Below are 57,193 nucleotides of genomic sequence, written 5' to 3'. Positions count from 1 at the left end.
TAACAGGCGGCCAGTTCTTCACGCAGGCGCTGTTCGGTAGCGCTGCGCGCAGGTGCGGCAGTCAGGTGGGTCGCGATTTCGTTCATTGTTGTGGTTCTCCAGGCGGGTCGGCTGCGCAGACAGTAAGGCTGGACGTGCATGAACGTCCAGCCACTGGCCGTTATTTACTGGCCCAGGCGTTAAAACGCTCTTCCAGCTCCTCACCATGGTCAACCCAGAAGCCGACGTCCATCGAGAGCGCCCCCTTGAGGTTCTGCGGCGCCATGATTTCATCGGTGGTTACTCAAGCAGGTGCCCACCGAACTCAAGTCGGTATGGCCCTTTTTTATTGTTGTGAGGTTTGCCCCAAGATGCGGGTGCCATTTCAAACTACTGCAATGATCAGTAAAAAAAAAAGTTGATTTTTTACTACAGGTAAATTTCTATAGACAAAAATAACAACACCACATGCCTCTGTAGGAGCGAGCCTGCTCGCGATGGACGTTAACGCTAACGCGAGTTGCCTGGATGAACGCGTCGTCCTCAAGTCCATCGCAAGCAAGCCCGCTCCTACAGGTCAGCCTGCCCGGAGTACCCGCACCATGCCGAGCCCGACCCCAGCCTTTGCACACCTGTTCGAACCCTTGCAGATCCGTGGCAAGCGCCTGAAAAACCGCATCATGTCCAGCGGGCACGACACCTCGATGCCCACCGACAACCTGGTCAACGAACAGTTGATCGCCTATCACCGGGCGCGGGCCGAGGGCGGCGTCGGGCTGATCGTGTTGCAGGTGGCCGGCGTGCATGACAGCGCGCGTTATACCTCCCATGTGCTGATGGCTACCGATGACGCCTGCATCGACGGCTACCGGAAAATCGCGCAAACCTGCCATGCCCACGGCACCGTGGTGTTGTCCCAGGTGTTCCATCCGGGGCGGGAAATCATGGAATCCAGCGATGGCTTGCTGGCCGTGGCCTACTCCGCCTCGGCGGTGCCCAACGAGCGGTTCCGGGTCATGCCGCGTGCACTCGATCAGGGGATGATCGACGAGATCGTTGCCGGCTACGCCGCCGCGGCAAGGCGCCTGCATCAGGCCGGTATCGATGGCGTGGAAGTGGTCGCCAGCCACGGCTACCTGCCGGCGCAATTCATCAACCCACGGGTCAATCGCCGCACCGATGGCTACAACGGTGATCTGGAACAACGCCTGCGCTTCCTGCGTGAAGTGATTGCCGCCATTCGCGCCAGCACCGACGAGCAATTCATCGTCGGCCTGCGCATTTCCGCGGACGAGCGCGACCCCGAAGGGCTGACCGAAGACGAATCCCTGGCCGCCGTGCAATCGCTGCAAGCGCAACTGGATTACGTGCACATCGTCGCCGGCACTTCGGCCTCGCTCGGTGGTGCGGTGCATATCGTGCCGCCGATGGCGATCGAGGCCGCCTACCTGGCCAGGGAAGCGGGCACCTTCAAGGCGGGTTTGGATATCCCGTTGTTCGTCACCGGGCGTATCAATCAGCCCCAGGAAGCCGAGCTGATTCTGGCCCGTGGTCAGGCTGACGTATGCGGCATGACCCGCGCCCTGATCTGTGACCCGCAAATGCCCAACAAGACCGATGCCGGCCGCGCTGAAGACGTGCGCGCCTGCATCGCCTGCAATCAGGCGTGCATCGGCCACTTCCACAAGGGCTTGCCGATTTCCTGCATCCAGCACCCGGAAACCGGTCGTGAGTTGATCTTCGGCGAGCGCCGACCCGCGAGCACGCGCAAACGCATCATGATTGCCGGTGGAGGCCCGGCCGGGATGAAAGCCGCTGCGGTCGCCGCTCAACGCGGGCATGAGGTGACGCTGTATGAAGCCAGCGCGCAATTGGGCGGTCAGGTGTTGCTGGCGCAGTTGCTGCCACGGCGCAGCGAGTTCGGCGGCGCCAGCACCAATTTGCAACGGGAAATGGAACTGGCTGGCGTGCGCGTGGTGCGCAACACCCGGGTTGACCGCGCCTTGGTCGAACGGGAAAAACCGCACATGGTCATCATCGCCACTGGCGCCGAACCCTACTGGCCGCACTTCGAACGCGGTGGCGAATTGCAGGTGGTGGACGCCTGGCAGGTATTGCGTGATGAGGTGCAGATTGGCCGGTCGGTGGTGGTGGTCGACTGGCGTTGCGACTGGATCGGCCCAGGCATTGCCGAGCGTCTGACCCGTGCCGGGCATCAGGTGCAACTGGCGGTCAATGGCACCCATTGCGGGGAAAACCTGCCGCTGTACGTACGTGATCAAATGGCCGGCGAGCTGCACAAACTGGGGATTGCCATCACCCCTTACGCCCGCTTGTACGGCTGCGATGACAACACTGTCTACCTGCAACATACCGCCAGCGGCGAACCGATGCTGATGGAAAACATCGACACCCTGGTGCTATGCCAGGGCCATCAGCCGGTGGATACCCTGGGCGCCGAACTGCAGGGCCTGGTTGAATTCCGGCGCATCGGCGACTGCCTGGCACCGCGAACGGCCGAAGAAGCGATTTATGAAGGCCTGAAAGTCGCGTGGGAGCTTTGAGGCTGTTTATACTCCGGGGCTTTGACTCTCAATGACTGCTCTTTGCAGGAGCGAGCCCGCTCGCGATGGACGCTGACGATGACGCGCGTTTTCTGGATAAACGCGGTGTCTTGACGTACATCGCGAGCAGGCTCGCTCCTACAGGGGGCGGAGCGTAGCCACCGGCTCGGAATCGACCATGAGCAACAGCACCACGCCACAACCCGCCACCGGCAGCGCCGAACCGCATTTTCTCGGCACGCGGATTCGCGGCCTGCGCAAGCGCCGGGGCATGACCCTGGCGGAACTGGCGCAACAAAGCGAGTTGACCGCCGGCTACATCAGCCAGCTGGAGCGCAACCTCGCTTACCCGTCGATTCCGGCGTTGTTCAATATCGCCCGCAGCCTGGGCGTGACCATCCAGTGGTTCTTCGCCAGCGAAGCGGTCACCGCTCCCGAGGACGACGGCATTGTCGTGCGCAAGAACAGTCGTCTGAGCGTGCACTACGAAGACGGGATCATTGACCAGTTGCTGACCCCACAGCCCAGTCAGCACCTGGAAATGCTGCATTCGCGTTTCCCTCCGGGCACCTACAGCCAACAAAGCTACAGCCACGACGGTGAAGAAGCGGGTTACCTGCTATCGGGGCGTTTCGAGTTGTGGGTCGGCGAGCGCTACTTTCAGCTCAACGAAGGCGACAGTTTCAGCTTCTCCAGCCAGGAGCCACACCGCTACGGCAACCCTGGCGATGTCGATGCGGTGGTGATCTGGGTGATCACCCCGCCGACCTTCTAACGGCGCCCGCGGCCCGTCGGCTGCGCGGTACTCACACGTTTGAGGGTGTCGCTCGGCAACTCCTTGAACAGCGCGCGATAGCTGCTGGAAAACCGCCCCAGATGCCAGAACGACCAGTGCATCGCCACTTCGGCGACGGTGGTTTGCGACGGCGTGCTGATCAGCAACTCCCGGCGGGCGCTGTTGAGGCGACGCAGGCGTAGCCATTGGGTCGGCGCCATGCCGGTGAATGTCTTGAATGCATGCTGCAACTGGCGCAGTGAAACCCCTGCAACCTGGGACAGCTCAAGCAGATTGAGGTGTTCTTCGGGCGTATCCGCCGCCCATTCCCCTACTCGCTTCATGATCGCCCGCTCCCCCGCCCGCCGCTGCAAGGCGCCCTGGTCCAGGCACACGCAGGCGTTGTCGAGGATGAACAGGCAATCGTCGAGCAACTGCTGGGTCAGCGCCTCGCGACTGGGCGGATCGAAAGTCTGCGACAACCGGGTCAAGGTGCCGCTGAGCCAGCGACTGAACAGCGCATTCTGCTGCGAATTGAGCGGGGCCATGAACAACCCTTCGAGCCTGGCCACATCCAGCGCGTGACGCTGCACGAACGCCGGCCCGAACACCACGGCGATTTCCTGGTAGTTCTCCGGGGTGATCCAGATGTTGCGACTTTCTCCATTGAGCACATACAGCGCGTTGTCGCTGCGATCGAAACAGAACGCCAGCGACCCTTGCGGCGCACTGAAATTCTGCTCGACCCGGGTGTTCATGTGCTCCTCGTAAATCTCCACGCCTTGCAGGTCGAGATAGCGCACCAGACCGGCGAAATGCCCCGGCGACATCTGTTGGTAATGCTGGACCCAACCCGGTGTGGCGCGGATTTGCTCGGCCACGTCGGCGGTGTTGAACGCTTGAACCTGTAACGGATTACACACTGTCATGGGATGACCTGGCGCACTCTTTTGGTGCGCTTTGTGCTGCTTAAAGTGGATAGATGGAAGCGCAAGGCTCGCCCAAGATAGTCGTCAACGCGCTACAGGGGAAGTGTCCGAAAGATGAAATCGGCTTCTCCTGGCGTTAATAAAACCAATAACGAGGTCTTTATGAATGTCCCTTTCGATCAGCTGTTCACTTGGCTGAAAGATCACAAGATTACCGAAGTCGAGTGCGTCGTCAGCGACCTGACCGGCATTGCACGCGGCAAAATCGCACCCACCAACAAGTTCCTGCATGAGCGAGGTATGCGCCTGCCGGAAAGTGTGCTGTTGCAAACGGTAACCGGGGACTTTGTCGACGACGACATCTACTACGACCTGCTCGACCCGGCCGACATCGACATGGTCTGCAAGCCGGTGTCCGACGCGGTGTACGTGGTGCCTTGGGCCATCGAGCCGACCGCCATCGTGATTCACGACACCTTCGACAAATTCGGCAACCCGATCGAGCTGTCGCCACGCAACGTGCTGAAGAAAGTCTTGCAGCTGTACACCGACAAGGGTTGGAAGCCGATTGTCGCGCCGGAAATGGAGTTCTACCTGACCCAGCGCTGCGAAGACCCGGACTTGCCGCTCAAGGCACCGATGGGCCGCTCGGGCCGTGCCGAAAGTGGTCGCCAGTCGTTCTCCATCGATGCCGCCAACGAATTCGACCCGTTGTTCGAAGACGTCTACGACTGGTGTGAGCTGCAAGGCCTGGACCTCGACACGCTGATCCACGAAGACGGCCCGGCGCAGATGGAAATCAACTTCCGCCACGGTGACGCCCTGGACCTGGCCGACCAGATCACGGTATTCAAACGCACCCTGCGTGAAGCCGCGCTCAAGCACAACGTGGCGGCGACCTTCATGGCCAAGCCGATTGGCGATGAGCCCGGCAGCGCCATGCACATTCACCAGAGCGTGGTCGAAATTGCCACCGGCAAGCCGATCTTCGCCGATGAAAACGGCAACATGAGCGAGCTGTTCCTGCACCACATCGGTGGCCTGCAGAAATACATCCCGAAAGTGCTGCCGATGTTCGCGCCGAACGTCAACTCGTTCCGCCGCTTCCTGCCGGATACCTCGGCACCGGTGAACGTTGAATGGGGCGAAGAAAACCGCACCGTCGGCCTGCGCGTGCCGACCTCCAGCCCGGAGGCGATGCGCGTGGAAAACCGCTTGCCGGGTGCAGACGCCAACCCTTATCTGGCCATCGCCGCCAGTTTGCTCTGCGGTTTCCTCGGCATGGTCGAGGGCGTCGAACCGAGCGCCGGGGTCCAGGGTCGCGCCTATGAGCGTCGCAACCTGCGCCTGCCGATCACCATCGAGGAAGCGCTGTCGCAGATGGAAGAATGCGAGACCGTCAGCCGCTACCTGGGCAGCAAATTCGTGCGTGGCTATGTCGCGGTCAAACGCGCCGAGCACGAGAACTTCAAGCGGGTCATCAGCTCCTGGGAGCGTGAGTTCCTGATGCTCAGCGTCTGAGACCTGCTTCGCCCACACAGACCTCATCGCGAGCAGGCTCGCTCCCACATTTGAAACGCATTCCCTTGTGGGAGCGAGCCTGCTCGCGATGACGGCCGCCAGAACAATGAAGAAACGCCTGAAAATCCAATAATTCGAAGAGGTGTCGATATGCGTCTATTGAAATCCGTGGTTCCGGTCGCGCTGACTGTTTTGTTCAGCGCCGTTGCCCAGGCTCAGCCACAGGTCAGCGTCTACAACTGGACCGACTACATCGGCGAGACCACCCTCGCCGACTTCCAGGCCAAAACCGGGATCAAGGTGATCTATGACGTTTTCGACTCCAATGAAACCCTGGAAGGAAAACTGCTCGCCGGACGCACCGGGTATGACGTGGTGGTGCCGTCCAACCACTTCCTCGCTCGCCAGGTGAAAGCCGGCGCGTTCCTCAAGATGGATCGCGAGCAATTGCCGAACTTCAAGAACCTCGACCCGAAACTGCTGGCCCTGCTCGAGAAAAACGATCCGGGTAATGCCCACTCGGTGCCGTACCTGTGGGGCACCAACGGCATCGGTTACAACGTCGACAAGGTCAAGCAGGTGCTGGGCATCGATCACATCGACTCCTGGGCCGTGCTGTTCGAACCGGAAAACATCAAGAAGCTCAGCCAGTGCGGCGTGTCGATCATGGACTCGGCGGATGAAGTGTTCCCGGCGGTGCTCAACTACATGGGCATGGACCCGCGCAGCGAAAACCCCGAGGACTTCAAGAAAGCCGAAGCCAAGCTGTTGAGCATCCGTCCGTACGTGACCTACTTCCACTCCTCCAAGTACGTGTCGGACCTGGCCAACGGCGATATCTGCGTCGCATTCGGTTACTCCGGTGATGTGTTCCAGGCCGCCAACCGGGCCAAGGAAGCCAAGAACAACGTGAACATCGCCTACGCCATTCCCAAGGAAGGCGCCAACTTGTGGTTCGACCTGCTGGCCATCCCGGCCGACGCCAGCAATCCGAAAGAAGCCCATGCCTTCATCAATTACCTGCTCGATCCTCAGGTGATCGCCAAGGTCAGCGCCTCGGTCGGCTACGCCAACCCGAACCCGCCCGCCAAGCAGTTCATGGAGGCTGAACTGGTGAACAATCCCGAGGTTTACCCATCCCAGGAAGTGCTCGACAAACTGTACATTTCCACCACCCCGCCGCAGTCGATCATGCGTCTGATGACCCGTTCCTGGAGCAAAGTGAAGTCCAACCAATGAACCAGTACACCCAGGAACACACTCACTCCTACTACGCCGCCTCGGCCAGGGGCATGGCGCCCCGGACCGAGCTGGCCGGGGACCTGGTCGCGGATGTCTGTGTGATTGGCGGCGGCTTCACCGGGGTCAACACCGCCATCGAACTGGCCCAGCGCGGGCTCTCGGTGATCCTGCTGGAGGCCCGGCGGATCGGCTGGGGCGCCAGCGGGCGCAACGGTGGCCAGTTGATCCGTGGCATCGGCCATGACGTCAGCGGTTTTGCCCGGCACATCGGCGCCGACGGCGTGCGTTATCTGGAGCAGGCGGGTGTCGAATCAGTGGCACTGGTGGGCCAGCGTATCCGCGAACACGGAATCGATTGCGACCTGCGCTGGGGCTTTTGCGAACTGGCCAACACCCCGGCGCAGTTCGCCGGCCTGAAAGCCGAATACGCCGGGCTGAAGGAAACGGGTTACGCCCATGAGACCCGCCTGATCGAACCGGGGCAGATCCGTGAGCAGGTGGTGAACTCCGGCGTGTATGCCGGCGGTCTGGTGGACATGGGGTCAGGGCATTTGCACCCACTGAACCTGGTATTGGGCGAGGCGAAAGTCGCCGAGTCCCTGGGCGTACGGATCTTTGAGCAGAGCCCGGTGCTGGAGTTGAGCCATGGCAGTACCGTGCAGGTGCGCTGTGCCGGTGGCACGGTGCGCGCCGGCAGCCTGGTGCTGGCCTGCAACGCACACCTGGAGGAACTGGAGCCGAAACTCAGCGGCAAAGTACTGCCGGCGGGCAGCTACATCATCGCCACCGAACCCTTGTCGGCAGAGCTCGCCGCGCAGTTGATACCGCACAACCTGGCCCTGTGCGACCAGAAAGTCGGCCTGGATTACTATCGCTTATCGGCCGACCGGCGCCTGCTGTTCGGCGGTGCCTGTCATTACTCCGGGCGCGATCCGCGGGACATCACGGCCTACATGCGTCCGCAGATGCTCAAGGTTTTCCCGCAACTGGCCAGCGCGCGCATCGATTATCAGTGGGGCGGCATGATCGGCATTACGGCCAATCGTTTCCCGCAGGTCGGGCGCCTGAGTCAGCACCCCAATGTGTTCTACGCCCAGGGCTACTCCGGTCATGGCCTGAACGTGACCCACTGGTGCGCCAAACTGCTGGGCGAAGCGATCCACGCCGGCCACAGCCGCGGCTTTGATGTGTTCAGCGCCGTGCCGCACATGACCTTTCCCGGCGGCCGCGTTCTGCGTTCGCCACTGCTGGCCCTCGGCATGCTGTGGTATCGCATGCGTGAAGTGCTGGGTTGAGATTGGCTTCAAGCGCTAAACCAATCCTGTGGTGAGGGCGTTTGCCCCCTCGCCACAGGTATCCGGCTGATCAGCCAACCTTTTTCCGTCCTCAAACAGCCTTTCGATTTGCTCAATCGCGAGGCACTTCTATATTGAGGGTGTGCTCTGAACTTCCTGCCTCCTGTCGAGCTTGGCCAATGGCGACGACTGACCACCTGATCATCTGCGAGCACTGCGACTGTGTGTACGAGAAAGTCACGCTCGCCAAATACCAGAAAACCCTGTGCACCCGCTGCGGCGGTGTGCTGCAGCGCTATAACGGCTTGACACTCCAGCAACGCCTGGCCTTGACCCTTACCGCGTTGATGCTGTGGATTTTCGCCAACTTCTACCCGGTGATGAGCATCAGCCTCAAGGGCCTGAAAAACAGTGCGACGCTCTGGGATTCGGTCATGGCGCTCAGTCTGGGGCCTATCACGTTCATCGCCATGGTGGCGGCCATCGCCATGATCATCGCGCCGATCTTCCAATTGTTGCTGCTGATCTGGGTCCTCGGTTACGCCCTCGCCTCCAGACGCTCACCGGCTTTCAAGTTCTGCATGCGCTGGCTGGAAACCCTGCGCCCCTGGAGCATGCTGGAAGTCTGCCTGTTGGGCGCGATGGTCGCGGTGATCAAACTCGCCGGTTTTCTCGATGTGTTGCCGGGCATCGGTCTGATTGCCCTGGCCATCCTCAGCCTGATGATGATCCGCATCGCCGGGCGCGATATTCGCGAACTGTGGGACATCCTATGACAACGCCTCCGGTCGCCAGCGAACTGGGCCTGTGCCTGTGTCACAGCTGCGGCCTGGCCTGCGACATGACCCACAATCCCCATGAATGCCAACGCTGCGGGGCCCCGCTACACCGGCGCAAGACCAATTCGTTGACACGCACCTGGGCCTACCTGCTCACATCCCTGGTGTTTTACATCCCGGCCAACCTGTTGCCGGTGATGAACACCAAGATGGTCGGCCATGGCGCTGACAGCACGATCATGAGCGGGGTGCTGGAGTTCTGGGAATCCGGTTCCTGGGACATCGCCCTGATCATCTTTATCGCCAGTATCGCGGTGCCCGGCATCAAGTTCGTGGCCATTACGTTATTGCTGGTGACGGTGCAACGCGACAGCCACTGGGCGCGCAAGGAACGATCACAGCTGTACCGCTTCGTCGAGGTCATCGGTTACTGGTCCATGCTCGACGTGATAGTGGTGGCCCTGGTGGCCTCACTGGTGAAGTTTCAGGCCCTGGCCGACATCGAGCCCCGGGCCGGCATTTTGTTCTTTGGCCTGGTGGTGGTGTTCACCATGCTGTCGGCGATGAGTTTCGATCCGCGCCTGATCTGGGATGAGAAACCGCATGCCCCACACAACGAGGAGGTCATGGATGAAGCAGCTAGCCACTGAAGGGGCACAGGTTCCCGGACCGGCACCCATCAAGACCCGCCGTTTCAGCGTATCGCTGGTCTGGATCGTGCCGATTGTCGCGGTGTTGGTGGGCATTTCCCTGGTGGTGCACAGCATCCTGCAGGAGGGGCCGACCATCACCGTCACCTTCAAGACCGGTGACGGCCTGACCGCGAACAAGACCGAGGTCAAATACCGCAACGTGGTGATCGGTCAAGTCACGGACGTGGAACTGAGCAATGACCAGAAGAGCGTCAATGCAACCGTCAAACTGGCCAAGCAGGCGGAAAGCTTTACCCGCGCAGACTCCAAATTCTGGGTGGTGCGCCCGCGAATCGGGGCTGGCGGCGTGTCGGGTATCGATACCCTGTTGTCTGGCGATTACATCGGTGCCGATATCGGCCAGGCCAATGCCCGAGCGAAAAATTTCAAGGGCCTGGAATACCCGCCCGCCATCACCTACGGCGAGCCGGGCAAGCGCTTCACCCTGCATACCCAGGACCTGGGGTCGCTGGATATCGGCTCTCCGGTGTACTACCGCAAGATCCCGGTCGGCCAGGTCGTCGCCTATGCCCTGGACCCTGATGGCAAGGGAGTGAACATCGACCTGTTCGTCCACGCCCCCAATGATCAGTACGTCACCGAGAACACCCGCTTCTGGAATGCCAGTGGCGTCGATGTGAGCGTCGGTGCCAACGGCTTTGCGGTCAAGACCGAATCCTTGTCCGCCTTGCTGGTCGGTGGCATTGCCTTCCGTGCGCCTGAATTCAGTCCCGACGACAAGCCGGCCGCGGAGGAATACACCTACGAACTGTTCGAGGACCAGCAAACCGCCCTCGCCCCACCCAACGGCAAGCCGCAGTACCTGGCCCTGCGTTTCGATCAGGCCTTGCGCGGGCTCAAGGTTGATGCTCCGGTCGAATTCCAGGGCGTGGAGATTGGCAAGGTGGTCGGAGTCAATCTTGATTTCGACGCGCAAAAACGCAGCTTTCCGATCAATGTCGGGATCGTGATCTACCCACAACGCCTGGGTCAGGCTCACCAGAAAATGCTCAAAGAGATGAAACATGACCCCAACGATGAAGCCGGCGGTGTGCGGCTGATAGGTTCCTTCATCGAGAACGGCCTGCGCGCCCAGGCTCGCACCGGCAATCTGCTGACCGGCCAGTTGTACATCGCGCTGGACTTCTACCCGAAAGCGGAAAAAGTCACCTTTGATGCCAACGCGCGCCCGGTCATGATTCCTACGATTCCTGGCAGTCTCGAACAACTGCAGGAAAAACTCGAAGCCATGCTCACCAAGATCAACCAGCTGCCGATCGAGCGTATTGCCGGCAATCTCGACAGCAACCTGGTTGAACTGCGCAAAAGCCTGGGGCAGTTCAATGCCAAGACCCTGCCTGGGGTGCATAACACGCTTTCGGACGTCAGCAAGACCCTGCAAACGGCCAACTCGACACTTCAATCTGCCCATTCCACCCTGGCCGATGATTCGCCCCAACGAGAAAAACTGGACCAGACCCTGAATGAACTCGGACGCACCTCACGCTCCTTGCGTGATCTGACGGACTATCTGGGCCGGCACCCGGAATCGCTGATTCGCGGTCGCCCCGACAACGCAGCGCCCATCGATCTGCAAGGACCACCGAGCAAATGACCACAGGAGCATCCCCCATGGTTTTTCCGCTGAAATTTGCGTTGATCGCTACGCTGGCATTGCTCGTTGCCTGTCGCAGCGATCCGATTCAGTTTCACACCCTGACCCCGGCTCAACCGAGCAGCAATACCAGAACCACTACGGATATCCAGATAGAAAGCCTGATCGTTCCACCTCAGGTCGATCGTCCACAGATTGTCGTGCGCCAGGGCAATACGGGCATGGCGATCCTCGAAACCCAGTGGTGGGGAGCGAGTCTGGTGGATGAGTTGCGCAGTGCCCTGCTCGATCAGATGGTCAACAGCAATCCTCAACGCAAAGTCTCGGTGCGGTTGGTGGTGCAGCGTTTTGATTCAATCCCCGGTCAGTACGGGTTGATCGATGTGAAATGGCGTCTGCGCGCCGGCGATGAGATCCTGATGACCTGTCGCAGTACCTTGCAGACGCCATCCGGGCCATCCATAGACGAATTGGTGGCGGCACAACAGACCAACGTCAAACGCCTCGCCGCACTGATCAGCCAGGGCGCCACGGGCACCCGCTCGAGTTGCCCGTCAACCTGATCTCACCCGGTCTCTGCCCGGGACTCAGCGGTGACCGGGTCGCCGTTGAGCTGTTTTTTTCCGGCTGTTAGTTCAACTGCAACGCCGCTCCAGTAAGAGACAAGCGTTACCAATAACCAACTAAGTTACCGATTGGGGTTTCATTGCATTTTTTTCACATTCATTTCACCCCCCCGACACTTGCACGGATTTAGTTTTCATCGCGACTAAAACGCCCTCTTGGTTACGAGGCAATCATTCAGCGCCGTTCGAATCCTGTTTATCAACAGCCCATTCAAATGCGCCCCGACAGGTGGAAAAAACTTGGTCAACAGCATTTCGCACAAAGGGTCGAAGCCCCCCGTCAAGGCAACGCGCCTGTTCAAATCGCTGCTGGCGTTCGGCGGTGTGCTGCTGGTCACTGCGCTGATGAGCGGTTTTGCCTGGTGGCAACGATCTCCAGTCAACCTGGTGGACGCCGGGACGCAAGCCAGGGCGCAACTGTTGCAACAATGGGCGGCTGGCGAGGTCGTGGTCCTGGTGCGACACGCCGAACGCTGCGACCGCTCGACCAACCCTTGCCTGGGGCCGCCTGACGGTATTACCCGCCTGGGCAGTGAGGCGGCCAAGGCAGTGGGACAAGGCTTGCAGGGCCTGGGGATGACGCAGGCCGATGTCCTGTCCAGCCCGCTGACCCGCACGATGCAAACTGCACATTACATGTTTGACAAAGATGCGCAGGCCCAGGATTGGCTCGCCACTTGCGGTAAAACCCTGCGCAACGATGTCGTGGCGCACAAGCGGGCCGGACACAATCTGATCCTGGTGACGCACAGCGGCTGCATCGCCGATTTTGAGGCCCAAACCGGTTTTAAACATGCCGCCACCGCTGAATATGGCAGTTCATTGTTTGTTCATATTGCGAACGACGGGCAGCTTCAGGTCGTGGGCATCATCAAGGCACAAGACTGGCACTCGTTATCTGATCAAAAAAGCTGAACAACGATCAGGCTTGTACGGAAGTTGCGAATACAATCAATAGTCCCCAACCATTTATTGAACCCATGCTGAAATCAAATGACACAGAAAAAATTCTGCGCCGTCAGCCAAACATCTAAAAACACCCATAATTCCCGGCAACTTCTGAGCACCAAGGACGAGCAATGACGCACCACCCTTCTTTACCCCGATCCGTAGACGGCCTGCCCCACAACGCCTCCCAGCCAATGCGTTACAGCGAGCGCTGGATCATGCTTGCCCTGGTCGTCGCGTTCGTGGCGTTTTACCTGTTGCCATTGATGACCCATGGCATGTGGATTCCCGACGAAACCCGCTACGCCCAGATCAGTCAGGAAATGCTGCTGAGCGGTAATTGGGTCTCACCGCATTTCATGGGTATCCGTTACTTCGAAAAACCGATTGCCGGTTACTGGATGATTGCCATCGGCCAGGCGGTGTTTGGCGAAAACCTGTTCGGGGTACGGATCGCCTCGGCGGTGAGTACCGGCCTGAGTGTCTTGCTGGTCTACCTGATCAGCCGCCGCCTCTGGAACGATCCGCGCAAAAGTTTTGCGTGCGCGCTGTTCTACATGAGCTTCGGCCTGATCGCCGGCCAGGCCGGGTACGCCAACCTGGACCCGCAGTTCACGTTCTGGGTCAACTTGAGCCTGGTCATGCTGTGGTTTGCCCTCGACAGCCGTACCAGCCGTGGTCGGCTGGGGGCCTGGGTATTATTGGGCTTCGCCTGCGGCATGGGCTTCATGACCAAAGGGTTCCTCGCCTGGCTGTTGCCAGCACTGATCGCGCTGCCTTATATGCTTTGGCAGCGTCGCATCAAGGAATTGTTGGGTTACGGTTCACTGGCGGTACTGGTGGCGGTCATCGTCTGCCTGCCGTGGGTGCTTGCCATCCACCATAGAGAACCGGATTTCTGGAACTTTTTCTTCTGGAACGAGCACGTGCGCCGTTTCGCTGCCGATAACGCACAGCACGCCCGCCCGTGGTGGTTCTACCTGCCGATGCTGGTGGTCTCGAGTCTGCCGTGGGCGGCGCTGTTGCCAACGACATTCATCCAGGCCTGGAAGAACAAGCGCCAACCTGCCTTCGTTTTTCTCCTGCTCTGGCTGTTGTTGCCATTGGCCGTGTTCAGCATGAGCAGCGGCAAACTGCCGACCTACATCATGCCGTGCCTGTTGCCGCTGGCGTTGCTGATGGGACATGCCGTGACTGAGTTGCTGGCCCTGGCACAACGCCGGACGCTTCGCATCAACGGATGGCTGAACGTCGTCATTGCCACCAGCGCATTGCTGGCTTTGCTCTACCTGCAGGCGACCAAGGAGATCTACTCGAATACCGAGATGTTCAGCCTGTCCATGGTTTACATCGTGTTGGTCGGCTGGATTATCGCCAACGCCTTGCAGATCCTGCGCCCCCTGGAGCTTTGGGCGATGCCGGCACTCGGCATCTGGCTGCTGGTCGCGCTGTTGCCGGCCGCCATGCCGAGCCAGATTGTCGACAGCAAAATGCCCGACCGGTTTATCGCCGAGCATCTGGACAGCCTGAAGCAGACCACTTCATTGCTCAGTAATGATCTGGGCGCCGCTTCCGCCCTGTCCTGGCTGGTGAAACGTCCTCAAGTCGATCTCTACAATGTGATCGGCGAGTTGAAATACGGCCTCAGCGACCCGGCCATGGCTTCGCGCAAGGTCACCATGGATAACGTTGGACAATGGATGACCGAGGCGCGCAAAAAGGGCTCGGTCGGCGTCGTCATGCGGGTCAAGAGTGTCGATGAAATCCAGGAAGTCGAGGCACTCCCCGTCGACGGCCAGCGTTTTCAACGCGGCGAACTGGAAATCCTGATCTTCCCGCAAAGTCAGCCCTGACGGCGATTGATATAAAAAACCGAGAACTTCAAATGGGGTTCTCGGTTTTTTTGCATATGGGGTGCATGGCTTTCGGGTCAACGGCAGCACCACGCAAGGCATCTTCGAAAAAGCCTGTGCCTGAGCCTTCACCGGCCTTCGCCTGAACGCCAAATGACAGGAATTAACGGTTTTTTTGACGTTTTTTTCTCATTCTTCGCACTACATTCGCCCGCCAAACATGCAAATGATTCCTATTGAACTATGATTCGCGACAACCTATGCTCGTCGATTCCACGTGTTCAATTCCAAAAAGCCGGAGCTGCCACCGCATGATTTCCCGTTTGCCTTCATTCCTGAAAAAAGCCCTGCTGGCCACCGCCCTGGTGAGTGCCGGCCATGTGTATGCGGCCGACAGCGTCGGCATTGTGGTTTACAACGCGCAACACGAAGGCCTGACCAAGGCCTGGGTCGAAGGCTTTACCCAGGAAACCGGTATTCCCGTGACCTTGCGCAATGGTGACGACACCGAGATGGGCAATCAGATCGTGCAGGAAGGCGCCGCGTCACCCGCTGACGTGTTCCTGACAGAAAACTCTCCAGCCATGGTCCTGGTCGATAACGCGGGTCTGTTCGCGCCCGTCGACAAAACCACCCTGGAACAAGTCGACTCCGCCTACCGTCCCGCCCACGGTAAATGGGTTGGAATCGCAGCCCGCTCCACCGTGTTCGTCTACAACCCGAGCAAACTGTCGGAAACGGAACTGCCGAAATCGATCATGGACCTCGCCGCGCCAGCCTGGAAAGGTCGCTGGGCAGCGTCGCCGGGCGGTGCCGACTTCCAGGCCATCGTCGCCGCCATCCTGGAGCAGAAAGGCGAAGCCGCTACCCTCGAGTGGCTCAAGGCAATGAAAACCAACTTCACCGCCTACCGGGGCAACAGCTCTGTGCTCAAGGCGGTCAATGCCGGACAGATCGACAGTGGTGTGATCTACCACTATTACAGCCTGGTCGATCAGTCCAAGACCGGCGAAAACAGCAAGAACACGGCCCTGCACTACTTCAAACACAAGGATCCGGGTGCCTTTGTCAGCATCTCGGGTGGCGGCGTCCTCGCCTCCAGCCAACACAAGGAACAAGCCCAGGCATTCCTCAAATACGTAACGGGCAAGGAAGGCCAGGCCACGCTCAAGAACGGCAATTCCTTTGAATACGCCGTGGGCAAGAATGCTCAATCCAATCCCAAACTGGTGCCTTTGCAGCAGCTTGACGCGCCGACTGTCGATGCTTCCAAACTCGACAGCAAGAAAGCCGTGGAGCTCATGACTCAGGCCGGACTGCTTTAATTGTTGCCTGAAACCCTGCCGGTGGGCATCGCCGAGGCGATGCCCACCCACCTGCGTCGTCGATCACGCGGCCGGTTCGCGAGCCGTGGTGGCGCGTGGGTCATCGGTCTGTCGGTGCTGGTTTCGTTGCTGGCGCTGCTCCCCATCGCGTTCGTCATCGGCGTTTACCTGGAGACTGGCTGGTCCACCCTGGTGCCGCTGGTGTTCCGGCCGCGAGTCGGCGAATTGCTGGTCAATACCGTGCTGCTGGTCGTCATCACCATTCCCTTGTGCATCGCACTGGGTGTGGCGCTGGCCTGGCTGACGGAACGCACGGATTTGCCGGGGCGACGCTGGTGGTCGTTGCTGGCCACCGCGCCGCTGGCGGTGCCGGCGTTCGTTCACAGTTATGCCTGGGTCAGTCTGGTCCCGCCGATTCACGGGTTGTTCGCCGGGGTTCTGGTGTCGGTCATCGCCTACTTCCCGTTCCTTTACCTGCCGGTCGCCGCAACGCTGCGTCGACTCGACCCGGCCATTGAAGACGTCGGCGAATCCCTTGGACTCAAGCCCTGGGCGGTGTTTTTCCGCGTGGTGTTGCCGCAGTTGCGCCTGGCCATCTGCGGCGGTGCCTTGCTGGTTGGCTTGCACCTGCTGGCCGAGTACGGCCTGTATGCAATGATCCGTTTCGACACCTTCACCACCGCGATCTTCGATCAGTTCAAGTCCACCTTCAACGGACCAGCCGCCAACCTGCTGGCCGGCATACTGGCCCTGTGTTGCCTGGCGATGCTGACCGCAGAATCGGCGGCCCGTGGCAACGCGCGTTACGCCCGCGTCGGTTCAGGCAGCGCACGGGAGCAACGGGTGGTGCAACTGGGCAGCTCGTTGAAGGCCCTTGCGCTGGCGTTGCAGGTCATCACCTGTGTCCTGGCATTGGGCGTACCGTTGATCACCCTGGGCAAATGGCTGATCGCCGGCGGGGCCGGGGTCTGGGATTTGCCCGAGCTACTCCCGGCCCTGGAGCAGACGCTGCTGTTGGGTGTGGCGGGTGCCGTGCTGACAACCTGCGCCGCGATTCCGATTGCCTGGCTGTCGATTCGCTCACCGGGCCGCTTGCAACGGCTGCTGGAAGGTTGCAACTACATCACCAGTTCGTTGCCGGGGATCGTCGTGGCGCTGGCATTGGTGACGGCGACCATCCAGTTTGCCCGACCGATTTACCAGACCACGATCACCGTGTTGCTGGCGTACCTGCTGATGTTCCTGCCCCGCGCCCTGGTGAGCCTGCGTGCCGGTATTGCCCAGGCGCCGGTTGAACTGGAAAACATGGCGCGCAGCCTGGGTCGCTCACCCGCCCGGGCATTGTGGCTGATCACCTTGCGCCTGGCTGCGCCGGGCGCAGCAGCGGGTGCCGCGCTGGTGTTCCTGGCAATCACCAATGAACTGACCGCCACGCTACTGCTTGCCCCCAACGGCACGCGTACGCTGGCGACCGGGTTCTGGGCGATGACCAGCGAAATCGATTACGCCGCCGCAGCGCCCTACGCACTGCTGATGATTGTCCTGTCGCTTCCGCTGACCGGGCTCCTTTATCACCAATCCAAGAAAACGGCTGGCCGATGAACGCTCTAGAACTGCATTCGATCTCTAAATCCTACGGTTCCCATCGGGCCCTGGATAACGTCAGCCTGTCGGTGCCGACGGGCAGCCGCACGGTGATTGTCGGTCCGTCGGGGTCGGGCAAAACCACCTTGCTGCGGATGATCGCCGGCTTCGAATTTCCTGATACCGGTCGCCTTTCGCTCAACGGCCAGACCCTGGTCGACAGCACCCATGAAGTGCCTGCGCACCAACGTTTGATTGGCTATGTCCCCCAGGACGGCGCCTTGTTTCCGCACATGACCGTGGCCGCCAATATCGGCTTCGGGCTGGCCAGCAAGGGCCAGGAACGGCAAGAACGCATCGCTGAATTGATGGACAGCGTTGCCCTTGACGCGCGCATGGCCGAACGCTGGCCCCATGAGCTGTCCGGTGGTCAGCAGCAACGTGTGGCGCTGGCGCGTGCCCTCGCCCAGCAACCGCGGCTGATGCTGCTGGATGAACCGTTTTCGGCGCTCGATACCGGCTTGCGCGCCGCCATGCGCAAACTGGTCGCGCGATTGCTGGCGGACGCCGGTGTGACCACCATTCTGGTCACCCACGACCAGAGCGAGGCGCTGTCCTTCGCCGATCAATTGGCCGTCATGCGTAATGGACGGCTGGTGCAATCCGGGCATCCCCTGGACCTTTACCGCTATCCCGAGGATGAGGAGACGGCGCTGTTTCTCGGCGACGCCGTGGTCATGCCTGCGCGCATCGAGGCCGGCTGGGCCCATTGCGATCTGGGTCGGATCCCGGTCAACAACCACCGCAATAACAGTTCGGCGCAGATCATGCTGCGGCCCGAGCAGTTGCAGTTGACCAGCATCGTCCCCAACAGTGCAGAGGGTACCGGTTGCCAAGCAGTGGTAACCGAACGGGATTTCAGCGGCAATACCTGCACACTGACCGTCGAGTTGCAGCCATTGAACACTGACGAGCAGCCAGGTCGATCACTGCTGGTGCGCAGCTCAGGCCTCTACGCGCCACCGACGGGAAGTACCGTTGAGGTCTCGACCATCGGTCACGCCCATGTACTGAGCGAACCCTGAACCCTCCCCCTCAAAGGTCGAAGCGATCTACCGCCCGGCGCCGTTCATTGTCATCGCGCACATCGTAATTGGCCGTAGTCTGGATGTTGCTGTGATGGGCGAGTTTCTGGGCGATCGACAAATCATGCTCCTCGATCACCCGGGTAATGAACGAACGCCGGAAATCATGGGGCATGATCTTCACCCCCACTTGGGCGCCCCGCTGGCGGGCGATGTAGTAAATCGCATACTTGGTGATGCGCTCACGGGTGATGTGGCTGCCGCGACGTATGCGATTGAACAGGAAGGTGTCGTCCGACTCACCGTCCTTGAGCTGTGAGCGGCGCAGTTCCAGCCAGGCGTCGAGCTTGGCGAACGCCCAGGCCGGGGCGTATTTGATCAACTGCTTATTGCCCTTGGCGGTGACCCGAAGGCTGCGTTCCGTGAAGTCGACCTGATTCAAATCCAGGTTCACCGACTCCGATTTACGCATCCCGGAGCCATACAGAATCCCGATGATCGCCGCGTCCCGCAGGCCTTGCGGTCGCGGATCGGCGGCGCACACTTCCATCAGTTCCTGAATCAGCGTGCGCCGCAGATTGCGCCCCTGGGACAGGCGCGTGCCGGCAATACCCTTGACCGAGCGCATCTTCAACAGGTGCTCCTGGCTGATCAGGCTCATGCGCCAGGCCTCGTTCATTACCCCGCGCACCGCATTGACATACAGCGACGATGTATTGGGCGCATAACTGTCCGTGCGCAAGGTGGCGACCAGTGCAATCACATCCTCGGGTTGCAACTGATACCAGGGGATTTCTTCGATGTTCACATCTTCAAAGCCCAGACGATCGGCGGCGTCCTGCAGGATATATCGCATGGTCAATTGGCTGGACGGCGCCAGTCGCGCCAGATACAGCGTCAGCGGATTGGTTCTGGGAGCATTCGGGTCAACAACGGGTAAGTCAATCAAACGAAACGGCCTTGAATGAAAACAATTCAACGAAACAACTAAGGATGGAAACAGACCATATAAAATGCGAAACTTGTGTAAGATTTTTTTGCAAAAGCAGTAGTCACCGGTAAAAATCTGAACAGTCGCTTAATAGATACCGGATAAATGATTCGCCGACCGTTTTTTCATGTTCCTTTCACAAAATCGGGCATAACCTCTGGCGGATCTGGCGACCCTCGGCATTTTCAACCTGCCGACCGTTGCAGGAAAAGTCAACTGATGGTATTTCTCACCAATCTCAAGTAAGTAGTTGATGCAGTGTGTTTTTTAGCGTCTAGAATGCGACTGGATCCATTTTCTAGCCTCAACGGCTATTCACTTTTTTCAGCCAAGAGGTGCTCATGAGTCAGGCTTTTCTTCCCTTCTCCCGCCCGAGTATCGGCGATGAGGAAATTGCCGCGGTAGAACAAGTACTGCGCTCAGGCTGGATAACCACCGGGCCGAAAAACCAGGCACTGGAAGAGCACTTCGCCAATTATGTCGGTTGCCGTCATGCCGTGGCACTGTCCTCGGCGACAGGTGGCATGCATATCACTTTACTCGCGCTGGGAATCGGCCCGGGCGATGAAGTCATCACACCCTCGCAGACCTGGGTGTCCACCGCCAACATGATCAGCCTGCTGGGTGCGACACCCGTTTTCGTCGACGTTGACCGCGACACGCTGATGAGTGACGTGGCGAGCATCGAGGCGGCAATCACCCCGCGCACCAAAGCCATCATCCCGGTGCACTACGCTGGCGCTGCGTTCGATCTCGATCCGTTGTATGCACTGGCCGACAAGCACGGCATTACCGTGATCGAAGACGCCGCCCACGCAGCAGGTACCCGGTATAAAGGTCGCCACGTCGGTTCCACGGGTACCGCGATTTTTTCGTTCCACGCCATCAAGAACATGACCTGCGCCGAAGGCGCGATGTTCGTGACCGACGATGAAGCCCTGGCGACGCGGGTACGCATGCTCAAGTTCCATGGCTTGGGTGTCGATGCTTACGATCGCCTGACCCATGGCCGCAAACCCCAGGCACAAGTCATGGAGCCGGGATTCAAGTACAACCTGGCCGACATCAATGCGGCCATCGCCCTGGTACAACTGGAGCGGCTGGACGAGATCAACGCCAAACGCACGCTGCTGGCCAACACCTACCTGCAACGCCTGGAAGGCCTGCCGGTGCAACCGCTGGCCATTCCCGGCCATGCGCAGCAACACGCCTGGCACCTGTTCATCCTGCGTATCGATGCCGAGCGCTGCGGGCTGGACCGTGAAGCGTTCATGAAAGCCCTGCAGGAACAGAATATCGGCACCGGGATTCACTTCATCGCGACACACCTGCATACTTGGTATCGCCAGCGCTATCCTGACCTGTACCTGCCCAATACCGAATGGAACTCGGCCCGACTGTGTTCGATTCCGCTGTTCCCCGACATGACCACCGATGACGTCGAGCGCGTTGTCGGCGCCATTGAAAACTGCCTGGACACACGCCTGTGAGACCTTACCCAATCAACTTCGTATCGATCGTGATTCCGGTCTATAACGAAGAAGACAGCCTGCCGGAATTGCTGCGCCGCACCGAAGCGGCGTGCGCGCAATTGCACCACCCCTACGAGATCGTCCTGGTCGATGACGGCAGTCGCGATGACTCCGCGCACATTCTGGAACAGGCCGCCTCCCGCCCTGACAGCCCGGTAGTGGCGGTCATTCTCAACCGCAACTATGGCCAGCACGCGGCCATCATGGCCGGTTTCGAGCAGTGCAAGGGCGACGTGGTGATCACCCTTGACGCCGACCTGCAAAACCCGCCTGAAGAAATCCCGCGCCTGGTGGCCCAGGCCGAACTGGGCTACGACGTCGTCGCCACCGTGCGTAACAACCGTCAGGACTCGGCCTTGCGCCGTTGGCCGTCGAAACTGATCAACCTCGCCGTGCAACGCTCCACCGGCGTGGCCATGAGCGACTACGGCTGCATGCTGCGTGCCTACCGGCGCACCATCGTCGACGCCATGCTGGCCTGCCGCGAGCGCAGCACCTTTATCCCGATCCTGGCCAACAGCTTCGCCCGTCACACCACGGAAATCCTGGTGAACCACGCCGAGCGCGAACACGGCGATTCCAAATACAGCCCCATGCGCCTGATCAACCTGATGTTCGATCTGGTGACCTGCATGACCACCACGCCACTGCGCCTGCTGAGCATCATCGGCTTCGGCATGGCGGCCCTCGGCGTACTCTTTGCCGTCGCTCTGGTGTTTTTGCGTCTGGCATTTGGTGCCGGCTGGGCCGGCGGTGGCACCTTTGTCCTGTTCGCCGTGTTGTTCGTATTCACCGGCGGCCAATTCATTGGCATGGGCCTGTTGGGCGAATACCTGGGCCGCATGTACAGTGATGTCCGTGCTCGTCCGCGTTTCTTTATCGAAAAGGTGCTGCGTAGTCAGCCTGCCTCTCCTGTTTCCGTTGCCACCATCGATGGCCTCACTTCCACTTCTTCAGATCGGGTTCACCCATGAGCGCAAAAGCTGTTGTCTTCGCCTACCACGATATCGGTTGTGCCGGTATCGAAGCCCTGCTCGCCAGCGGTATTGAAATCGCGGCCGTGTTCACTCACGCCGATGATCCCAAGGAAAATGCCTTCTACGGCTCCGTTGCGCAGCTGTGCGCGAGCAAGGGCATCACCGTTCACGCGCCGGAAGATGCCAACCACCCGCTGTGGATCGAGCGCATCAGCAAGCTGGACCCCGACTACCTGTTCTCGTTCTACTACCGCAACCTGCTGAGCGAGCCATTGCTCGCCACCGCCCGCAAGGGTGCGTTCAACCTGCATGGCTCGTTGTTGCCAAGCTACCGTGGTCGTGCGCCAGCCAACTGGGTGCTGGTCAATGGCGAGACCGAAACCGGCGTAACCCTGCATCGCATGGTCAAGCGTGCCGATGCCGGCGCGATCCTCGCCCAGCGCCCGGTGGCAATCGAGCGCAGCGACACCGCACTGAGCCTGCACGGCAAATTGCGCCAGGCCGCCACCGACCTGTTGCGTGACACCCTGCCGCTGCTGCTGCAAGGCAAAGTCACTGAAACCCCGCAGGATGAATCCAAGGCGAGCGTTTTCGGTCGCCGCACTCCAGCCGACGGTAAGCTGGTCTGGCAAAAGCCGGCAGAAGAACTGTTCAACCTCGTTCGTGCCGTGACCCAGCCGTATCCGGGCGCGTTCTGCGCGGTGGGCGAGCACAAGCTGATTGTCTGGAGTGCCGAAGTGGCCAAGGGCAATGAAGGCCAGGCTCCGGGCCGAGTGATCAGTGTCGACCCGCTGCGCATTGCCTGTGGCGAAGATTCGCTGATCATCACCGCTGGCCAGCGCAACGACAACGGCCTGTACCTGAGCGGCCCGCAACTGGCCAACGAGCTGGGCCTGGTGGACGGTTCCGTGCTGCGCGGTGCCGAATCCGGTCGCGCGCCACGTCGCACTCGCGTGCTGATCCTCGGCGTCAACGGCTTCATCGGCAACCACCTGTCCGAGCGTCTGTTGCGTGATGATCGCTACGAGGTGTATGGCCTGGACATCGGTTCCGACGCCATCGACCGCCTGCGCAGCCACCCGAACTTCCACTTCGTCGAAGGCGACATCAGCATTCACTCCGAGTGGATCGAATACCACATCAAGAAGTGCGACGTGGTCCTGCCGCTGGTGGCCATTGCCACCCCGATCGAATACACCCGCAACCCGCTGCGCGTATTCGAACTGGACTTCGAGGAAAACCTGAAGCTGGTTCGCTACTGCGTCAAGTACAACAAGCGCGTGATCTTCCCGTCGACTTCGGAAGTCTATGGCATGTGCCAGGACAAGAACTTCGACGAAGATGCCTCGAACCTGATCGTTGGTCCGATCAACAAGCAGCGCTGGATCTACTCCGTGTCCAAGCAACTGCTGGATCGCGTGATCTGGGCTTACGGCGCCAAAGGCCTGAACTTCACCCTGTTCCGTCCATTCAACTGGATGGGCCCGCGCCTGGACCGTCTGGATTCGGCACGTATCGGCAGCTCCCGCGCCATCACCCAGTTGATCCTCAACCTGGTGGAAGGTACGCCGATCCGCCTGTTCGACGGCGGCGAGCAGAAACGTTGCTTCACCGACATCGCCGACGGCGTCGAAGCGCTGGCGCGGATCATCGACAACGACAACGATGTCTGCAACGGTCAGATCATCAACATCGGCAACCCGGACAACGAAGCCAGCATCCGTCAGTTGGGCGAAGAGCTGCTGCGTCAGTTCGAAGCTCACCCGCTGCGCGACAACTTCCCGCCTTTCGCCGGTTTCCGCGACGTGGAAAGCAAGGCGTTCTACGGTGCCGGTTACCAGGACGTGGAACACCGCAAGCCAAGCATCGCCAACGCCAAGCGCCTGTTGAACTGGGAGCCTACCGTGGAAATGCGTGAAACCATCGGCAACACCCTGGACTTCTTCCTGCGCGAAGCCATGCTCGAAATCGCGGACAAGCGCTGATGCAAGCAGGCCTACGCATCGATGTCGACACTTACCGAGGCACCCGTGAGGGGGTGCCCCGGTTGCTGGAAATGCTGGACGAAGCACAAGTCAAGGCGACGTTTTTCTTCAGCGTTGGCCCGGACAACATGGGGCGCCACTTGTGGCGCCTCATCCGTCCACAATTCCTCTGGAAAATGCTCCGCTCAAACGCGGCCGGCCTGTATGGCTGGGACATCCTGCTGGCCGGCACTGCATGGCCGGGCAAACCGATTGGCCGCGATCTCGGGCACCTGATGCGTCAGGCCCGTGACGCCGGCCATGAGGTCGGCCTGCACGCCTGGGATCACCATGGCTGGCAAGCCAATGCCGGGCGCTGGAACGACGCGCAACTGATCGAGCAGATCCGTCGTGGCGTGGACACCCTCAGCGACATTCTCGGGGCAAAGATCGAGTGTTCGGCCGCCGCCGGTTGGCGCGCGGACGAGCGCGTGATCGAAGCCAAGCAGCGCTTTGGCTTTCGCTACAACAGCGATTGCCGTGGTCAAAGCCTGTTCCAGCCGAGACTGGCCGATGGACGTCTGGGCACACCGCAGATCCCTGTTGATCTGCCTACTTTCGACGAAGTGGTTGGCCCGAATATCGCCGCCAACGACTTCAACAGTTTTATCCTTGACCGGTTCACGCCGGAAAAAATCAACGTCTACACGATCCATGCCGAAGTAGAAGGGATTCTGATGGCCAATGATTTCCGCCACCTGCTGAGCGACGCGCGGCAGCGAGGCATCCACTTTCAACCCTTGGGCGATTTACTGCCCGATGCCCCCAGCAGTTTACCGATCGGCCACGTGGTACGCGGCACACTCGAAGGTCGCGAAGGCTGGCTGGGAGTGCAAGGGGCATGAGTAAACGCTGGGCATTGCCGCTGTTGCTGGCGCTTATGGCGCTGGCATACCTGCTGCCTCTGGGAACCCATGGCCTGTGGATTCCCGATGAAACCCGCTACGCCCAGATCGGCCAGAACATGCTGCTGAACGGCAACTGGGTGTCGCCGCATTTCATGGACGTGCGCTATTTCGAAAAACCGGTCGCCGGCTACTGGATGATCGCCATCGGCCAGGCGCTGTTCGGTCAAAACCTGTTCGGTGTGCGCTTCGCTTCGGCGCTGAGCACGGCCCTGAGCGTATTGCTGTGCTATCTGATCGCACGGCGGATGTGGAACGAACCGCGCAAGAGCTTCGCCTGTGCGCTGCTGTATATGAGCCTCACGGTGATCGCCGCCCAGGCCGGATACGCCAATCTCGACCCGCAATTCACTTTCTGGGTCAACCTGAGCCTGGTTGCCTTGTGGTTCGCAGTTGATAGCACGGGCCGCGGCCAACGTTTGACGGCCTGGGCGGTGCTGGGGCTGGCGTGTGGCATGGGCTTCATGACCAAGGGGTTTCTCGCCTGGCTGCTGCCGGTGCTGATCGCCCTGCCCTGGATGATCTGGCAAAAGCGCTGGCGCGAGTTGCTGGTCTACGGTCCGGTGGCGATTGTCGTGGCCGTGGCCGTCAGCCTGCCGTGGGTCCTGGCGGTGCATGCGCAGGAGCCCGACTACTGGCGATTCTTCTTCTGGCACGAGCACATCCGCCGTTTCGCCGGGGAAGATGCCCAACATGATGCGCCGTGGTGGTACTACTTGCCGTTGCTGGTCGGGTTCAGCCTGCCGTGGATGGCGTTGCTGCCACCTGCGCTGAAAGAGGCGTGGCAGGCCCGGCGTCAGACTCACATTGCGTTCCTGTTGCTGTGGCTGTGGATGCCGCTGATCTTTTTCAGCCTGAGTAAAGGCAAGCTGCCAGCTTACATCCTGCCCTGCCTGCTGCCATTGGCCTTGCTGTTGGGTCATACCCTGACCGATCGCCTGAAACTGGAGCAAGGCCGGATCCTCGGTATCAACGGGATCCTCAACCTGTCTCTGGGCCTGATCACCCTGCTCGCCCTGGTCTATTTGCAGCTGAAAAAACCGCTGTACGACCATGAACTGCACAACCTGGTACTGGTGTTTATCGCGCTGATCGGCTGGATCATGGCCAACCTGCTGCAAGCCTTCAGGCCGTTGCAATGCTGGGGAGCCCCGGCCTTTGGCAGCCTGCTGCTGATCGGCCTGCTACCGGCCGGCTTACCCAACTCGGTGGTCGCCAACAAGACGCCTGATCAATTCATCCTCGATCACGCGCAGGAACTGGGCCAGAGCGCCAGGTTGCTGAGCAATGATCTGGGGGCGGCTTCGGCCCTGTCCTGGCGCCTGAAGCGCCCGGACGTATCGTTCTACAACACGGTCGGCGAATTGAAGTATGGCCTTGCCTACCCTGATTCGATGAAGCAGCGCGTCGATTCCGATCAGATCCAGCAATGGATGCTCGAGGCCCGTCAGCAGGGCCCGGTCGGCGTGGTGATGCGGGTCAAAGGTGACGACGAACTGCACGAGCTCGAACAATTGCCCAAGGAAGGCAAGCGTTATGAGCAAGGCAATCTGGTCATTTTGATTATTCCTCAGGCCGCGCCATGAGCCTGATTCTATTACTGGTCGCTTGTCTGCTGACCTGCCTGGGCCAGATTGCCCAGAAGTACGCCGTGGAAAGCTGGCGCGGACAACCCTCGAGTTGGGCGCAGAAACTGCGTTCGCCGTGGTTGTGGCTGGCGCTCGTCTCACTCGGTTTGGGCTTGCTGGTCTGGTTGCTGGTGTTGCAGCGCCTCGAAGTGGGCATCGCCTACCCGATGTTGAGCCTCAATTTCGTGCTGATCACCCTGGTCGCGCGCTTCCTTTTCCACGAAACCATCGACCGCCGTCACTGGCTGGGTGTAGTGCTGGTGATCGGTGGCGTGGCACTGTTGGGGCAACACGCATGAACCAGCGACGCGGAATCACCTTCGCCCTGGGCAGCGTAATGCTGGTCAGCGCCGCACAGTTGGGCATGCGCTGGAGCATGAGTCACCTGCCGTCTCCGGAACAATGGCTCAGCGCCCCGATCGACCTGGCGGCTGTGGCGGTGGTGCTAGCGGCTATCCTTGCCTATGCCCTTTCAATGCTCAGTTGGCTCCTGGCCCTGCGTGACCTGCCCCTGGGCCGGGCCTACTCGCTGCTGAGCATCAGCTACGCACTGGTCTACCTGTTGGCCGCCAGCCTGCCGCTGTTTCACGAAGATTTCAGCCTTTCAAAAAGCCTTGGCGTCGCCCTGGTCATCCTGGGCGTCATCACCATTAATTCTCGACCTGCAAGTGCGCCCGAACTTAGGAGTGCCCCATGAAAATAAGTGTATTTGGTAGCGGTTATGTTGGCTTGGTGCAAGCCGCAGTCCTGGCGGAAGTTGGCCACGACGTGGTCTGCATGGATATTGACGAGAAAAAAGTCAAATTGCTGCAACAGGGCCATGTGAGCATTTTCGAACCTGGGCTTGCCAGCCTGGTGCGCGAAGGCCTGGACGGCAAACGGTTGCAATTCACCAGCGATGAAAAGCTGGCGGTGCAACACGGTCAGGTGTTGTTCATTGCGGTCGGCACGCCGTCCCGTGAGGATGGCTCGGCCGACCTGCGTTATGTCCTGTCCGTGGGCGAAGCGGTAGCACGCCACCGTGAACAGCCGGTGATCCTGGTGGAAAAATCCACCGTACCGGTCGGTACGGGCGATACCCTGCGCGCGCACATCGACCAATACCTGGCCAAGGACGGGCGTTCGCTGCAGTTCGATATCGTGTCCAACCCGGAGTTCTTGAAGGAAGGCTCGGCTGTATCCGATTGCCGGCGTCCGGACCGTATCATCATCGGCTGCGAGCGCGATGAGGTGCGTGATGTGATGCGCGACCTGTATGCCCCTTTCAACCGCAACCATGACCGCGTCATGTTCATGGACCTGCGTAGCGCCGAGCTGACCAAATACGCCGCCAACTGCATGCTGGCGACCAAAATCAGCTTCATCAACCAGATCGCCGAGCTGGCCGAACACCTGGGGGCCGATATCGAATCGGTTCGTCTGGGCATCGGCGCCGACTCCCGTATTGGCTACCACTTCATCTACCCTGGCTGCGGCTACGGCGGATCGTGCTTCCCCAAAGACATGCGCGCCCTGATTCACAGCGCCGAAGAGGCCCACTGCTCCAGCGATCTGCTGCAAGCGGTAGAAGCCATCAACGAGCGGCAGAAACACAAGCTGTTCGATCGCATTAACGCGTTCTACAAGGGCGATCTGAAGGGCAAGACCTTTGCCCTCTGGGGTCTGGCGTTCAAGCCAAACACCGACGACATGCGCGATGCACCAAGTCGCGTGCTGCTTGAATCGCTTTGGGCGGCGGGCGCCGAAGTGCGCGCTTTCGATCCCGAAGCCATGCAGGAAACCCAGAACCTGTATCCCGATGAACCGAAGCTGATGTTGATGGGCACGCCGGAATCGGTATTGACGGGCGCCGACGCGCTAATCATCTGCACCGAGTGGCAGCAATTCAAGGCGCCGGATTTCAACCTGATCCGCCAACGCCTCGTCGCCCCGGTGATCTTCGACGGACGCAACCTGTACGACGCCGAACGTCTGGCCCGTGGCGGCTTCCTGTATTTCCCGATGGGCCGCGGCGAATCGCGCAAATTGCCGATCCCGCATCAGCAATGGCCAGCCGCCCCAGTCGACGCCTCGGCGTAATGGCGCTGTCCATCCGCCAACAGTCCTGCGTCGTGGGACTGTTGGCCCTGCTGTTGTGCATCGCCGGGGTGTACCAGCAAGCGCCAATCGGTTTCGATTCGCGCTTCACGCTGTTCGCCCAGGAGATGCTGCGACACGGGCCGTCGTTTTTCCCGACCACCTATGGTCAGCCCTACGCTGACTACCTGGGGCTTTCAACCCTGTTCATCTGGTTGACGGCCCTGCCGTTTGGCCAGGTCAACAGCCTCAGTGCCTGGCTGCCAAGCGCCATCGCGGGGGCGGTCATCGTCACGCTGATGTACCGTCTGGTTGCACCTGTTTCCAGCCGATGGGCGTTGCTGAGCATCGCCCTCATGTTGCTGACCAACACCTTCATCACCGAAGTACGCGCGGTTTCCCAGGACTTGATGCTCGCTGCGGTGGCATTTGCGGTGTTCTATCTGGGCTACGCCGCCGATCACTTCTCGGCACCCCGTCGTTGGCTACTGATCTTCGCCTTGTTGCTGCTGGGTTTCGGCCTGCGTGGGCCGATCGGGCTGGTGATTCCCACCGGCATTCTGTGCAGCTACTTTCTGCTCAATCGCCAATGGCAGCGGTTTTTCGGCTTCGGCCTGACGGCCGCAGTGCTGCTGGCCCTGTGTGTCGGCGCGTTGCTGTGGATGGCCAAAGCCAGTGGCGGGCCGGTCTTCATGCAGGACGTGATCCGCATGCAGTTCATGGGACGCATGGACGGCAGAGAAGGCGTCAGCGGCTCGCTCTACTACTTCACCAGTTCGATGGGCAACTATGCGCTGGCCTATCCTCTGGCGCTGCTGGCATTGCTGGCAATGGCCCTGAACAAACCGCGCGACACCGGGCCGGCTCTGCGATTGCTCCAGTATTGCGCGGCAGCCGGGTTGATCGTGATGCTCGGGCTGTCGATTCCCCAGGCAAAGAAAGCCCGCTACCTACTGCCGATATTGCCCTTTGTGGCGATCATCGCCGCCTACCCCTTTGCCGTGGCTCAGGGTCGGGTGTTCAGCTGGCTACGCGGCTTGATGCAGGGCCTGTGGCTGCTCATGCCGGCGTTGTTCATCGGCGGACTGCTGGTTGCCCAACGAAAACTTGATCAACAACTGCCCAACCTTGTTACGGTGTTGATGATCCTGGGGGCGTTACAAGTGATTGCACTGGCGGTCCTTGGCAAACCGCGCTGGCGCCCGCAAACCCTGGCCGTTTGTTCGGTACTGGCGTTGTGGTCGGTGTACATCCTGGTGTTTGAACCGCTCGAACGGCAGATGTACGACACCCGGACCTTCAGCCGTGCCTCGCTTGAACAGATGCAAAAAGACCCGGCACCGCTGGTGCTGCATCGCATGGGCAAGGACGCCAAGGCCATCAAGTTCATGGTCAATATCGAGCAGGACTTGCAACCGGTGTTCACCGAGTCGATTCAAGAGCTGAACACGCTTCAGGGGCCTTTGTGGTTGATGATGGATGCCAACGACTACCATGCCCTGCAAGGCACCTCCTATGGCGCTTTGCCGCCCGTACTCAGCGGGCGTTTCGACAAGAACGACTTCGTGCTGCTGCATCGCCCCTTGTAGAAGAGGCCGAAGGCACGGAGCAAGTCCGATGGCCACTCACCGGGAGTCGTTGAAGATCAAGCATGTTCTTCAACGACTCCCGGGGGCCGTGTTAAACAGGACTCCTCCCGTACCTGCTTTCGAATAAGGACATTCACCCTGTGGCCACCTACTCGCTGGTTATCCGCCGGTTGTTGATCTGCTCGTTGACCATCGTTGTCAGCCGCGCGATCACCAGTCCCATGCTCACGCTGTTCCTGAGCAACAAACTCGGCCTCAACCAACAGGACGTTGGCTTGCTGCTCGGCATCGCGGTATTCATCGCAACCCTGCTCGCGCTCTATGGCGGTTACATCATCGACCGTCTGGAAAAACGTCGTCTGCTGATTCTGACCATGCTTTCGAGCGCGATCGGCCTGGTGCTCCTGACCCTTGCCGAAAACCTTTACCTGACCACCGTCATCCTGGTGGTCACCGAAACCGCTTCGGCGCTGTTCCTGATCGGTTCAAAAGCGATCCTGAGCGAAAACCTGCCCGTGGGCCAACGGGCCAAGGCGTTTTCCCTGAGCTACACCCTGACCAACATTGGCTATGCCATCGGCCCGATGCTCGGTGTAGTGATCGCCGGGGTATATCCGATTGCTCCATTCCTGATCGCCGGCGCCATCGCCTTTTTCAGCATTTTTCTGCTGACCGGCATTGCCAGGGACCCGGCGCTGCCACCTGCAACCGGACAGGCGCAGAGCTTCCTCAACACCCTGATCACTCTGAAAAACGACCGCACCCTGATCATGTTCACTGCCGGCTGTCTGCTCAGCACCGTGGTGCACGGTCGCTTCACCTTTTATCTGTCGCAGTACCTGCTGGTCACCAGCGACGACCAGAACACGCTTAAAGTCATGGCCGCCCTGCTCGCCTGCAACGCCATCAGCGTGATCCTGCTGCAATATCAGATCGGCCGCTTCCTCAAGCGCGAACACCTGCGCCACTGGATTGTTGGCGGCACCGCGCTGTTCATCCTCGGCCTGATCGGATTCAGCCTGGCCGACAGCCTGGTGAGCTGGTGCGTGGCGATGTTTATCTTCACCCTGGGCGAAATCATCATTTACCCGGCGGAGTTTCTTTTCGTCGATACCCTGGCCCCGCATGAGCTGCGTGGCAGTTACTACGGTGCGCAGAACCTCGCGGCGCTAGGGGGTGCACTAAGCCCGGTGATCTGCGGTTTCCTGTTGATGCATACCCCGGCGCCCACCATGTTCTATGCCTTGAGCACGTTGGCAGCCTTGGGTGGCATGTTGTGTTTCATGAGTGGCCGCCGGGTGCCGATACATCAGAATTAATGAACTGAAGCTTCATTAATATGAATTTGTCAGCATCTGCAATGATCGGCACACTGTGCCCGTTCCTCCCCCAATAGTTGGAACAACTTCAAGGGCTTTCTGGGTATCCCAGCTAAGCCCTTTTTTTTCCTCGGTTTTGTCAACGGAACGGTTTCGTCATGCTCGCTCGCTGGTTACCCGCCGCCATCAACACCCGCCCGACAGAGTGGAGTCGTGCCGCCATTGGCATGGCCCTGGGCACCCTGCTCAGTGTCTGGCTGTGCGGCCAGGTATTCGGCATCGAGGTGGCGCAACACCTGATCGGGCCATTGGGGGCTTCGGCGGTGCTGCTGTTCGCGGTGTCTTCCGGTGCGCTGGCGCAACCCTGGTCGATTCTCGGTGGCTACCTCAGCGCCGCGGTGGTCGCACTGTTGGTGGCGCACGTACTCGGTCGCACCCTGACCAGCGCCTGTCTGGCAGCCGGCATGGCCCTGGTGCTGATGTGCTGGCTGCGCTGCCTGCATCCGCCGGCCGGTGCCCTGGCCTTGACCCTGGTGCTGGCAGACCCGGCGACCATTGCCATGGACTGGAAAGCGCTCGGCCCGGTGATGCTCGGTGCCTCGATCATGTTGCTCAGCGCCCTGGCCTACAACAACCTGACGCGCATCCGCTATCCCAAGCGCGCCAATGAACCGGTTGCAGTAGTGCCTGCCGACCACCCGCCCACCGATAACCAGGCGATCACCGCCGAAGACCTGAAACTGGCCCTGGCCGACATGGAGGCCTTCTTCGACGTCACGCCCGAAGACCTTGAACAATTGATCCATGCCAGTGAGTTACACGCCAAACGTCGCAGTATTGGTGAAGTGTTGAGTCGCGGCGCCTGAAGACATCAATCCCGGCCACGGGTGCAGAGGGTTGCCATGCATAAATGCAGGAAGCACCTGCACATATCCCGGTTGTACATCACAAATTTGCACTGTTACGATCCTGCATCGCTCGCGCGCGAGCTTCTCAATAAAGAACAATAAAAGCAGGGAGTTAGTGATGACTGCTCAGGTTTCTTCTCCGGGGACTCCGTCCATGGATGCCAGGCAAAACGAAGTGCTGGCCGAGGTACGCAACCACATCGGTCACCTGACCCTCAACCGCCCCGCCGGCCTCAACGCCCTCACCCTGGACATGGTCCGCACCCTGCAACGCCAGCTCGACACCTGGGCAGAGGATCCGCAGGTGCACGCCGTCGTCCTGCGCGGTGCCGGTGAAAAGGCCTTCTGTGCCGGTGGCGACATTCGTTCGCTGTACGACAGTTTCAAAAGCGGCGACACCCTGCACCAGGACTTCTTCGTCGAGGAATACGCCCTGGACCTCGCGATCCACCATTACCGCAAACCGGTGCTGGCGCTGATGGACGGTTTCGTCCTTGGCGGTGGCATGGGCCTGGTCCAGGGTGCGGATTTGCGCGTGATCACCGAGAAGAGCCGTCTGGCCATGCCGGAAGTTGGCATCGGCTACTTCCCGGACGTCGGCGGCAGTTACTTCCTGCCGCGCATTCCCGGCGAACTGGGGATTTACCTGGGCGTCAGCGGCGTGCAGATCCGTGCGGCCGACGCGCTCTACTGCGGCCTCGCCGACTGGTATCTGGACAGCAGCAAACTCGGCACGCTCGACGAAAAACTCGATCATCTGGAATGGCGCGACACCCCACTCAAGGACCTTCAGGGCCTGCTGGCGAAACTCGCGGTGCAACAACTACCGGACGCGCCGCTGGCGGCGCTGCGTCCGGCCATCGATCACTTCTTCGCCCTGCCCGATGTGCCGAGTATTGTGGAGCAACTGCGCGCCGTAACGGTCGCCGACAGCCATGAGTGGGCCACGACCACCGCGGACCTTCTGGAAACCCGCTCTCCGCTGGCCATGGGCGTGACCCTGGAAATGCTGCGGCGCGGTCGGCACCTGAGCCTGGAACACTGCTTCGCCCTTGAGCTGCACCTGGACCGCCAGTGGTTCGAGCGCGGCGACCTGATCGAAGGCGTGCGCGCCTTGCTGATCGACAAAGACAAACAACCACGCTGGAACCCGCCCACCTTGCAGGCGCTGGACGCCGGGCATGTCGCGAGTTTCTTCCAGGGTTTCGATGAGAGCGGGAGCTGAGTCATGCACGATATCGAATTGAGCGAAGAGCAAGTGATGATCCGCGACATGGCCCGGGACTTCGCCCGTGGCGAAATCGCCCCCCACGCCCAGGCCTGGGAAAAAGCCGGCTGGATCGACGATGGCCTGGTGGCGAAGATGGGCGAACTGGGTCTGCTGGGCATGGTGGTGCCCGAGGAATGGGGTGGCACCTACGTCGACTACGTGGCTTACGCCCTGGCGGTAGAAGAAATCTCGGCCGGCGACGGCGCGACCGGCGCCTTCATGAGCATCCACAACTCGGTGGGCTGCGGGCCGGTGCTGAACTACGGCACTGAAGAACAAAAGCAGACCTGGCTCGCGGATCTGGCCAGCGGCCAGACCATCGGCTGTTTCTGCCTGACCGAACCCCAGGCCGGCTCCGAAGCGCACAATCTGCGCACCCGCGCCGAACTGCGCGACGGCCAATGGGTGATCAACGGTGCCAAGCAGTTCGTCAGCAACGGCAAACGGGCAAAGCTGGCGATCGTGTTTGCCGTGACCGACCCGGACCTGGGCAAACGCGGTATCTCGGCGTTTCTGGTGCCCACCGACACCGCGGGCTTCATCGTCGATCGCACGGAACACAAGATGGGCATCCGTGCTTCCGACACCTGCGCCGTGACCCTGAACAACTGCAGCATTCCCGAGGCCAACCTGCTGGGTGAACGCGGCAAAGGCCTGGCCATCGCCCTGTCCAACCTTGAAGGCGGACGCATCGGCATCGCCGCCCAGGCCCTGGGCATTGCCCGTGCGGCCTTTGAAGCGGCGCTCGCCTACGCCCGCGAACGCGTGCAGTTCGACAAGCCGATCATCGAGCACCAGAGCATCGCCAACCTGCTGGCCGACATGCACATGCAATTGAATGCCGCACGATTGCTGATCCTGCACGCGGCGCGCCTGCGTACAGCCGGCAAACCCTGTCTGTCGGAGGCTTCGCAAGCCAAACTGTTCGCCTCGGAAATGGCCGAGAAGGTCTGCTCCTCGGCGATTCAGATTCATGGCGGCTACGGGTACCTGGAAGACTATCCGGTGGAGAAGTACTACCGGGACGCGCGCATCACGCAGATTTATGAAGGCTCGAGTGAGATTCAGCGGATGGTGATTGCCCGGGAACTGAAAAATTATTTGGTCTGATGCTCTGAAAAGCTTCGCTGGCAAGCCAGCTCCTGCAGGGGGACGCCAATCCCGGTAGGAGCTGGCTTGCCAGCGAAGGCATCAGCGAGAATGGCGCATCGGGTTTATTCCTGCCCCGAGCGCTTGATCGCCCTCACCCCCAGCGCCGCCAGATCGTTTTCGCCCTGCCCCAGCGCCACCGCATCCAGCAGGTTGTCGCGTAACACGCTGGCAAACGGCAGCGGCACGTGATTCGGCTCGCCCGCCTTCAACGCCAATCCCACATCCTTCAAACCCAGGCGCAAGGTGAACCCTGCGCCATCGGTTTCACGTCGTACGATCTTCGGCCCGTAGACCTTGTAGGCCGGCGCTGAAAACAAGGTGCCGGTAATGAAATCGACAAAATCATTGTTGGCCACCCCATAGCTCTGACTCAACGCCATCGCTTCGCCCGTGGCTTCAATGGCACTGATCAACATCATGTTGGTGGCGATTTTGAGCACGCTGGCGCTGACCGGATCTTCACCCATCGGCCAGGTTTTCTGCCCCAGCACGTCCAGCAATGGCTGGACCTTGGCAATGGCCGTTGGCGGGCCGGCGACGACAATGTTGAGCATGCCGGATTCGGCCAGATCGTTACGACCAAACACCGGCGCGGCAATCAGTTCGACACCTGCGCTGGCGTGTAACTCGGCCATTTCCCGAACGAACGCCACGGACAGTGTGGCCATGCTCAAGTGAATCAAACCCGGCTTGCTCGACGCCAGGGCGCCGCTTTCGATGAGGACGGTGCGGGTTACGGTGTCGTCAGCGAGCATGCTGATCACGACGTCGGCAGCGAATGCCTCGGTCGGGTGGCTGGTTGCGATGGCGCCCTGCTTGACCAGACTCTCGACCGCATCCTGACTGCGGTTCCACACCAGCAGTTGATGACCGGCCTTGAGCAGATTGGCCGCCATGCCCTTGCCCATGGAGCCCAGCCCGATAAATCCGATACGCATGACAACCTCCGCTGATTTTGTTCACGTTGGTCGACAAGAATAGCTGGGCTGCGCAAGCCTTAGAAACAACGCGGGCAAGCCCGCTCCCACAGGTGTTTCGGTGCGCAGAAAATCCGCGGCACACCCAAAACCTACTGTGGGAGCGGGTTTGCCCGCGATGGCGTCAGCAATAACGCCGCATTACTTGCCCTGGAACTCAGCCTCACGCTTGGCAATGAACGCCGCCATGCCTTCCTTCTGATCCTGGGTCGCAAAGGCCGCATGGAACACCCGACGTTCAAAGCGCACGCCTTCCGACAGGCTTACTTCAAAGGCACGGTTCACGCTTTCCTTGACCATCATGGCAATCGGCAGCGACTTTTTGGCGATCAACGCTGCGACTTTCAAGGCCTCGTCCAGCAGCTCATCGCTTGGCACGATCCGCGCCACGATCCCGCAACGCTCCGCTTCCACGGCGTCGATCAAACGCCCGCTCAGGCACATTTCCATGGCCTTGGCCTTGCCCACGGCGCGGGTCAGGCGCTGGGTGCCGCCCATGCCTGGCAGCACGCCGAGGTTGATTTCCGGCTGCCCGAACTTTGCGTTGTCGCCGGCCAGGATGAAATCGCACATCAGCGCCAGTTCACACCCGCCACCCAGGGCAAAACCGTTAACTGCCGCGATGATCGGCTTGCGGCGGTTGGCCACCCGATCGCTGTCGCTGAACAGGTCATCGAGGTAGATCTGCGGGTAGGTCAGCTCGGCCATTTCCTTGATGTCGGCACCGGCGGCAAAGGCTTTTTTCGAGCCGGTCAGCACGATGCAGCCGATGTTCGAATCGGCTTCCAGGCCATCGAGGGCGTGGTTCAGTTCGCCGATGATTTGCGAATTCAACGCGTTCAGCGCTTGCGGACGGTTCAAGGTAATCAGGGCCACACGGCCGTGGGTTTCCAGCAAAATCGTTTCGTAGCTCACAGATGGACTCCTTCTCAAAGATTGCGCGAAATAACCATGCGTTGAATATCGCTGGTGCCTTCGTAGATCTGGCAGACCCGCACGTCGCGGTAGATCCGCTCCAGCGGAAAGTCGTTCAGGTAACCGTAACCGCCGAGGGTTTGCAATGCCGAGGAGCAGACCTTCTCGGCCATTTCCGAGGCGAACAGCTTGGCCATCGACGCTTCGACCAGTGCCGGTTTGCCGCTGTCACGCAGGGCGGCCGCGTAATGCACCATTTGCCGGGCGACGGCAATTTGGGTCGCCATGTCGGCCAGGCGGAAGGCTACCGCCTGGTGCTCGATGATCGGCTTGCCGAAGCTCTCGCGTTCGCGGGCGTAGTCACGGGCCGCTTCGAATGCCGCGCGGGCCATGCCCACCGATTGCGAAGCGATGCCGACGCGGCCGCCTTCAAGGTTGGCCAGGGCGATCTTGTAGCCTTCGCCCTCTTCGCCCAGGCGGTTGGCCACCGGGACTTTCACGTCTTCGAAGAGGATCTGGCAGGTGTCGGAGGCGTGCTGGCCAAGTTTGTCTTCGACCCGCGCGACTTTGTAGCCCGGCGAATCGGTCGGCACGATCAGCGCGGTGATCCCGCGTTTGCCGGCACTCGGATCAGTCACGGCAAACACAATCACCACCCCGGCGTTCTGCCCGGAGGTGATGAATTGTTTGCAGCCGTTGAGCACATAGTGGTCGCCTTCAAGGCGTGCACGGGTTTTCAAGCCGCTGGCGTCGGAGCCGGCCTGGGGTTCGGTCAACGCGAACGCGCCCAGCATCGCACCGCTGGCGAGGGGCTTGAGGAAACGTTCTTTCTGCTCGTCGTTGCCGTAGTTGAGGATCGGCACGCAGCCCACCGAGTTGTGCACGCTCATGATGGTCGAGCACGCCCCGTCGCCGGCGGCGATTTCTTCCAGGGCCATGGCATAGGCCAGGTAACCGGTGTCGCAACCGCCCCACTGTTCCGGCACCAGCATGCCGAAGAAACCCAGTTCGGCCATCTCACCGATGGCTTCCTTGGGGAAACGGTGCTCGCGGTCCCATTCGGCGGCGAACGGCTTCAGCCGTTCCTCAGCGAATTGCCGGGCCATGTCGCGGATTTGTTGTTGGTCGTCATTGGGGATCATGGTGAATCCTTAAAAATAAGCCTTCGTACAACTACCTGACTGAAACACTGGCCCCTGTAGGAGCGAGCCTGCTCGCGATGGACGCAAGGGCGCCACGTTTATCCAGACAGCCCGCGTAATCGTTAACGTCCATCGCGAGCGGGCTCGCTCCTACAGAGGTCCCGCAGCTAGTACAGGCATTCCACGGCCATGGCCGTCGCTTCACCGCCGCCGATGCAAATGGCCGCAACGCCGCGCTTCAAGCCTTTCTGGCGCAGCGCCGACAGCAGGGTCACAAGAATCCGCGCGCCGGACGCGCCGATCGGGTGGCCGAGGGCGCAGGCACCGCCGTGCACGTTGACCTTCTCATGGGGAATTTCCAGCTGGGTCATGGTCACCAGGCTGACCACGGCAAAGGCTTCGTTGACCTCGACCAGATCGACCTGGTCAAGCGACCAACCGGTTTTCTGCATCAGCTTCTTGATCGCGCCGACCGGTGCCACCGGGAACAGGCCCGGCGTATCGGCAAACGCCGCGTGACCGTGAATCACCGCCAGCGGCTTGAGGCCACGCTTGTCGGCCTCGGAACGGCGCATCAGCACCAGCGCCGCCGCGCCGTCGGAAATCGAACTGGAGTTCGCCGCCGTGACCGTGCCGCCGTCGCGGAATGCCGGTTTCAGCGAGGCGATTTTGTCCAGCTTGGCTTTTGGCGGCTGTTCGTCGTTGCTGATGGTCACCTGCTCTTTGCCGACGGTCACGGTCAGCGGCACGATCTCGTCCTTGAAGCGGCCATCCTTGATTGCCTGCTGTGCACGGGTGGTCGAGGCGATGGCGAAGGCGTCCTGGGCTTCGCGGCTGAAACCGTTGGTTTCGGCGCAATCTTCGGCAAAGGTGCCCATCAGGCGGCCCTTGTCGTAAGCGTCTTCGAGGCCGTCGAGGAACATGTGATCAAGCACCCGACCGTGGCCCATGCGGTAACCGCTGCGGGCGCGGTCCAGCAGGTACGGTGCATTGGACATGCTTTCCATGCCCCCGGCGACGACCACCTCGGCGCTGCCGGCGACCAGCATGTCGTGGGCCAGAATCGCCGTTTCCATCCCCGAACCGCACATCTTGTTCAGGGTGGTGCAGCGGGTCGATTTATCCAGCCCGGCGCCCAGCGCAGCCTGGCGTGCCGGGGCCTGGCCAAGACCGGCGGACAGCACACAGCCGAACAACACTTCTTCGACAGCATCCGCAGCGATACCGGCGCGCTCCACGGCGGCCTTGATCGCGGCCGCACCGAGTTGCGGAGCGGTCAGGCTTTTCAGCTCGCCCTGAAAACCACCCATCGGGGTGCGGACGGCGCTGACGATGACGATTGGATCGTTGGAAAGGCTCATGACAATTGCTCCTTATTTGGCGGCCATGCGCAAGGCACCGTCGAGACGGATCACCTCGCCATTGAGCATGCTGTTTTCAATGATATGCCTGACCAGCGCAGCGTACTCGGCCGGTTTGCCCAGGCGCGGCGGGAACGGCACGCCGGCCGCCAGGGAATCGCGCACTTCCGGGGTCATGCCGGCCATCATCGGGGTTTCGAAAATCCCCGGGGCAATGGTCATCACGCGGATGCCGAAACGCGCCAGTTCTCGGGCGGCGGGCAAGGTCAGGCTGACGATGGCGCCTTTGGACGCGGCGTAGGCCGCCTGGCCGATCTGACCATCGTAGGCCGCGGCGGATGCGGTATTGATGATCACGCCGCGCTCGCCATCGGCGTCCGCGTCGGTTTCGGCGATCGCCGCCGAGGCCAGGCGCAGCATGTTGAAGCTGCCGATCAGGTTGACGTTGATTACCTGACTGAAGCTGGACAGCGCATGCGGGCCGTTTTTGCCGAGGATCTTCTCGCCACGCACGATGCCGGCGCAGTTCACCAGGCCATTGAGGCCGCCAAAAGCCTTGACCGTGGACTGCACCGCCGCCTCAGCCGCCGCTTCGTTGCTGATGTCCGCCACCACGCTGTGCGCGCCAAGGCGCTGGGCTTGGGCCGCGACGGCTTCGGCATTCATGTCCACCAGCATCACCTTGGCGCCGGCGGCGACCAGCATTTCAGCGGTGGCCGCGCCCAGGCCGGAAGCACCGCCGGTGACGAGAAAAACCTTGTTTTCGATCTGCATCATTGTTTCCTTGGATTCAAGCTGAAACGTTCTTCGCGGCGGCCTCTTGAGCCTTTGCGATTTCCTGGTTGCGCAAGATAAAGCGCTGCAATTTGCCGCTTGGGGTTTTCGGCAACTCGCTGACAAATTCGATTTCACGGGGGTACGAGTGCGCGGCCAGACGCTTGCGCACATGCTGGCGCAGCTCTTCGGCCAGTTCCGGCGTGGCGCGGTATTGCTCGCCGATCACGACGAACGCCTTGACCAGTTCGGTGCGTTCCGGATCGGGTTTGCCGACGACCGCCGCTTCGATCACCGCCGGATGTTCAATCAACGCGCTTTCCACGTCGAACGGCCCGACACGGTAGCCGGAGGTGGTGATCACATCGTCACTGCGACCGACGAAACTGATGCTGCCATCCGGGTTCCACTCCACGGTGTCGCCGCTCAAGTAATAGTCGCCGACGAACGCCTTGGTCGGCGCGCCTTCGTAACCGGCGAACCAGCACATCGGCGATTGGCTGCGGTCGATGGCCAGGATGCCTGGCTGGCCGACGCCCAGCTCCTTGTACTGCTCGTCCAGCACCACAATGCGATGCCCCGGCGAGGCGAAGCCAGCGGCGCCCATATGAATCGGATGCTCCAGGCCATGGTGATTGCACAACACCATGCCCAGTTCGGTCTGCCCATAGTGGTCATGAATGACCACGCCAAGGTGGTCGGCGAACCAGCGGATCACTTCCGGGTTCAGCGGCTCGCCAGCGCTGCTGACGATGCGCAGCTTGCCTTTGATCGACTTGGCGAACGCATCACCACCGGCAATCAGCAGGCGATAGGCCGTCGGCGATCCGGTGAGGTTGGTGATCCCGTATTTGTTGATCACCCGGCAGGTGCTTTCCAGGGTGAACGGGCCATCGTAGAAGGTGATCGGGTGGCCCATCGACATCGGGCCGGTGACACCGAAGTAGATGCCGTAGGCCCAACCCGGATCGGCAACGTTCCAGAACGCGTCTTCGGGACGCAAATCCACCGCGTCACGGGTGTAGCTCTGGAACGCGACAATGGCCTTGAGCGGCACCGACAGCGCTTTCGACGGGCCAGTGGTGCCCGAGGTGAACATCAGCAGGAACGGGTCTTCGCCGGTCAACAGTACCGGTTCGCAGGCATTGGAGAAGTTGGCCAGTTCGGCCCAGAAACTGAAATCGCCCTGAACGATGCCCTGCCCCTTGGGCCCGCTGACGGTGACGATGGTCGGGCAATCGGCGACTTCAGCGAGTTTCGAGCGGTTGACCGCGTCGGTGACCACGACCTTGGCACCGGAACTGCCCAGTCGATGCTCGATGGCTTTCGGGCCGAAGGCAGTGAACAGCGGCTGATAAACCGCACCAATACGCCAGGTGGCGAACACGGTAATCAATAGTTCGATGTTACGTGGCAGCAGACCGGCGACCTTGTCGCCCTTCTGCACGCCCTGGGCCAGGAGGAAGTTGGCGAAACGCGCGGCCTTGTCCTGCAAGTCGCTGAAGGTGTAAGTCGCGCTGGTGCCATCGCGGCCTTCCCAGAACAGCGCGATGCGACCCGGCAAGGCATGCCGGTCACAGCACTCGATGCAGGCGTTGAGGGCAGTCAGATCGCCAGCGAGTGCGGCGTCGACGGTGTGCTGATAATTGAACTGTGATGTAGCAGACAAGTAATCGCGCATTGCCAGAATCCCTCTGTATTTTTATTAGGTTGGGGGAACCGTAACTAACAGGGAAATACTCGCTCTGCGCGGGTGGAGGGGCAATGGTCAAAGTTATCAAGTTGCGTGACTGGTTTGGCCAAGATCCGGGAGGTGGCGCCTCGTCAGGGCACCGAAAGAACCGGATCAGTCAGGACGCTTCGTTGAGAATCAAACTGCGGTAATGCCCCGGATTGGACCCCGACCACTTGCGAAACGCCTTGTAGAACGAACTCGCGTCGGCAAACCCCAGGCGCGTGGCGATTTCCGCGAAGCTGATGGCCGGTTCCGCCAGCCAGACGATTGCCAGTTCCTTGCGCACGCTGTCCTTGAGCCCTTGATAGGTTTGCCCTTCCTCGGCCAACCGGCGGCGCAGGGTCGAGGCCGACATGCACAGGCGTTGCGCCAGGGCTTCGGTTTCGGGCCAGCGTTCGGCCGGCAGTTGCCGCAGATCGTGTTTGATACGGCTGGCCAGGCTCTGCGGATCGCGGTACTTGACCAGAATGTTTGCCGGCGCATGGGCCAGGAAACGCTTGAGTTCTTCGGCGCTGCGCTTGATCGGCGCATCCAGGCAATCAGCGGAGAAAATCATCCGCGTGCGCGGGCGGTCGAATCGCAGGTTTTCGGAAAACATCACCTGGTAGTCGTCGCAGAAGTCCGGCTGCGAGCAGCGCAACTCGATGGCCAGGATCGGAATCCGCCGCCCCGCCAGCCAGCAGGCCACGCCATGCACGATCATCCAGTAGGTGAAATAGGTAAACGCGCGGCGCGGTTCCTGTTCATCTTCCAGCAGCACGATTTCCGCCAGGCTTTGTTGGCGGACCAACTCCGCGGGCAGGTGGTCGAGCATCAGTGACAGGAAGCCCAAGCCACTGGTGAGGCCCGCCGCCAGACTCGGCTGGACCATGGCGCAACGACAAAGAAACTCCAGGCTGCCGGACTTGAGCTTGCGCGGGTCCATGCCGAAAAACTCATCATCGCCGCGCCGCGCCAACAGACGCCACAGCCGGGCGTACGCGGTGGCCGGTACCCGTGCATCGCTGCTGTGCAGCAGGAGCGGATCGATGCCGACCTTGATCAACACCTCTTCGGTGGCAACGCCCGGGGCACAACTTTGCAACAGCGCTTCTCGCACCAGTTGAATGGAGATGGAGTCTTTTTCCGCCATGGAGCGAGGCAAACCCTGTTCTTGTAGGTGTGGTGCGCATATTAGCTCAGCCATCGACCCAACGCAGACCCCTGTAGGAGCGAGCCTGCTCGCGATGAAGGTTAACGATGACGTGGGTTGCCTGGATGAACGCGGAGCCCTGACGTCCATCGCGAGCAGGCTCGCTCCTACAGGGGGACGGGGGTGATCTTCAGGGTCGTTCAGCTCAGGTTCAGGTAAATATCAATCAGTAACATATGCGAATGAGTGTCATTATGTTACAAATTCGCACCTTATCTAATTGCCCCACGGTGCTGAATGCTCGTTCCTTTTCTGATCATGCTGCGCGAAGGCGTTGAAGCCGCGTTGATCGTTGGCATCATCGCCAGCTACCTCAAACAGACGGGCCGAGGCCAGTGGATGCCCGCCGTCTGGATCGGCGTGTTCCTCGCCGCCGCCCTCGCCCTGCTGGTAGGCGGAGGCCTGGAACTGGCCAGCGCCGAGTTTCCGCAAAAACAGCAGGAACTGTTTGAAGGCGTGGTCGGCCTGGTGGCGGTCGGCATTCTCAGCTCCATGGTGTTCTGGATGCGCAAAGTGGCGCGCTCCATCAAGCATTCGCTGCACACGTCCCTTGATCAAGCACTGACCGGCTCCCGGCATCAGGTCACCGCCCTGATCGCCATGGTGTTTTTCGCCGTGGCGCGCGAAGGCCTGGAAACGGTGTTCTTCCTGCTCGCGGTGTTCCAGCAAAGCGAAGGTCCGGCGGCCCCGATCGGTGCCCTCCTTGGCCTGGTCCTGGCGATTATCGTGGGTTGGCTGATCTACACCGGCAGCATGCGTCTGAACCTCGGCGCGTTTTTCCGCTGGACTGGCCTGTTCATCCTCGTGGTGGCAGCCGGCATTCTCGCCAGCTCGGTGCAGGCGCTGCACGAGGCCGGTGTGTGGAATCACCTGCAAACCGTGCTCTTCGACATCAGCACCACACTGCCCGTGGACGGTCCGCTGGGTTCGGTGCTGGCCGGCATGTTCGGTTACCAGGACGCCCCGACCGCCAGCACCCTGGGTGCCTATCTGATTTATCTGATCGTGGCATTGGTGATGTTCTTCAGGCCAACCCCTGCGCCGATTGCAAACTCCCGCAGGAGCGAGCCTGCTCGCGAGGGGCGTGAACGATAACGCGTTAAACCGGTTGCCCTGCGGCGCCCGCGGGTTTTTCGCGAGCAGGCTCGCTCCTACAAGGGACGGTGGTGTTTCAAATGGCGGCGGTAGAACGCTGTCACCTTCCTGTAGGCGCGAGCCTGCTCGCGATGGACGTCAACGATGACGCAGGCTGCCTGGAAAAACTCATCGCCTGCATATTCATCGCAAGCAAGCTAGCGCCCACAGGATTCGTTCGAATAACCGGCCAGACAGTCCTCCTCCATTTCCAGCCAGTAAGGGCAACCATGCCAAATCCAGCCCCACCCCAGGCTTCCCCGCCCCGCGCCTTGCGCTGGGCGGTGGCCGGTTCGGTGATCGTGATGATCGCCGCCGGCGGCCTGTTCTATTACGCCGCGAAAATGGCCGCTGACAAGCGCCAGGCCAACCATGACGAAGTGCGGGTGACCATTCATCCGCACAGCTGCGAGCCCAATGCCCTGACGGTTCCGGCCGGCCATGCCAGCTTCCGTATCGTCAATCAATCCGATCGCGCCGTCGAATGGGAAATCCTCGATGGCGTGCTGGTAGTCGAAGAGCGAGAGAACATCGCGCCCGGCCTGAGCCAGGTGATCAACGCCAACCTGTTGGCCGGCGACTACGCCATCACCTGCGGTCTGCTGAGCAATCCGCGCGGCACCTTGCATGTCACGCCGACGGCGGCTTCGGAAGCGGCGGCCAAGGCCAGGCCGTCAATGGTGGCGTTCGTCGGGCCGTTGTCGGAGTTCCGCGTGTACCTGAGCAGCCAGGGCTCGGCGCTGATCAAAGCCGTCACCGCCCTTGAGCAAGCGATCGCCGCCGGCGATCTCAGCCACGCCCAAACCTTGTACGTACCGGCCCGCGCCGCTTATCAACGCCTGGCCCCTGCAGCCCAGCGCCTGGCCGAGCTGGACAATGGGATCAACGCCCGTGCCGACTACTTCGAACAACGCGAGCAAGACCCCGGGTTCGTCGGTTTCCATCGCATCGAGTACGCGCTGTTCCAGCAACGCAACCTCGACGGCCTGGCACCCGTCGCCCAGCGCCTGTTGGCGGACGTGACCACCCTAAAACAACAACTGCTGGCCCAGTCCCTGCCACCGGAGCAATTGGTGAGCCTGGTCGTGCGCAATCTCAACGGCATCGCCGACCTGCGCGCCCGCAGTGGTGAAGAAGAACGTTACAGCCACACCGATCTGAATGGCTTCGCCGCCAATCTCGACGCCGCGCACAAGGTCGTCGAACTGCTGCGTCCGTTGCTGGCCAAATCCCCCGCCGACCTGCTGCCACAGATCGACAGTGCGCTCGGCGCGTTCGACACCGAACTCAACGGTTTGAAGGTCAAGGACGACTACGCCAGCTACGACCGTGTTGACAGCGAGCAACGCCAGCAGCTCGCCGACAAGGCCAAGGCACTGGCCGTTGCACTCGATGGAATCGACCCCGCCCTTGGCCTTTCCGGCCTCTAAGCAGAAGACGACTTATCAATGAACGATTCGGAACAACTCAACCTCCAGCGGCGCCGGGTATTGATGGGCATGGGCGCAGCCGGTGTCGCCCTGGCCGGCTCCGCGCTGAGCTGCCCGGCCATGGCCGCCAGTCCCGCGCAGGTCACTGAAGCGCCGAGCAGCGACCGCACGCAAGACCGCCACGCATTCCACGGCAAGCACCAGACGGGCATCGTCACCCCGCGCCCGGCGTCCGGCATGTTGGTGTCCTTTGATGTACTGGCCAGCGACCGCCAAGACCTGGAGCGACTGTTTCGCACCCTCAACGATCGCATCGCGTTTTTGATGAAAGGCGGCCCGGTCACCCAGGTCGATCCGAAGTTGCCACCGGTGGATTCGGGCATTCTCGGCCCGATCGTGACCCCGGACAACCTGACCATCACGGTGTCGGTTGGTGCCTCGTTGTTCGATGAGCGCTTCGGTCTGGTCAATGCCAGGCCCAAGCGCCTGACTCGCATGGTCGGCTTTCCCAATGACGCGCTGGAGGCCGATTGCTGCCACGGCGACCTGAGCCTGCAGTTCTGCTCCAACACCACCGACACCAACATCCACGCCTTGCGCGACATCGTGAAAAATCTCCCGAACCTGCTCCTGGTGCGCTGGAAGCAGGAAGGCAGCGTGCCGCCCCAGGCCCCGGCAAAACCGGGTGTGCCAGCGCAAAGCGCGCGCAACTTCCTGGGCTTTCGCGACGGCTCGGCCAACCCCGACTCCAACAATGCACAAACCATGGACAGCGTCGTCTGGGTTCAGCCCGGCAGCGACGAACCGGCCTGGGCGGCGAATGGCAGCTATCAGGCGGTGCGGATCATCCGCAACTTCGTCGAGCGTTGGGACCGCACACCGCTGCAGGAACAGGAAAGCATCCTCGGTCGGGTCAAAAGCACCGGCGCGCCCATGGGCGGCACCCATGAATCCCAGGTGCCGGACTACAGCCAGGACCCGCACGGCAAGTTGACCAGACTCGACGCGCATATCCGCCTGGCCAACCCGCGCACCGCCGCGACCCAGGCCAACCTGATCCTGCGCCGTCCGTTCAACTACTCCAACGGCGTGAACAAGAACGGCCAACTGGACATGGGCTTGCTGTTCATCTGCTATCAGGCCGATCTGGAGAAAGGCTTTATCACCGTGCAAAACCGACTCAACGACGAGCCACTGGAGGAATACCTGAAACCGGTCGGTGGCGGCTATTTCTTCACCTTGCCCGGCGTCACCGGCGATAAGGATTTCATCGGTCGCTCACTGCTCGACGCCACACAACCCACAACAAACGCGTAACCCACCCAACACGGAACCGTCCCATGAAACAGTCGCCACTCGCATTACTGCTGACCCTCGGCTTGCTCACCACCCCGCTTGCGGCTTTCGCGGCAACGGCGCCGCTGGAGCTGGTTCAGCCGATTTCCGACTACAAGATCTACGTCACCGAGCAACTGGATGAACTGGCCAGCCACACCCGGCAATTCACCGACGCCGTGAAAAAAGGCGACCTGGCCACCGCGAAAAAACTCTACGCGCCGACCCGTGTTTACTACGAATCCATCGAGCCGATTGCCGAGCTGTTCAGTGATCTCGACGCGTCCATCGATTCGCGCGTCAATGACCATGAGAAAGGCGTGGAAGCAGAAGACTTCACCGGCTTCCACCGCATCGAATACGCGCTGTTTGCGCAAAACAGCACCCAGGGCCTGGGCGAACTGGCCGACGGCCTGAACAAAGACGTCAAGGACCTGCAAACCCGCGCCGCCGGCCTGACGTTCCCGCCGGAAAAAGTCGTTGGCGGTGCCGCTGCGCTGCTTGAAGAAGTGGCCGCCACCAAGATCTCCGGCGAAGAAGATCGCTACAGCCATACCGACCTTTATGACTTCCAGGGCAACATCGACGGCGCGAAAAAAATCGTCGACCTGTTCCGCCCGCAAATCGAAAAACAGGACGCGGCATTCATCGCCAAAGTCGACAAGAACTTCGCCACGGTGAACCGGGTTCTGGCCAAGTACAAAACCGCAGACGGCGGCTTCGAGACCTACGACAAAGTGAAGGACGGCGACCGCAAGGCGCTGGTCGGCCCGGTGAATACCCTGGCTGAGGATTTGTCGACGTTGCGCGGGAAACTGGGGCTTAACTGAATGGAGTGGCGACTGGAAGGGCCTCATCGCTGGCAAGCCAGCTCCCACAGGTTTTTGAGTCGAACCACACTTGCGTGATCGACATTCAACCCTGTGGGAGCGGGCTTGCCCGCGATGGCGTCAGCCGCCGCGCTATAGCTTTTACAGGATGCGGTACAACAACCGCTCAATACGCACACGACTCACCCGCTTGAGAAACTTCGCCACTCCCGACGGGTAATCCGGCAAGGTTTGCAGGTCCTGGAAGCGCTCGATACGCCGGGTATGCTGGAAAATCTGTGCCAGTTCCGTGCGTCGCGGTACCTGTAGCTCGCCCTTCGGATCATCGATCAGCAAGGCATTTTCCAGATCGAGACGAAACGCCCGGGGGTTGAGGTTGTTGCCGGTCAGCAAGGTGTAGCGCTGATCGATCCACATGCCCTTGAGGTGATAGGTGTTATCGCCGTCCAGCCACAGGTGCAGGTTCAACTGACCACTGTCGATGTTGCGCTGGTGGCGCTTGGCGAACCGGCGCAGGCTGATTTCATAGAGGTACGGCAGCGCTGAAATCACCTTGAACGGCTCGCTCGGCGGGATGTAGAAGTCGTTGGCAGTCTTGTCGCCGACCACGATGTCGATCTTCACGCCCCGCGCCAACGCCCGGTTGATTTCCCGAATCACCGCCAAGGGCAGGTTGAAATACGGCGTGCAGATCGTCAGTTGTTGCTGGGTGCTGGCGATCAGTTCACAAATCACCCGGTTCAGCGGGTTGTTCTTGCCAACGCCAAGCAACGGGCTGACCGACAACCCGGTCCTGTCCGTGGTGCCCTGGGTGGTGTCGTACGCCGCGTGCTTGAGTCGGCTGCGCAGGTCACCGATGTCGCTGCGCAGGCTGCGGGTGGTCGGCAGGTTTGGCAGATCCAGGCGATGCACGGCCTTGGAAGCCACCAGACCATGCTGCACCAGATGCTGCATCGAATCGGCAAGCTGAGGGTTCTGCAGCAGGTGATAACGGTCGTAGCGGTACTTGTCGAACTTGTGCAGGTAGACGTTATTCAGGCTCGCGCCGCTGTAGATCACACAGTCATCGATCACGAAACCCTTCAGATGCAGGACGCCGAACAGTTCGCGGGTCTGCACCGGCACGCCATACACCGGCACTTCACTGGCGTGGGTGCGGGTCATTTCCTGATACCAGGCCGAGTTGCCCGGCTGCTTGCCGGCGCCGATCAGGCCGCGCTGGGCGCGCAGCCAGTCGACGACCACCACCACGTCCAGCTCCGGACGCGCCAGTTTGGCGGCGTGCAAAGCATCGAGAACTTCCTGACCGGCCTCATCCTGTTGCAGGTACAGCGCAACGATGTAAATGCGCCGAGTGGCACTGGCGATTTTTTCCAGCAGGCAGCGACGGAACTCGGCAGCGCCAGAGAGGAAGGTGACGGCATCGGCGGTCAGCGGAAAACTGCGCAGTTTGGGCAGCAGGGAGCGTTTGAAAAGCGACGGCATAGGGCTCGCAGAGGGTCGAATCCAAAGAGGTGGAGAGCTTACACCATGGATGGGTCTGGGTCTTGTTACTGTCTGTAATAGCCCTTCGCAGGCAAGCCAGCCCCTACAGGTCGCCGCATCGCAGCGAAGGGCGCTTGGTGAACGGAAAAATAACATTTGACCAAGGAGAACGATCGTTCTACTTTAAGCGCCATGAACGAAAATACTAGCAACGACACACGCGACATCATTCTGGATGTCACCGAAAAGCTGATCTACAAAAGTGGCATCGCCGCCACGGGCATAGATCTTCTGGTGAAAACCGCCGGTGTCTCCAGAAAGAGCGTCTACCGTTACTTCGCCAACAAGGAGGAGCTCACCGTCGCGGCCCTGCAACGCCGGGATCAACGCTGGATGCACTGGTACAGGAGCGCGGTCGACCAGGCCGAAACCCCGGCGGACCGGTTGCTCAATCTGTTTACCGTGCTCAAGTCCTGGTTCTGTTCCGAAGGCTTTCGCGGTTGCGCGTTCATCAATACCAGCGGTGAGACCGGTGATCCGCAAGACCCGGTTCGCCTGGTCGCCAAAGACCATAAACAAAAGCTGCTCGACTACGTGTGCGAGCTGTGTACCGAACATGGCGCCGAAGATCCGCAGACGCTGGCCAAGCAACTGCTGATCCTGATTGACGGGGCCATTACCGTCGCACTTGTCATGGGTGACTACAGTGCCGCCGATAATGCGCAATGCATGGCGCGAAAGTTATTGGACCTGTAACTGCTTGATCAAGACCGACAACTTTGTTGAACTTTAATTTAATACGGAGACATGAAATGTCTAATGCCGAAGTTCGCCCGCCATTGCCGCCCTTTACCCGTGAATCCGCCATCGAAAAAGTCCGCCTGGCCGAAGACGGCTGGAACTCCCGCGATCCGGAGCGTGTGTCGCTGGCCTACACCCTGGACACCCAATGGCGAAACCGCGCTGAGTTCGCCCACAACCGCGAAGAGGCCAAAGCCTTCCTGACCCGTAAATGGGCCAAGGAACTGGACTATCGCCTGATCAAGGAACTCTGGGCCTTCACCGACAACCGCATCGCCGTGCGTTATGCCTATGAATGGCACGACGATTCGGGTAACTGGTTCCGCTCCTACGGCAACGAAAACTGGGAGTTCAACGAACACGGCCTGATGGCCCGGCGCTTCGCCTGCATCAACGACATGCCGATCAAGGAAAGCGAGCGCAAGTTCCGCTGGCCGCTGGGCCGCCGCCCGGATGATCATCCGGGCTTGTCCGACCTCGGTTTGTAAACGCGTCCCTTGTTGAAGCTGGCTTGCCAGCGATGGCGTCCTGACAGTCGACCAATCTGTTATCTGTCAGGTTGCTTTCGCCGGCAAGCCGGCTCTTACAGGAGGTTTTGGTGTTCAGGCGACCGCTGCGGTCTGCCGGGACAGGGCTTCAGCCTCAAGCTCCCGCACCAACGGCAATACCCGCTGGCCGAAATACTCCACTTCTTCCTGAAAGTGCAGGAACCCCGCCAATACCAGATCCACGCCCACTGCTTTAAGCGCCACAATCCGCTCGGCGATCTGTCGTGGCGTGCCGATCAGATTGGTCTTGAAGCCATCGTTGTATTGCACCAGGTCCTCGAACGTCGATTTTGCCCAGTTGCCCTCGCCTTCCGGCGATGCCCGCCCCGCCTGCTTCGCCGCGTCACCGAAGGCGGTCACCGCTTCGGGATCGGCCTGATCGATGATCTGTGCCAGCACTGCCCGCGCCTCCTCTTCGGTGTCCCGGGCGATCACGAATGCGTTCACACCGATCTTGACTGAATGATTGTTCGCGGCCGCCTTGGCGCGAATGTCATCGACCTGGGCCTTGATGCCTTCGGGGGTGTTGCCGTTGGTGAAATACCAGTCCGACACCCGCGCGGCCATGTCCCGCGCCGCACGGGAACTGCCACCCTGGAAGATTTCCGGGCGGCCCTGGGGTTTGGGTTTGAGGCTGTAGTTGTCGAAGCGATAGAAGTCGCCGCGAAAGGTGAAGTTGTCCTGGGTCCAGATGCCTTTGAGTGAGCGAATGAATTCTTCGGAGCGGCGATAGCGCTCATCGTGTTCCAGCCAGTGTTCGCCGATGGCCTGGAACTCGCCCTTGAACCAGCCGCTGACGATATTGACCGCCACCCGGCCGTTGGTGAGCTGATCAATGGTTGCCAGTTGCTTGGCCGCCAGCGCCGGTTGCCAGGGGCCTGGCAGGATCGCGGCGATGACTTTGAGTCTGGTCGTTGCCGCCAGCAGTGCATGGCTGAAGGCCACTGATTCATGCTGATACTCGGCACCGTAACCGGCGGTGAAACGGATCTGCGTCAGGGCATATTCGAACCCTGCCTCCTCGGCCAGCTGTGCCAGCTTGCGGTTGTAGTCGATGCCCCAGTGGGTACGTTGTTCGATCTTGCTGACCACCAGCCCACCGCTGACGTTCGGCACCCAGTAGGCAAATTTGACGGCTTGCTGACTCATTGGCGTGTCCTCGGGACATTAGGGAATGTCCTGGGGCATGAGCAGCAAGTGTGCCAGCCCTGAATCTGGAGCGCTCGGAAACGGTGGCGAGGGAGCTTGGTCCCGCTGGGCTGCGCAGCGGCCCCAAATTTTGGTGAGCGCTACGCACTCAAGCGGGAGCAAGCTCCCTTGCCACAAAAGCCGCCGTCCCCGGACAATTTGCTGATGCACTGTTGGCCCGACAACAGTTGAAACTGCCGCGCCCCCAATGAAGTCCAGTAAATCCGCACCGAACAGGTCCGGCATGGACCCTGCAATCCCCCTTGGCAGACGCAATGTTTTTTCTGCCAGCCAAGGAGCCACTCCATGACCGAACACCAGGTAATCAACCCACTGTCCACCGGCACCGACTATGAAGCCCTCGCGGCGACCTATCGGCCGATTTTCCAGCGCATTGCCGACGGCGCCCTCGAACGCGAACAGTCGCGTACGTTACCCCATGAGCCGATTCAATGGCTCAAGGAAGCCGGCTTTGGTGCGGTGCGGGTGCCGATTGAATACGGCGGCGGTGGCGCCTCGGTTCCGCAGCTGTTCGAGCTGCTGATCGAACTGGCCGAAGCCGACTCGAACCTTCCCCAGGCATTGCGCGGCCACTTTGCCTTTGTCGAGGATCGCCTCAACGCCCCATCCAGCCCGGCGCGGGACGTCTGGTTCAAACGCTTCGTCGAGGGGGACATCGTCGGTTGCGCCTGGACAGAAATCGGCACGGTGGCGATGGGCGATGTTGTCACCAAGGTCACGCCCCATGGCGATCAATGGCGACTGAATGGCGAGAAGTTCTACAGCACCGGCAGTCTGTTTTCCGACTGGATCGACGTCTATGCCCAACGCAGCGACACCGGTGGCGATGTGATCGCCGCCGTGCGCACACGCCAGCCGGGTATCGAGCAAAGCGACGATTGGGACGGCTTCGGCCAACGCACCACCGGCAGCGGTACGTCGCGCTTTGTCGATGCCGAAGTGGACGCCGGGAACGTCATTGACTTCGCGACCCGCTTCAAATACCAGACGGCGTTTTATCAACTCGTATTGTTAGCGACACTGGCGGGTATTGGCCGTGCGGCATTGCGCGATGTCTCCCGTCATGTGCGCGAACGCCAGCGCATCTACAGCCATGGCAACGCACAGCGCGTCAGCGAAGACCCACAGGTCCAGCAAGTGGTCGGCAACATTGCCGCGTGGGTATATGCCGCCGAGGCCAGCGCATTGAAAGCCGCACAACCGGCGCAGCAGGCCTACGTCGCGCGTTTCGCTGGCGATCCGGCCCGGGAGCGAGCGGCCAACGTGGCGGCAGAGATCGAGTCGGCGAAGGCGCAAGTGGTGGTCACGGAGTTGATTCAACGAGCGACCACCGAACTCTTCAACGCGCTGGGGGCTTCGGATATTCGCCGGGGCAAATCGCTGGATCGGCATTGGCGCAATGCGCGGACCGTTTCGTCGCATAACCCGGTGATCTACAAGGCGCGGATTGTCGGGGATTGGTCGATAAACGGAACCGAGCCACCGTTTGTGTGGCAGATCGGCAATGGGCCGGCCCCAAAGGCCTGATGTGTTTCGCAAGGGCCGGCTGCGGGAGATTGGCTGGCTCCCACATGGATTGGCGCTGAACCCGCAGGAGCGAGCCTGCTCGCGAAAAACGCCCGGACGACGCGTTCATTCAGACAACCCACGTCATCATTGACGACCATCGCGAGCCGGCTCGCACACAGGAGATGGGGGGCATCTGCAGGTGACTGGTCGGTTATCAAGCCGCCTTTGCTGGCAAGCCAGCGCCAGATGAGAGGCCAGACCAGTCGCCGCAGAATCAGGATCTAGGTAAGATAACCGCCCTTCTGCGCAGCCCTTTGCTGCCACCGCCGAATAAGCCGATTCCATGCCTTTCGAACTCAGTGTTGATCTCACCACCCTGGCCATTCTGGCCCTTGTTGCCTTTGTAGCCGGATTCATCGACGCCATTGCCGGCGGTGGCGGTTTGCTGACCACCCCGGCCTTGCTCACTGCCGGCCTGCCCCCGCACCTGGTCCTCGGTACCAACAAGCTCAGCTCGACCTTCGGTTCGGCCACCGCCAGTTTCACCTTCTACCGCCGCAAGCTGTTCCATCCCAGGCAGTGGACTCACGCCATCGTCGGCACCCTGGTCGGCGCGCTGAGTGGTGCCGTGGTCGCCCACTACTTGCCGGCGGAGTGGCTGAACAAGATGCTGCCAGTGATCGTCTTTGCCTGCGGTGTCTATCTGTTGTTTGGCGGAACGCCGAAAGCGCCGCTGGACAGCGACGCACCGATCAAGAAAACCTGGCAATCGACCCAAGGCTTCAGCCTCGGCTTCTATGATGGCGTCGCCGGTCCGGGTACCGGCGCGTTCTGGACCGTCAGCAGCCTGCTGCTCTACCCCATCGACCTGGTGAAGGCCAGCGGCGTGGCACGCAGCATGAACTTCGTCAGCAACGCGGCGGCGCTGTCGATTTTCATTTTTTCCGGTCAGGTGGACTGGGTGATCGGCTTGAGCATGGGCTCGTCATTGATGGTCGGCGCCTTCTTCGGCGCTCGCACCGCCATCAGCGGCGGCGCGAAGTTCATTCGTCCGGTGTTCATCACCGTGGTGCTGGGCCTGACCGTGCGGCTAGCCTGGCAACACTGGTTCAGCATGGCCTAAGCGCCGCGCCACATAGACGTCGATCAGATAACGGGCAATCGAGCGTGACGCCGGCAACGGCGGCAGCTCGTGCACGTTGAACCACTGGGCGTCTTCGATCTCGTCTTCCTGACAGACGATCTCGCCACCGGCGTATTCGGCATGGAAACCGAGCATCATCGAGTGCGGGAACGGCCAGCACTGGCTGCCCATGTACTGAATGTTCTTGACCTCGATCCGCACCTCTTCGCGAACCTCGCGAATCAGGCAATCCTCGGCTGACTCACCCGGCTCGGCGAAGCCTGCCAGCGTGCTGTAGACCCCGCTGACAAACCGTGGCGAACGCGCCAGGAGGATTTCGTCGCCACGGGTCACCAGCACGATCATGCTTGGCGAAATCCGTGGATAGCTGCGCAGATCGCATGGCTGGCAATACATCGCCCGCTCGCGCGGCACCTGGCTCATGGCTTGCCCGCAATTACCGCAAAAGCGATGCTCACGGGCCCAGGTGCCGATCTGCGCGGCGTACGCGAGCACCTTGTAAATCGTGTGATCGCCTTCGAGCATGAACGCCCGCAAGCCTTTCCACTGACAGCCCGGGACTTCGCTGTGACTGCGCAACTCCAGCAGATACACCGGCTCGCCATCGAGATGACCAATGCCATGCTCGGCAAGAATCGCCAGGTCCTGGCGCTTGAGCCATTCACGGGGGAACAGCGCGCCATTGTCATCGAACAAAAAGCCTTCGGGGCTACGCGCCACGGCCCAGCCGCCGGGTTGATCGGTGTCCAGTACTGCAGTGGTCCAGCGTGAAGTCATTTTTCAATCAATCCAGAAATTCGGGTTTCTGTTTGCTCATATGGGCGGCCATGGCCACGCGCAAGTCGGTGGATTGCAACATGGCGGCGTTCCAGGTGGCGACGTATTCCAGGCCATCATCGATGCGATGATCGCGCATGTAGCTGATCATCTCCTTGGTACCCGTGACGGCAATCGGCGACTTGCTGGCGATCTCGCGGGCAATGCCCATGACGCCATCAAGCAGGCTGGCGCTGTCGCTGTAAACGCGATTGACCAGGCCCATGCCCCGCGCCTCTTCGGCACCAAAGGTGCGACCAGTGTAAGCCAGTTCGCGCAGCATGCCGTCACCGATGATCCGCGGCAAGCGTTGCAGCGTGCCGACGTCGGCAGCCATGCCGATGTCGATTTCCTTGATCGAGAACTGGGCATCTTCGGCGGCGTAACGCATGTCGCAAGCGGCGATCAGATCGATGGCACCGCCCAGGCAGTAGCCGTGGATGGCGGCCAGTACCGGTTTGCGGCAGTTGTCGACGGCATTGAACGACGCTTGCAGATTGAGAATCTTGCGTCGCAGCAGGCGCGCGTTGCGCCCGACATCCTTGCCCATTTCATTGGCCACGGCGGCCAGCATCATCAGGTCGATGCCAGAGGAAAAATGCTTGCCGGCGCCACTGAGAACCACCACCCGCACTTCGTCGGTGTCGTCGATCCATTGGAAGATCTCGACGATCTCGCTCCAGAACGCAGCATTCATCGAATTGATCTTTTCCGGGCGATTGATCTGCACATGGGCGATTTTATCGACCAGTTCGACGTTGAATGCTGTGTATTGGGACATGCCAGTGATCCTTTAGCGGGCAAAAAATGAGGCCCGAACTATAACAAGGCACGGCGGCAGGCAGTAAGGCAGCGGTTCGGCCAAAAGCGGGACTTCTCGGCGATCAAGCATGCCCCTCCTCGATTTGTGCTTTCCTTGCCAAGAACTCCACAACGGAATGAATAATTGTTCACGCTGCAGTGTTTACCTCCAGACGGGTACCTGCAGAACATGTCGAGGTTTTCGGCTTGCTCGATGTCCCGGCCCTGATCCCTGTGGAGCATTGTCCATGAATAGCCGTTTTTCAGTTTTCACCGTTCCGTTGTTGATTACCACCGTGCTCGCCAGTTCCCTGGCGCTGGCCCACGGCGATGACAACGCCCCCGCCAAGCCCGAATGCCCTCGAGGCCAGGTCCTGGATAAAAAAACGCAAAAATGCGTCCTGCAAACCAGTAAAGCGGTTTCTGACGCCGACCGTACCGATTACGCTTATCAATTGGCCAAGGACGGTCGTTACGAAGAAGCCCTGGCGCTGCTGGATACGCTCCAAGACCCCAACACCGCCAAGGCGTTAAACTATCGCGGCTACGCCACGCGTAAACTGGGGCGCACCGACGAAGGCATCGGTTACTACCTGCAATCGGTCAAACTCGACCCGCAGTACGCGAAGGTCCGCGAATACCTCGGCGAAGCCTACGTGGTCAAAGGCAGCCTGGACCTGGCCCAGGAACAGTTGCAGCGGATCAAATCGATTTGCGGCAACACCTCCTGCGAGGAATACCAGGACCTGGCAGAAGCCATCAACGACTCATCGAAAACCTGACACCCCGAACGGACGGAGGTCGCCATCGCCAGCGATCAGGCAATACGGGCAGAACTGAGCCAGCACCTGGCGCGTTTATGGCGCTACGGC

General features: G+C 60.6%; 51 protein-coding genes and 1 pseudogene (2 of these 52 running past the window's edge). 37 read left to right on the top strand and 15 right to left on the bottom strand.

The genetic code is table 11. From position 1 onward, the window contains the following. Positions 1-86, bottom strand: the start of a protein-coding gene (locus ACGJAX_RS21050) for a class II aldolase/adducin family protein (protein ID WP_247255655.1). The gene continues 709 nt to the left of window position 1, outside the view; the window shows 86 of its 795 coding nt (coding positions 1-86); the start codon lies at positions 84-86; its stop codon lies off the left edge, out of view. 74 nt (positions 87-160) lie between these two features. Further along, a pseudogene (locus tag ACGJAX_RS21045) lies at positions 161-262 on the bottom strand (hypothetical protein); the annotation flags it as partial. Between the two features lie 319 nt (positions 263-581). Between ACGJAX_RS21045 and ACGJAX_RS21040 the strand changes: the two are divergent. Both ACGJAX_RS21040 and ACGJAX_RS21035 read left to right on the top strand, forming a co-directional pair. Then, positions 582-2,543, top strand: coding sequence for an FAD-dependent oxidoreductase (locus tag ACGJAX_RS21040; RefSeq protein WP_390955990.1), 1,962 nt, complete (start codon positions 582-584; stop codon positions 2,541-2,543). Between the two features lie 178 nt (positions 2,544-2,721). Continuing rightward, the gene (locus ACGJAX_RS21035) at positions 2,722-3,318 is read left to right on the top strand and encodes a helix-turn-helix domain-containing protein (protein WP_047529274.1); all 597 of its coding nucleotides are present in this window, start codon (positions 2,722-2,724) and stop codon (positions 3,316-3,318) included. Here ACGJAX_RS21035 and ACGJAX_RS21030 read toward each other — a convergent pair. Then, a complete protein-coding gene (locus tag ACGJAX_RS21030; protein ID WP_390955989.1) occupies positions 3,315-4,247 on the bottom strand; it encodes a helix-turn-helix domain-containing protein in 933 nt (310 codons plus the stop codon). The two genes, ACGJAX_RS21035 and ACGJAX_RS21030, sit on opposite strands and share 4 nt — an antisense overlap. Positions 4,248-4,409: 162 nt before the next feature. Between ACGJAX_RS21030 and ACGJAX_RS21025 the strand changes: the two genes are divergently transcribed. The 12 genes from ACGJAX_RS21025 (at position 4,410) to ACGJAX_RS20970 (ending at position 18,812) form a co-directional block, all read left to right on the top strand. Further along, positions 4,410-5,768: a glutamine synthetase family protein gene (locus tag ACGJAX_RS21025; RefSeq protein ID WP_090322043.1), complete on the top strand. Its 1,359-nt coding sequence runs from the start codon at positions 4,410-4,412 to the stop codon at positions 5,766-5,768. 150 nt (positions 5,769-5,918) lie between these two features. After that, positions 5,919-7,007: a polyamine ABC transporter substrate-binding protein gene (locus ACGJAX_RS21020; protein ID WP_247255659.1), complete on the top strand. Its 1,089-nt coding sequence runs from the start codon at positions 5,919-5,921 to the stop codon at positions 7,005-7,007. After that, positions 7,004-8,305, top strand: a complete 1,302-nt coding sequence (locus tag ACGJAX_RS21015) for an FAD-dependent oxidoreductase (RefSeq protein ID WP_390955988.1) — start codon at positions 7,004-7,006, stop codon at positions 8,303-8,305. Before ACGJAX_RS21020 ends, ACGJAX_RS21015 begins: the two co-directional genes overlap by 4 nt. A 179-nt stretch (positions 8,306-8,484) precedes the next feature. Further along, positions 8,485-9,081 (top strand): paraquat-inducible protein A, encoded by a 597-nt coding sequence (locus ACGJAX_RS21010; protein ID WP_090322054.1) that lies wholly within the window; start codon positions 8,485-8,487, stop codon positions 9,079-9,081. Next, positions 9,078-9,734, top strand: a complete 657-nt coding sequence (locus ACGJAX_RS21005) for a paraquat-inducible protein A (RefSeq protein ID WP_390955987.1) — start codon at positions 9,078-9,080, stop codon at positions 9,732-9,734. Before ACGJAX_RS21010 ends, ACGJAX_RS21005 begins: the two co-directional genes overlap by 4 nt. After that, positions 9,715-11,391 (top strand): MlaD family protein, encoded by a 1,677-nt coding sequence (locus ACGJAX_RS21000; RefSeq protein WP_390955986.1) that lies wholly within the window; start codon positions 9,715-9,717, stop codon positions 11,389-11,391. Before ACGJAX_RS21005 ends, ACGJAX_RS21000 begins: the two co-directional genes overlap by 20 nt. A gap of 17 nt (positions 11,392-11,408) precedes the next feature. Further along, positions 11,409-11,954 (top strand): ABC-type transport auxiliary lipoprotein family protein, encoded by a 546-nt coding sequence (locus ACGJAX_RS20995; RefSeq protein ID WP_390955985.1) that lies wholly within the window; start codon positions 11,409-11,411, stop codon positions 11,952-11,954. Between the two features lie 303 nt (positions 11,955-12,257). After that, on the top strand, positions 12,258-12,932 hold the full coding sequence (locus tag ACGJAX_RS20990) for a histidine phosphatase family protein (RefSeq protein WP_390955984.1): 675 nt from the start codon (positions 12,258-12,260) through the stop codon (positions 12,930-12,932). A gap of 227 nt (positions 12,933-13,159) precedes the next feature. Beyond that, on the top strand, positions 13,160-14,818 hold the full coding sequence (gene arnT, locus ACGJAX_RS20985) for a lipid IV(A) 4-amino-4-deoxy-L-arabinosyltransferase (protein WP_390959949.1): 1,659 nt from the start codon (positions 13,160-13,162) through the stop codon (positions 14,816-14,818). Between the two features lie 311 nt (positions 14,819-15,129). Next, positions 15,130-16,143: an iron ABC transporter substrate-binding protein gene (locus tag ACGJAX_RS20980; protein WP_247255665.1), complete on the top strand. Its 1,014-nt coding sequence runs from the start codon at positions 15,130-15,132 to the stop codon at positions 16,141-16,143. A gap of 3 nt (positions 16,144-16,146) precedes the next feature. Continuing rightward, entirely contained in the window at positions 16,147-17,745 is a 1,599-nt protein-coding gene (locus ACGJAX_RS20975) for an ABC transporter permease subunit (RefSeq protein ID WP_390959947.1), read from the top strand. Next, positions 17,742-18,812 (top strand): ATP-binding cassette domain-containing protein, encoded by a 1,071-nt coding sequence (locus tag ACGJAX_RS20970; protein ID WP_390955983.1) that lies wholly within the window; start codon positions 17,742-17,744, stop codon positions 18,810-18,812. The genes ACGJAX_RS20975 and ACGJAX_RS20970 overlap by 4 nt, the downstream gene beginning before the upstream one ends. Positions 18,813-18,822: 10 nt before the next feature. Here the strand turns inward: ACGJAX_RS20970 and xerC are convergent, their stop codons facing one another. Next, complete coding sequence (xerC, locus tag ACGJAX_RS20965) at positions 18,823-19,761, bottom strand: tyrosine-type recombinase/integrase (protein WP_390955981.1); 939 nt, start codon at positions 19,759-19,761, stop codon at positions 18,823-18,825. A gap of 383 nt (positions 19,762-20,144) precedes the next feature. On the opposite strand from xerC, the gene arnB reads away from it, so the two are divergent. The 13 genes from arnB (at position 20,145) to ACGJAX_RS20900 (ending at position 35,141) form a co-directional block, all read left to right on the top strand. Then, positions 20,145-21,293, top strand: a complete 1,149-nt coding sequence (gene arnB / locus ACGJAX_RS20960; protein WP_247255667.1) for a UDP-4-amino-4-deoxy-L-arabinose aminotransferase — start codon at positions 20,145-20,147, stop codon at positions 21,291-21,293. Then, positions 21,290-22,309 (top strand): undecaprenyl-phosphate 4-deoxy-4-formamido-L-arabinose transferase, encoded by a 1,020-nt coding sequence (arnC, locus tag ACGJAX_RS20955; protein WP_090322080.1) that lies wholly within the window; start codon positions 21,290-21,292, stop codon positions 22,307-22,309. Before arnB ends, arnC begins: the two co-directional genes overlap by 4 nt. Continuing rightward, the gene (arnA, locus tag ACGJAX_RS20950; protein WP_090322083.1) at positions 22,306-24,297 is read left to right on the top strand and encodes a bifunctional UDP-4-amino-4-deoxy-L-arabinose formyltransferase/UDP-glucuronic acid oxidase ArnA; all 1,992 of its coding nucleotides are present in this window, start codon (positions 22,306-22,308) and stop codon (positions 24,295-24,297) included. The genes arnC and arnA overlap by 4 nt, the downstream gene beginning before the upstream one ends. After that, positions 24,297-25,181 (top strand): 4-deoxy-4-formamido-L-arabinose-phosphoundecaprenol deformylase, encoded by an 885-nt coding sequence (arnD, locus tag ACGJAX_RS20945; protein ID WP_390955979.1) that lies wholly within the window; start codon positions 24,297-24,299, stop codon positions 25,179-25,181. Before arnA ends, arnD begins: the two co-directional genes overlap by 1 nt. After that, positions 25,178-26,827 carry a lipid IV(A) 4-amino-4-deoxy-L-arabinosyltransferase gene (arnT, locus tag ACGJAX_RS20940; RefSeq protein WP_390955978.1) on the top strand — a complete coding sequence of 550 codons (1,650 nt, stop codon included), beginning with the start codon at positions 25,178-25,180 and terminating at the stop codon, positions 26,825-26,827. The genes arnD and arnT (ACGJAX_RS20940) overlap by 4 nt, the downstream gene beginning before the upstream one ends. Continuing rightward, a complete protein-coding gene (arnE, locus tag ACGJAX_RS20935; RefSeq protein WP_090322093.1) occupies positions 26,824-27,168 on the top strand; it encodes a 4-amino-4-deoxy-L-arabinose-phosphoundecaprenol flippase subunit ArnE in 345 nt (114 codons plus the stop codon). Before arnT (ACGJAX_RS20940) ends, arnE begins: the two co-directional genes overlap by 4 nt. Further along, the gene (gene arnF, locus ACGJAX_RS20930) at positions 27,165-27,566 is read left to right on the top strand and encodes a 4-amino-4-deoxy-L-arabinose-phosphoundecaprenol flippase subunit ArnF (RefSeq protein WP_247255671.1); all 402 of its coding nucleotides are present in this window, start codon (positions 27,165-27,167) and stop codon (positions 27,564-27,566) included. Before arnE ends, arnF begins: the two co-directional genes overlap by 4 nt. Then, the gene (locus ACGJAX_RS20925) at positions 27,563-28,948 is read left to right on the top strand and encodes a UDP-glucose/GDP-mannose dehydrogenase family protein (protein ID WP_090322099.1); all 1,386 of its coding nucleotides are present in this window, start codon (positions 27,563-27,565) and stop codon (positions 28,946-28,948) included. Before arnF ends, ACGJAX_RS20925 begins: the two co-directional genes overlap by 4 nt. Further along, a complete protein-coding gene (locus ACGJAX_RS20920; RefSeq protein ID WP_390955977.1) occupies positions 28,915-30,534 on the top strand; it encodes a glycosyltransferase family 39 protein in 1,620 nt (539 codons plus the stop codon). Before ACGJAX_RS20925 ends, ACGJAX_RS20920 begins: the two co-directional genes overlap by 34 nt. A gap of 140 nt (positions 30,535-30,674) precedes the next feature. After that, positions 30,675-31,853: an MFS transporter gene (locus ACGJAX_RS20915; protein ID WP_390955976.1), complete on the top strand. Its 1,179-nt coding sequence runs from the start codon at positions 30,675-30,677 to the stop codon at positions 31,851-31,853. A 158-nt stretch (positions 31,854-32,011) separates the two neighbouring features. Next, positions 32,012-32,719 carry an HPP family protein gene (locus tag ACGJAX_RS20910; protein ID WP_090322107.1) on the top strand — a complete coding sequence of 236 codons (708 nt, stop codon included), beginning with the start codon at positions 32,012-32,014 and terminating at the stop codon, positions 32,717-32,719. A 160-nt stretch (positions 32,720-32,879) separates the two neighbouring features. Next, entirely contained in the window at positions 32,880-33,986 is a 1,107-nt protein-coding gene (locus ACGJAX_RS20905) for a 3-hydroxyisobutyryl-CoA hydrolase (RefSeq protein WP_390955975.1), read from the top strand. Positions 33,987-33,989: 3 nt separating this feature from the next. Further along, a complete protein-coding gene (locus ACGJAX_RS20900; protein ID WP_090322131.1) occupies positions 33,990-35,141 on the top strand; it encodes an acyl-CoA dehydrogenase family protein in 1,152 nt (383 codons plus the stop codon). Positions 35,142-35,245: 104 nt separating this feature from the next. Here ACGJAX_RS20900 and ACGJAX_RS20895 read toward each other — a convergent pair whose 3' ends face one another. The 7 genes from ACGJAX_RS20895 to ACGJAX_RS20865 all read right to left on the bottom strand — a co-directional run bounded on the left by ACGJAX_RS20895 (position 35,246) and on the right by ACGJAX_RS20865 (position 43,219). Beyond that, positions 35,246-36,121, bottom strand: a complete 876-nt coding sequence (locus ACGJAX_RS20895; RefSeq protein WP_390955974.1) for an NAD(P)-binding domain-containing protein — start codon at positions 36,119-36,121, stop codon at positions 35,246-35,248. 180 nt (positions 36,122-36,301) lie between these two features. Continuing rightward, on the bottom strand, positions 36,302-37,075 hold the full coding sequence (locus ACGJAX_RS20890) for an enoyl-CoA hydratase (RefSeq protein WP_090322138.1): 774 nt from the start codon (positions 37,073-37,075) through the stop codon (positions 36,302-36,304). 14 nt (positions 37,076-37,089) lie between these two features. Beyond that, positions 37,090-38,217, bottom strand: coding sequence for an acyl-CoA dehydrogenase (locus ACGJAX_RS20885; RefSeq protein ID WP_390955973.1), 1,128 nt, complete (start codon positions 38,215-38,217; stop codon positions 37,090-37,092). Positions 38,218-38,384: 167 nt separating this feature from the next. After that, positions 38,385-39,578 (bottom strand): acetyl-CoA C-acyltransferase, encoded by a 1,194-nt coding sequence (locus tag ACGJAX_RS20880; protein ID WP_390955972.1) that lies wholly within the window; start codon positions 39,576-39,578, stop codon positions 38,385-38,387. Between the two features lie 12 nt (positions 39,579-39,590). After that, positions 39,591-40,352, bottom strand: a complete 762-nt coding sequence (locus ACGJAX_RS20875; protein ID WP_390955971.1) for an SDR family NAD(P)-dependent oxidoreductase — start codon at positions 40,350-40,352, stop codon at positions 39,591-39,593. Between the two features lie 16 nt (positions 40,353-40,368). Continuing rightward, positions 40,369-42,033 (bottom strand): AMP-binding protein, encoded by a 1,665-nt coding sequence (locus ACGJAX_RS20870; RefSeq protein ID WP_247255682.1) that lies wholly within the window; start codon positions 42,031-42,033, stop codon positions 40,369-40,371. A gap of 169 nt (positions 42,034-42,202) precedes the next feature. Then, positions 42,203-43,219, bottom strand: a complete 1,017-nt coding sequence (locus ACGJAX_RS20865) for an AraC family transcriptional regulator ligand-binding domain-containing protein (RefSeq protein WP_390959945.1) — start codon at positions 43,217-43,219, stop codon at positions 42,203-42,205. Positions 43,220-43,516: 297 nt separating this feature from the next. On the opposite strand from ACGJAX_RS20865, the gene efeU reads away from it, so the two are divergent. The 4 genes from efeU (at position 43,517) to efeO (ACGJAX_RS20845) (ending at position 48,008) form a co-directional block, all read left to right on the top strand. After that, entirely contained in the window at positions 43,517-44,374 is an 858-nt protein-coding gene (gene efeU, locus ACGJAX_RS20860) for an iron uptake transporter permease EfeU (RefSeq protein ID WP_390955970.1), read from the top strand. Between the two features lie 269 nt (positions 44,375-44,643). Further along, positions 44,644-45,843: an iron uptake system protein EfeO gene (gene efeO, locus ACGJAX_RS20855; RefSeq protein ID WP_390955969.1), complete on the top strand. Its 1,200-nt coding sequence runs from the start codon at positions 44,644-44,646 to the stop codon at positions 45,841-45,843. Between the two features lie 18 nt (positions 45,844-45,861). Beyond that, positions 45,862-47,160 carry an iron uptake transporter deferrochelatase/peroxidase subunit gene (gene efeB, locus ACGJAX_RS20850; RefSeq protein WP_390955968.1) on the top strand — a complete coding sequence of 433 codons (1,299 nt, stop codon included), beginning with the start codon at positions 45,862-45,864 and terminating at the stop codon, positions 47,158-47,160. 23 nt (positions 47,161-47,183) lie between these two features. Next, entirely contained in the window at positions 47,184-48,008 is an 825-nt protein-coding gene (gene efeO / locus ACGJAX_RS20845; protein ID WP_390955967.1) for an iron uptake system protein EfeO, read from the top strand. 141 nt (positions 48,009-48,149) lie between these two features. On the opposite strand, the gene pssA is transcribed toward efeO (ACGJAX_RS20845), so the two are convergent. Next, a complete protein-coding gene (pssA, locus tag ACGJAX_RS20840; RefSeq protein ID WP_247255687.1) occupies positions 48,150-49,493 on the bottom strand; it encodes a CDP-diacylglycerol--serine O-phosphatidyltransferase in 1,344 nt (447 codons plus the stop codon). Positions 49,494-49,685: 192 nt separating this feature from the next. Between pssA and ACGJAX_RS20835 the strand changes: the two genes are divergently transcribed. Both ACGJAX_RS20835 and ACGJAX_RS20830 read left to right on the top strand, forming a co-directional pair. Continuing rightward, complete coding sequence (locus tag ACGJAX_RS20835) at positions 49,686-50,249, top strand: TetR family transcriptional regulator (RefSeq protein WP_390955966.1); 564 nt, start codon at positions 49,686-49,688, stop codon at positions 50,247-50,249. Between the two features lie 56 nt (positions 50,250-50,305). Then, positions 50,306-50,782 carry a nuclear transport factor 2 family protein gene (locus tag ACGJAX_RS20830; protein WP_090322167.1) on the top strand — a complete coding sequence of 159 codons (477 nt, stop codon included), beginning with the start codon at positions 50,306-50,308 and terminating at the stop codon, positions 50,780-50,782. Between the two features lie 114 nt (positions 50,783-50,896). On the opposite strand, the gene sfnG is transcribed toward ACGJAX_RS20830, so the two are convergent. After that, positions 50,897-51,991: a dimethylsulfone monooxygenase SfnG gene (sfnG, locus tag ACGJAX_RS20825; RefSeq protein ID WP_090322168.1), complete on the bottom strand. Its 1,095-nt coding sequence runs from the start codon at positions 51,989-51,991 to the stop codon at positions 50,897-50,899. Between the two features lie 345 nt (positions 51,992-52,336). Between sfnG and ACGJAX_RS20820 the strand changes: the two genes are divergently transcribed. Beyond that, on the top strand, positions 52,337-53,578 hold the full coding sequence (locus ACGJAX_RS20820; RefSeq protein WP_390955965.1) for an acyl-CoA dehydrogenase family protein: 1,242 nt from the start codon (positions 52,337-52,339) through the stop codon (positions 53,576-53,578). A 325-nt stretch (positions 53,579-53,903) separates the two neighbouring features. Next, positions 53,904-54,683: a TSUP family transporter gene (locus tag ACGJAX_RS20815; protein ID WP_090322170.1), complete on the top strand. Its 780-nt coding sequence runs from the start codon at positions 53,904-53,906 to the stop codon at positions 54,681-54,683. Here the strand turns inward: ACGJAX_RS20815 and nudC are convergent. Beyond that, positions 54,651-55,481, bottom strand: a complete 831-nt coding sequence (gene nudC, locus ACGJAX_RS20810) for an NAD(+) diphosphatase (protein ID WP_090322171.1) — start codon at positions 55,479-55,481, stop codon at positions 54,651-54,653. The genes ACGJAX_RS20815 and nudC overlap by 33 nt on opposite strands. A 7-nt stretch (positions 55,482-55,488) precedes the next feature. Beyond that, positions 55,489-56,301: a crotonase/enoyl-CoA hydratase family protein gene (locus tag ACGJAX_RS20805; RefSeq protein ID WP_090322173.1), complete on the bottom strand. Its 813-nt coding sequence runs from the start codon at positions 56,299-56,301 to the stop codon at positions 55,489-55,491. Positions 56,302-56,569: 268 nt separating this feature from the next. Between ACGJAX_RS20805 and ACGJAX_RS20800 the strand changes: the two genes are divergently transcribed. Continuing rightward, positions 56,570-57,103 carry a tetratricopeptide repeat protein gene (locus ACGJAX_RS20800; RefSeq protein ID WP_390955964.1) on the top strand — a complete coding sequence of 178 codons (534 nt, stop codon included), beginning with the start codon at positions 56,570-56,572 and terminating at the stop codon, positions 57,101-57,103. 66 nt (positions 57,104-57,169) lie between these two features. Next, positions 57,170-57,193 carry the 5' portion of a sigma-70 family RNA polymerase sigma factor gene (locus ACGJAX_RS20795; RefSeq protein ID WP_390959943.1) on the top strand. 462 nt of this gene lie beyond the right edge of the window, so the window shows 24 of its 486 coding nt (coding positions 1-24); it begins with the start codon at positions 57,170-57,172; the stop codon falls past the right edge of the window.

Origin of the sequence: Pseudomonas moorei (genome assembly GCF_042846945.1) — a bacterium.
Classification (GTDB): domain Bacteria; phylum Pseudomonadota; class Gammaproteobacteria; order Pseudomonadales; family Pseudomonadaceae; genus Aquipseudomonas; species Aquipseudomonas moorei.
The sequence above is the reverse complement of the archived record's forward strand: the minus strand, read 5'-3'. Positions and strand labels throughout refer to the sequence as shown.

Excerpts from the sequence above, each read along its gene's own strand:
- ACGJAX_RS21040 (WP_390955990.1), top strand. The coding sequence starts at position 582 with ATGCCGAGCCCGACCCCAGCCTTTGCACACCTGTTCGAACCCTTGCAG.
- ACGJAX_RS21035 (WP_047529274.1), top strand. The coding sequence starts at position 2,722 with ATGAGCAACAGCACCACGCCACAACCCGCCACCGGCAGCGCCGAACCG.
- ACGJAX_RS21030 (WP_390955989.1), bottom strand. The coding sequence starts at position 4,247 with ATGACAGTGTGTAATCCGTTACAGGTTCAAGCGTTCAACACCGCCGAC.
- ACGJAX_RS21025 (WP_090322043.1), top strand. The coding sequence starts at position 4,410 with ATGAATGTCCCTTTCGATCAGCTGTTCACTTGGCTGAAAGATCACAAG.
- ACGJAX_RS21020 (WP_247255659.1), top strand. The coding sequence starts at position 5,919 with ATGCGTCTATTGAAATCCGTGGTTCCGGTCGCGCTGACTGTTTTGTTC.
- ACGJAX_RS21015 (WP_390955988.1), top strand. The coding sequence starts at position 7,004 with ATGAACCAGTACACCCAGGAACACACTCACTCCTACTACGCCGCCTCG.
- ACGJAX_RS21010 (WP_090322054.1), top strand. The coding sequence starts at position 8,485 with ATGGCGACGACTGACCACCTGATCATCTGCGAGCACTGCGACTGTGTG.
- ACGJAX_RS21005 (WP_390955987.1), top strand. The coding sequence starts at position 9,078 with ATGACAACGCCTCCGGTCGCCAGCGAACTGGGCCTGTGCCTGTGTCAC.
- ACGJAX_RS21000 (WP_390955986.1), top strand. The coding sequence starts at position 9,715 with ATGAAGCAGCTAGCCACTGAAGGGGCACAGGTTCCCGGACCGGCACCC.
- ACGJAX_RS20995 (WP_390955985.1), top strand. The coding sequence starts at position 11,409 with ATGGTTTTTCCGCTGAAATTTGCGTTGATCGCTACGCTGGCATTGCTC.
- arnT (WP_390959949.1), top strand. The coding sequence starts at position 13,160 with ATGCGTTACAGCGAGCGCTGGATCATGCTTGCCCTGGTCGTCGCGTTC.
- ACGJAX_RS20980 (WP_247255665.1), top strand. The coding sequence starts at position 15,130 with ATGATTTCCCGTTTGCCTTCATTCCTGAAAAAAGCCCTGCTGGCCACC.
- ACGJAX_RS20970 (WP_390955983.1), top strand. The coding sequence starts at position 17,742 with ATGAACGCTCTAGAACTGCATTCGATCTCTAAATCCTACGGTTCCCAT.
- arnB (WP_247255667.1), top strand. The coding sequence starts at position 20,145 with ATGAGTCAGGCTTTTCTTCCCTTCTCCCGCCCGAGTATCGGCGATGAG.
- arnA (WP_090322083.1), top strand. The coding sequence starts at position 22,306 with ATGAGCGCAAAAGCTGTTGTCTTCGCCTACCACGATATCGGTTGTGCC.
- arnD (WP_390955979.1), top strand. The coding sequence starts at position 24,297 with ATGCAAGCAGGCCTACGCATCGATGTCGACACTTACCGAGGCACCCGT.
- arnT (WP_390955978.1), top strand. The coding sequence starts at position 25,178 with ATGAGTAAACGCTGGGCATTGCCGCTGTTGCTGGCGCTTATGGCGCTG.
- arnE (WP_090322093.1), top strand. The coding sequence starts at position 26,824 with ATGAGCCTGATTCTATTACTGGTCGCTTGTCTGCTGACCTGCCTGGGC.
- arnF (WP_247255671.1), top strand. The coding sequence starts at position 27,165 with ATGAACCAGCGACGCGGAATCACCTTCGCCCTGGGCAGCGTAATGCTG.
- ACGJAX_RS20925 (WP_090322099.1), top strand. The coding sequence starts at position 27,563 with ATGAAAATAAGTGTATTTGGTAGCGGTTATGTTGGCTTGGTGCAAGCC.
- ACGJAX_RS20920 (WP_390955977.1), top strand. The coding sequence starts at position 28,915 with ATGGCCAGCCGCCCCAGTCGACGCCTCGGCGTAATGGCGCTGTCCATC.
- ACGJAX_RS20910 (WP_090322107.1), top strand. The coding sequence starts at position 32,012 with ATGCTCGCTCGCTGGTTACCCGCCGCCATCAACACCCGCCCGACAGAG.
- ACGJAX_RS20905 (WP_390955975.1), top strand. The coding sequence starts at position 32,880 with ATGACTGCTCAGGTTTCTTCTCCGGGGACTCCGTCCATGGATGCCAGG.
- ACGJAX_RS20900 (WP_090322131.1), top strand. The coding sequence starts at position 33,990 with ATGCACGATATCGAATTGAGCGAAGAGCAAGTGATGATCCGCGACATG.
- ACGJAX_RS20895 (WP_390955974.1), bottom strand. The coding sequence starts at position 36,121 with ATGCGTATCGGATTTATCGGGCTGGGCTCCATGGGCAAGGGCATGGCG.
- ACGJAX_RS20885 (WP_390955973.1), bottom strand. The coding sequence starts at position 38,217 with ATGATCCCCAATGACGACCAACAACAAATCCGCGACATGGCCCGGCAA.
- ACGJAX_RS20880 (WP_390955972.1), bottom strand. The coding sequence starts at position 39,578 with ATGAGCCTTTCCAACGATCCAATCGTCATCGTCAGCGCCGTCCGCACC.
- ACGJAX_RS20875 (WP_390955971.1), bottom strand. The coding sequence starts at position 40,352 with ATGCAGATCGAAAACAAGGTTTTTCTCGTCACCGGCGGTGCTTCCGGC.
- ACGJAX_RS20870 (WP_247255682.1), bottom strand. The coding sequence starts at position 42,033 with ATGCGCGATTACTTGTCTGCTACATCACAGTTCAATTATCAGCACACC.
- ACGJAX_RS20865 (WP_390959945.1), bottom strand. The coding sequence starts at position 43,219 with ATGGCGGAAAAAGACTCCATCTCCATTCAACTGGTGCGAGAAGCGCTG.
- efeU (WP_390955970.1), top strand. The coding sequence starts at position 43,517 with ATGCTCGTTCCTTTTCTGATCATGCTGCGCGAAGGCGTTGAAGCCGCG.
- efeO (WP_390955969.1), top strand. The coding sequence starts at position 44,644 with ATGCCAAATCCAGCCCCACCCCAGGCTTCCCCGCCCCGCGCCTTGCGC.
- efeB (WP_390955968.1), top strand. The coding sequence starts at position 45,862 with ATGAACGATTCGGAACAACTCAACCTCCAGCGGCGCCGGGTATTGATG.
- efeO (WP_390955967.1), top strand. The coding sequence starts at position 47,184 with ATGAAACAGTCGCCACTCGCATTACTGCTGACCCTCGGCTTGCTCACC.
- pssA (WP_247255687.1), bottom strand. The coding sequence starts at position 49,493 with ATGCCGTCGCTTTTCAAACGCTCCCTGCTGCCCAAACTGCGCAGTTTT.
- ACGJAX_RS20835 (WP_390955966.1), top strand. The coding sequence starts at position 49,686 with ATGAACGAAAATACTAGCAACGACACACGCGACATCATTCTGGATGTC.
- ACGJAX_RS20830 (WP_090322167.1), top strand. The coding sequence starts at position 50,306 with ATGTCTAATGCCGAAGTTCGCCCGCCATTGCCGCCCTTTACCCGTGAA.
- sfnG (WP_090322168.1), bottom strand. The coding sequence starts at position 51,991 with ATGAGTCAGCAAGCCGTCAAATTTGCCTACTGGGTGCCGAACGTCAGC.
- ACGJAX_RS20820 (WP_390955965.1), top strand. The coding sequence starts at position 52,337 with ATGACCGAACACCAGGTAATCAACCCACTGTCCACCGGCACCGACTAT.
- ACGJAX_RS20815 (WP_090322170.1), top strand. The coding sequence starts at position 53,904 with ATGCCTTTCGAACTCAGTGTTGATCTCACCACCCTGGCCATTCTGGCC.
- nudC (WP_090322171.1), bottom strand. The coding sequence starts at position 55,481 with ATGACTTCACGCTGGACCACTGCAGTACTGGACACCGATCAACCCGGC.
- ACGJAX_RS20805 (WP_090322173.1), bottom strand. The coding sequence starts at position 56,301 with ATGTCCCAATACACAGCATTCAACGTCGAACTGGTCGATAAAATCGCC.
- ACGJAX_RS20800 (WP_390955964.1), top strand. The coding sequence starts at position 56,570 with ATGAATAGCCGTTTTTCAGTTTTCACCGTTCCGTTGTTGATTACCACC.